This window comes from Streptomyces sp. NPDC030183 (assembly GCF_055573455.1).
In genome coordinates this window covers 639,698-693,089 of record NZ_JBVIBK010000001.1, presented here as the reverse complement: position 1 = coordinate 693,089, position 53,392 = coordinate 639,698, and the positions used below count along the sequence as shown (strand labels likewise).

Below are 53,392 nucleotides of genomic sequence, written 5' to 3'. Positions count from 1 at the left end.
GGACTGAGATCACCGAACGCCTCTTACCCCAACGGCGTCAACGGACCAGTCCCCGCGTCATCAAACGCAAGATGTCCAACTGGCCCCTCAAACGAGCCGAACACCGCAACCTGCCGCCACCAGCCACGGCAGTCCTCACGATCTCCAGACCACACACCATCTAAGTCACCGGCATTGGGCCTAGGCGGGCCCCGACGAAGCTCGCCCCGCCGAGCCAGGCACCCGCGAGGTTCCTCACCGCACCACCGGCCACCGAGCGCCGGTCCCCGCGGGCATGGTCACCGTCCGGTCGGTCACCGTGCGCCGGTCACAGCAGGTCCGTCAGGTCCGGGCCGCGGCCGTCGATGATGTCGGGCGTCCTGATGCCGTGGCCCTCGGCACGGCCGAAGTAGGTCGGCTCCCCGGGCTCCGCCGCCACACCCAGCAGCGTGTCCAGGGCTTGGAGGGCCGCGGCGAGGCGGGGGGCGTTGAGCTTCTCGACGTCCGGGTGCGGGAGGCCGCGGAAGTCGAAGTGACCCCAGATGTCGTGGTGGACGGCCAGGTCGGCGGAGAGCCCCAGCGGGTCGGGCGAGACGGTCAGCTCGACCAGGCGGTGCTCGCGCCGCTCCTCGCCCGCCGCGTCGAGCCAGGTGCCATGGCCCGAGACCAGGAGGTCGGCGACCTGGGCGTCGGGGAAACCGACGGGACGGGTCGCCAGGAGGCGCCCGGGCAGGTCGGGGTCGTCGAGCGGACCCTGGAGCGACAGCCGCGTGGTGACCCCGATGCCTCCGACGCCGTCCACGTACCAGTGCCATTCGAGGGCGCCCGGGACCAGCAGGCCGTGCTCGCGCAGGACACCGGACATCCGGGCCGCCACCGACAGCGCCGATTCCAGGCCGGGAGGCGCGTAGTCATCGAGCTCCCAGCTCCAGGACGCGCACTCCCGCGGAGCGCGCAGCAGAGACGACATGAGTGTTCCTTACGGGTAGACCGGACCGTTGGCGGGGAGGGTGATGGAGCCGTCCTCGAACCGCAATTCGAAGGTGGCGTTGCTGCGCCTCGCGTGCCCCTCGACGCGCCTCAGGATGTCATCCGTGACGTTGGCCTTCAGATCGTGGATGTCGAGGATCGCCACCTTCTGGCCCGCGATGGGCCCGGCGAGCTGCTTGGCGGCGATCTTCTTGGCCGCGGAGTTGATGCCGGACACCGACTGCACGTCCTTGAGCTGGACGCCGTACTCGATCCGGTCCCCGGACTTGATCAGAACGTCCAGGTCCAGCTTGGCGTCCGGGTCCTTCAACTCCAGCGCCAGGTTCTTGTGCCCGCGTGCCTGCAGCTCCGTCGTGTGCTCCATGGCCATGTAGACGGCGGGGGTCATGTCGCCCTGCTTGCACTGGGCGAGCAGGTCGCCGTAGCCGGGAAGGTCCGCGAGGTTGCCGCGGGCGATGTGTTCGGCGATCCCCGAGCCGTAGTCGCTCTTGCGCAGCTGGACGAGCAGACGCTGCTGGTCGTGCGCCTGCATCTTCGCCTTGCCGAGCTGGTCCACGACCGAGGCTTCCTGGTCCGGTGTCATACCGCCGGTGCGCGGGGAGGGCGTCGCGTCGCCCTCGCTGAAGTCGGGGCGGCCGGGACCGTCGCCGCCGCCGGGGCCATCCCCGCCGCCGGGTCCGTCGCCGCCGCCGGGGCCATCCCCGCCGCCGGGTCCGTCGCCACCGCCGCCGGGCCCGTCGCCGTGACCGCCGCCGCCGGGTCCGTCGCCGCCGCCGGGTCCGTCCCCGCCGCCGGGTCCGTCACCGTGGCCACCGCCGCCGGGCCCGTCGCCGTGACCGCCGCCGCCGTGACCGCCGCCGGGTCCGTCGCCGTGACCGCCGCGCGGGGTCTCCGCGTGGCCGCCCGGCGTCTCATGGCTCCCGGACGGGCCGCGTCCCAGGTCGTCGGCTCGGCCGCCCGGAAGGTGATCCGCGCGACCGCCCGGCAGACCGTCGTTCCCGGCCCGCCCGGTGCCGCCGAAGACGTCCCCGCCCCGGCCGGCGCTCGCCGTGCTGTCGCCCGTCTTCGGCCCGGCCCCCACCAGCTCGGGCTGCCGCTGGTGGACGTCGGCGCCCCGCTCCGCCGCCGTCCCCTCGTGCTTGATGCCGTCCAGGGATTCGCGCACGGTGCCGTCGGCGTTGTGCATGACCAGGGTTTTGGTGTCGAGGTAGACGACCTCGCCCTTGGGGGTCTCCATGCGGACGCTGTTCTCGGGGGTCAGGCCCGCGGGGAGGTCGTCCGTCAGGTTCGGGGTGTCGGCGATGCGGTACGTGCCCTCGCCGAGGCGGATGTGGGTGCCGTCGGTGATGCCGCGCAGGCTCGCCATGACGTCGCTGATCTTCACGGCGGTCGCGCCGACGCCCTTGGTGATGTACGTCATCGGGTCCACGATCCTGCCGGCCTTGCCGGCGAAGGAGATCGCCTTGGCGATGGCGCCCGCCTTGCCCGCGCCCGCTGCCGCGCCTCCCGCGCCGCCGGTGAAGATGGTGGTGACGACGTTGAAGGTGACCGCCCCGGCCGCGCGGGAGGGGTTCTTGCCCCACTCGTCGTAGGCGATCAGCGCCTTGCCCGTCTCCACGACCGCCGTGCGGGAGTCGCGCAGCCAGGAGGGCAGCTTGTCCGCCGGGGTCAGCCAGTACGCGGCGCCCAGCGGGGTCGCGGTGATGGCGATGCCGGTCAGGAGCTTGCCCAGGCCCGTCCAGGCCTGGCCGGCCGCGTCCCAGCCTTGGAAGCCGACGAGGGTGCCGAGGCCCTTGATGGTGCCCCAGACGCCGTCCACGACGAAGCCGACGGCGAAGTCCCAGACGTGTTCGTGGATGTAGTACCAGGGGTTGGACTCCTCCACCGGGTCGCCCCAGGGCAGACCACCGGCGTTGTTCAGGTCCTCGCCCCGGTAGCCGTACATGTTCTCTTTGTTCGAGCCGTCGTTGACGACCAGCGGCTCACCGCCCACCAACGCGACGATCTTGTTGTAGCAGTCGCGCTCGGCGGCCTGGAACGCGGCGTAGGCGGCGTTGATGTCGGAACGGCGGTTGTTGTTCTCCTCGACGAGGTCACCGTCGGCACGCCACTCGTCGTCGTCCGCGATCTTGGCGCGGAAGGCGATGGCGTCCCGGCGGAGCTGTTCGAACTTCTGCTTGAGCGGGCCGACCGCCGCCGCGTAGTCGTCGAGGGCGGAGGCCACGGTCCCCAGTTCGGTGGAGAACTCCTCGCCCTTCGTCGCGACCGGCGCGGTCGTCGCGAACAGCTGGTCCGCCTCCGGCGCCTTGTAGTACGCCGACAGGCCGCCGAAGCGGGTGTCGATCGCCGAGCCGGAGTCCTTCAGCGAGGTCCCGGCCGACCGGATGCCGCTGATGTGCTGGTCCAGCAGCTCCAGATTGCCGGTGAACTCGGGGACCTCTTCCGGGATGACGGGGATGTCGTCGCTCACTTCGGCCCCTGCCCGCCGTTGCCGCCGACGCCGGGCGGCGGGGGCACCACCGTCGCCTTGAGCGCGTTGGCCTGGTGCTGGGCGGCCATGTCCAGGTCACCGGTGACATACGCGTTGGTGGCCTTGGCGGCGCCCTGCACGGAGTCGATGGTCCGCTGCGCCATGAACGCCAGCTTGTTCCGCCGCTCCTCCAGGTACTTGCTCAGCGCCGCCGCCACCGGGCCGACCGGCACACGCGGGGTGCCGGCGGCGACCGGTCCGATCATGGGGCCGCTGAACTGCCCGCCGGGCACCGCCGTCCCGGCCGACTCGGCCGCGCTGGCCATGTTCGTCACCAATGAGTTGGCGGCCTTCTCCAGACCGCCCGCCGCCTCACCGGTCGAATTCAGCGTGCTCTGCACGTTGACCGGATCGATGTCCCAAGCCGGCATCGTCGTTACCCCCGTAACGTTCGCTTCCCTCAGTACACACGCGCAACCGGCACCGTTCGGTTCCCACCGTGGAGCGGGACTTCACGGCCGTCGCACGGACGCGCACGTCAATCGTTGGTACCAAAGGGGCAGTTACAGGCGCAACGTCCATGCGGTGAGATACCTCACGGCCACGCACACCACCTTTACCTGGCGGGGCGGTGGTGCTGCCAGCCCTCCCACGCCGAGGCGATCATGTCGTCGACTCTGTGGCGGGCCTTCCAGCCCAGCTCGGCGGCGATGCGGTCCGCCGAGGCGACGACCCGGGCGGGGTCGCCGGGACGGCGGTCCACGACGACGGGCGACAGGGGGTGGCCGGTGTGGGCGGTGATGCGGTCGATCATCTCCCGTACCGAGACGCCCTCGCCGCGGCCGATGTTGAGGGTGAGGTCGGTGCCGGGCGTCTCGCGCAGCCGCCGGGCGGCGGCGACATGGGCCTCGGCCAGGTCGACGACGTGGATGTAGTCGCGTACGCAGGTGCCGTCGGGGGTGGGGTAGTCGGCGCCGAAGATCCGCGGCGCGGACGCCTCGGTGAGCTTCTCGAACACCATGGGGACGAGGTTGAACACGCCGGTGTCGGCCAGGTGGGGCGCCGCCGCCCCGGCGACGTTGAAGTAGCGCAGGGACGCCGTCGACAGGGCCGTCGCCCGGCCCGTGGCCCGTACCAGCCACTCCCCGGCCAGCTTCGTCTCGCCGTAGGGGCTCATCGGCACGCACGGCGTGTCCTCCGTGACCAGGTCCACGTCCGGCATCCCGTACACGGCCGCCGAGGAGGAGAACACGAACGACGCGACACCGGCGTCCGTGACGGCGGAGAGCAGCACCCGCAGACCTTCGACGTTCTCCCGGTAGTAGTGCAGGGGCCGTTCGACGGACTCGCCGACCTGCTTCTTCGCCGCGAGGTGGACCACACCGGTGACACCGTGGTCGCGGATCACCCGCGCCAGCAGCTCACCGTCGAGGGTCGAGCCGACCTCCAGCGGGACACCCTCCGGCACCCGTTCGGCGATCCCCGTGGACAGGTCGTCGTAGACGACGGCCTCCTCGCCCGCGTCGAGCATCGCGCGCACCACGTGGGCGCCGATGTAACCGGCGCCACCGGTGATCAGCCAGGTCATGGGCGACTGTCCTCTCGTCGGTGGACCCGCGGGTCCGGTCGGTGGTGCGCCCGCGCGGGCCGGTGGCGGGCGCGGGCGTGACCAGGTCGGTCATCAGTGAAGCAGGCGTTTGAGACGACGGCGTACCACTTCGGTCATTCCGCGCCAACCGGGCGCGAGGCGCAGCGCGAGCGCCCCCGCGTGGGTCGCGTACGGCTGCACCAGGAGCACGCCGTGCCGTGTGCTCGGGAGCGCGCGGCGGCGCAGCAGCCCGGCGCCCGCGACCGCGTGGGCGGTGGTCTCGCGCCGGCTGCCGTCCCGGAAGAGCAGCCTCAGCCGCAGGTCCCAGGTGCCGCTGCCCAGTGCCGCCAGGTCCAGCGGGACCTCGGCCGTCCAGTGCTCGGACTGGGGGCGGGCGGTGAGGGGCGCAGCGCACGCGAAGCCCACGTGCCCGTCGTCCCGTCCGGTGAACTCGACCTCGACCGTCTCGGGGTCCGCGTCCGCCATCCGCCCGTACAGCTCGTGCAGGCGCAGCCGCAGGACGGTGCCCCGCGCGCGGGGCCGCAGTTCCGCGTCGACGGCGGCCGGCAGCAGGTGCACGGGGCGGACGAGGAGGTGCTCCAGCTCCACCTGGGGCAGGTCCGCCGACCAGACGGGCGTGCCGTCGTCCGCGCGCGCGTACGGCGGGTTCAGCCGCGCCGGACGGGCCGCCATCTCCTTGAGGCGGCCCAGGTCGCGCGGTTCCTCGGCGGCGAGGATGACCCGGGCGACGACCCGGCCGGGCGCGGGCGCCGGCGTGAAGTCGCCCTCGTCGAACGTGTTCAGGTACGCGCGGGTCAGGGTCCACCATTCGCGCCGGTAGTGCGCGCCGCGCAGGTCCAGCTCACGCGCGTACATGCGCAGCGAGTGGTCGAGGAAGCGGGTCCGGGTGGCACGCGCCAGACGCTTCTCGCCGGCGCCGAGGAGGATGTCGTACGACAGGCGGTCGGCCTCGATGCGGGCGCGCCAGTTGGCGATGTCGGAGCGGTCGAGGGAGAGCGAGAGCCGGGCCGCCGAACGGCGTACCTGCCACACGTACACGGGGTCGGGGACGAGTGCGACGCGCGGCCCGGCGGCGAGCACGCGCGCGACGAACACGAAGTCCTCGTAGGGGAAGCGCCCTTCGGGGAAGCGGATGCCGTGGTCGCGCAGGAAGGAGGTGCGGTAGAGCTTGTTGACGCAGAGCGTGTCGTGGACGAGGCGCTCGCGCTGGGCCGGATGGGTGACCAGGGCGCGCTGGGCGTACATCTCGGGCTGCCAGGGGGTCTCGCGCCCGGAGGGCAGCTCCTTGCGGACGCACAGTCCCGCCGCCACCGGGGCGTCGTCCTGAACGGCCGCCTCCAGCAGCGCGGCCACGGCACCCGGTGGCAGCACGTCGTCGCTGTCCAGGAACATCACGTACGGCGCGGTCACGGCGTCGAGCCCGTCGTTGCGCGGGGTGCCGCAGCCGCCGCTGTTGGTCCGGCGCCGGACGACCTTCAGACGGGGTTCGGCGGCGGCCAGTTCCTCCAGGAGTTCCCCGCTGCCGTCCGCCGAGCAGTCGTCGACCGCGATCACCTGATGGACGGCCGGGCCCTGGGCGAGCGCCGAGCGCACGGCGTCCGCCACATGAGCGGCGTCGTCGTACCCGATGACGACGACGGAGACCTGCGCCTGCTGAAGAAGCATGGTTGCCCCGGACCTATGAGAGGTTTGTGTGCAATCTTCCCTTAAGAGGGGCTTCGCGGCCCCATGGGGAAGATGGCGCGTGCGGAGTCGGGGTTCCGTTCGGGAGTGTGGGATTCCGTCGGATCGTCGGTGCCGTTCGTGTCGATCGAGTGGGGATTCCCGGTGGTACCCCGCCAAAGCCGGGCGAACGACAGGCCCGCCGCGATCGCCAGCAGCCCGTTGCGCGCCACCATCAGCAGACAGCCCCGCCAGGTGGAGGCGGCCACGTCGTCGTAGAGCACCGGATAGACCAGAGTGGTGAGGGCGGTCGCCGCCACGAGCAGGACGGCCACCGGTCGCTGGGTGGTGTGCCGCGAGGTCAGGCAGACGGCGGCCAGGCCGAGCAGCCACACCAGGTACTGGGGGCTGATCACCCGGCTGGTCACGGTGAACAGCAGCACGGCGGCCAGGGCCGCGTCGTACGGTGTCGCCGGCGACCAGCGCCCGGCCCGCACCCGCCACAGCAGCAGCGCGCCCAGCGCCAGCACGGTGAGCCCCAGCAGGGCGGCGGCCACCGACGACACGTACGGGCCGATGAACTCCAGTGAGCCGTAGCGGTGGCGCACGGTCCCCGGCCAGCCCGCCCGGCGGGCGAGCCCCAGGACCGTGCCGCCGAACGACTCGATCTGCACGCCCCGTCCGCGCTGCTGCCGCAGGAAGTCGAACGGTTCCCGGAACAGCGCGGCCAGTACGCCCAGCAGCACACCCGCCGTGACCACCGCCGCCGTCCACGCCTCACGGGTCGTACGGCCCCTGGGCATGCCGATCAGGGTCAGCGCGGGCCACACCTTCACCAGGGCGCCGGCCGCCGCCAGCGCCCCGCACGCGCGCGTGGAGCGTGGCAGTGCGAGCAGGGCGAGCACGGCGAAGGCGGTGGCCTGGACGTCGTAGCGGACCAGGGGCAGGAACATCAGCAGCGGCAGGGCCGCCGTCCACAGGGCCGCGCCGCGCAGACTGCGTCCGGGGCGGCGCCCCGCGCGCAGCAGGGCGACCGTGACGGCCAGGTCCGCCGCGAGCGTCAGGACCACGAACGCCTGGAAGTACGTCAGCCCCGGCAGCAGTCCGGGGGAGAGGAGCACCGGCCCCGCACCCGGCGGGTACTGCCACAGCCGGTCGCCCGAGGGGTACGTGCCGGTCGCGAGGACGCCGTACCAGCGGGCGTACAGCTGGTGCACCTCGCGCGCGACCCCGCCCTCGCCGAGCGGGCCGAGGTGGTTGTGCGCGAGCAGCCACAGCATCAGGGCGCGGGTGGCGAGCCAGCCGGCGGTGAGAGGTCTCATCGGCCGGATCGTAAGGCGAGCGAAAGCCGGGAAAGCGACGCTACGCCGTCAATGGGCGACAAGATCGGTCATGAGCGACCAATGGGCAGCGCGTCGTCACTCACGGGTGGGCGTGTCAGCGGCTCGCGGGCCGTGTCGCGGGCGCGCGGGCGTTGCGCGTCAAGGGAAGTACGGGCGGTGCGTCAAGGGCCTGCGGGCGGTGCTTCAGCGGCTCGCGTGCGGTGTCTCAAGGGCCCGCGGGCTCCTGGAGCGCCGCCTCGTCGAGGGCGGCGGTGAGGCGGTCCAGGCGGTCGCGCAGGTCGCGGATCTCGTCGACGTCGAAGCTCGTCGCCGAGACGATCCGGCGCGGCACGGCCAGGGCGCGCTCGCGCAGGGCGGTGCCCTCCTCGGTCAGCCGCACCTCGACGGACCGCTCGTCGCGCGCGCTGCGCTCGCGCCGGACGAGACCGGCGGCCTCCAGGCGTTTGAGCAGCGGGGACAGGGTCCCGGAGTCGAGCCGCAGATACTCGCCGAGCTTCTTCACGGGCAGCTCGCCCCGCTCCCACAGCACCAGCATCACCAGGTACTGCGGATAGGTGATCCCCAGTTCCTTGAGGACCACCCGGTAGACGCCGTTGAAGGCGCGCGAGGCGGCGTGCAGGGAGAAGCAGATCTGCCGGTCCAGGCGGAGGAACTCCTCCTCGGAGACCCCCTCGGGCAGTGGGATGGCGCTGGTCATGCCCCCAGAGTACCGCGCCGTCCGCCATTTAGTTGTGCCCAATTGAATTGTGTGCTCTACTTGGGGTCGTGCACGGCGGTCGGACGGATCGCCGGAACGTGACGTGAACTGTGAAAGGGATGGGTTTCCCATGGACGCGCTCTACACCGCTGTCGCCACCGCCACCCACGGCCGCGAGGGCCGTGCCGTCACCAACGACGGCAAGCTCGACCTCGACCTGGCCCTCCCGGTGGAGCTGGGCGGCAACGGCCAGGGCACCAACCCGGAGCAGCTGTTCGCCGCGGGCTACGCCGCCTGCTTCGCCAGCGCCCTCGGCCTGGTCGGCCGCGCCGCCAAGGTCGACGTCAGCGAGGCCGCGGTGACCGCCGAGGTCGGCATAGGCAAGCAGGGCGAGGGCTTCGCCCTCAAGGCCACCCTCCGCGTCGAGCTCCCCGACAGCGTCGACGAGGCCACCGGCCGCAAGCTCGTCGAGCAGGCCCACCAGGTCTGCCCCTACTCCAACGCCACGCGCAACAACATCCCGGTCGAGCTCGTCATCGAGTAGTCACCCGACCCGGCGACGGCGACGCGCGCGGATCGCTCCGCACCACCCCTACGGAGCGATCCGCGCCAGCACCTCCCCGGTCCGCGGACTCCAGTCCACGACCACCGCCTCCTCCGGAGTCTTCCGCCACCGGGTGAGCAGCAGCCACTTCACCCCGTACCGCCGGGCGATCCGCGTCCGCTCCGCGCGCGTGGCCGCCGGGTCGAGATACGCCCGGACATCCGCGTACCGCCGTCTCCGCCCCGCCTCGTCCAGCGCCGGATCGGGCCAGGTGGGCGCCGCCATGTTCACCCCGTACCCGGCGATCGCGTGCCCCGCGTAGTACCCGTCGGTGATCAGCACCTCGCCCGGGCCCACATGCCGCGCCGCCCACGCGTACCCGGGCCAGCGCGGCGGCTGCTCGAAGCCGACCGGGTCCAGCGACCGGGGCACGACGGCCCCCGCCTGCACGGTCAGGAACCCGGCACACACCCCCGCGGCGGCGACGGCGCCCAGCACCCGCCGCCCCCACCCCCACGGCCGGGGCGCCGCCAGCTCCACCGCCAGGGCGAACTGCGCGGGGACGGCGGCCAGCCCCAGGATCCGGCCGCACGTGTAGTGGCCGCTGACCCAGCCGTACGCCACCACCAGACACTCCGCCGCGAACATCAGCACCAGCGGATCCCGCGGTGATCTGCGTGCCCGCGCCCACAGCGCCGGCAGCCCCAGCAGCGCCAGCCACAGATGCCCGGCCATGTCCGTGTACAGGAGCCGGTGCATGCCGTCCACGCTCGTGTTCCCGGCCAGCGCCAGGACGCTGTAGTACGGCCACGCCACCGCGACCGCCAGGGCGACCGCGCCCGTCAGCGCCCAGCGCCCCACCACCGGCCCCCACCAACCGCGCTGCCACGCCGCCACCACGGCGACGGCGCCCGCCAGCGCGGCCACGGCCGTGATCGGGTGCGTCAGCACGATCAGCCCGTACAACGCGCCCAGCCCGGCGTACGCCCAGGCGCTCCCCAGGCCGCTCGGGCCCACGTACCGCACGCCGCGCGGCAGGCCGCCGCCACGCGCGCGTGCACCCGTCCACGCCCACGCCCAGAACGTCAGACCGATGGCGAACGCCGACGGGTAGCCGAGGTTGGTCGTCAGCGACATCAGCCCGAGATAGCCGCTCCACACGATCCGCTCGGTGCCCCACAGCAGCGTCATGAACAGCAGCGCGAGGACCGGCGCCCACGGCCGGGGTGTCAGCACCCGGACGAACCGGCCGACCCCGGTGAGCAGCACGAGCAGGTTCAGCGGCCCGGCCAGCTTCACCAGCGCCCAGCCGCTCAGGCCGGTGAGCCGGGCGAGGACACCCTGGACGACGGTGTAGGGGGAGTAGTACGGGCTGCCCGCGCCCGGCAGATCCGCCGTCGGGTGGGCCGGGTGCCACAGATCCCAGCGGAGGCGTTCGATCACCGCCGCGTGCTGGCCGGCGTCGCAGCACAACGGCACCCGCCAGTACGCCAGCGTCATCACCAGCCAGAACAGCCCGCCGACCAGGACATACGGGCTCGGCCGTCGGGTCAGGCGGGTACGGCCGCCACGGAGCGCGGTGGCGCCGAGTGCGCCACGGAGGCGGCGCCGGGGGCGGGCGCCGCCGTCCAGGGAGACGGAACCAGATCCGGTGTAGGGCATTTGCCGTCTATTCCCGGATCGGCTCGGATGATCATCCGCTTAGCGGGCCGTCACCACATCGAGTGAAGGGCGGGTGGCGGTGATCCGCTCCAGCAGCAGGGGCAGTCCCAGCACCGGCAGCAGCCACGCCACCACGATCAGCCGGTCGCCCCAGATGGTGATGTCCGGATGGCCCGCCTGGTTGAGCAGGCCCGTGACGCCGCCGGCCACCACGAACCACCCGAACACGGGCCGCTGCCGCAACGCCCCCCACGCCCCCGCCGCCAGCGCGGCCAGGAACAGCGGCTGCGTGAGCTGACGGCGCCCCCACTCCACCCAGAAGTCGGCCTCCAGACGCAGGAACTCCGGCCACAGCCGGGCCCGGTCGGGCCGCGTGAAGTGGTCGGTGAGCAGGTCCTGGAGGCTCTCGGTGGCGGCCGGGTAGTGCAGCAGCCGGGCCACCAGCAGCGTGCCCACCACCGCGCCCGCCGCCACCGCCCCGATCACCCGCACCCACGCCTCGACCCCGGCACCGCGACCCGCCGACGCCTGTCCCGCCGACGCCCATCCCGCCGTCCCCTCTCCCGCTGATCCCCTTTCGCCCGGCCCAGCTGCGCCCGGCCCAGCTGCGCCCGGCGTGGCTGAGACCGACCCGCCCTCACGGCGGGCGCGCCGCGCGCCCCGTAGCGCGACCGCCGCGCACGCCCCCGCCAGACACACCCCCAGGAACAGCGCCTGCGAATGCTTCACCGTGAACAACGCCGCCGAGGCGCCGCCCACCAGCAGGGCACCCGCGCGCACCCGCCCCCGCACGGCCAGCGCGCACCCCCACAGCGCCGCCAGCGTCAGGGCCATCAGCAGCCCCTCGGTCATGGGGCGCATGGCGGTCGCCCCGCACGGCAGCACGTAGTACAGGGCCTGACCGGTGAGGGCCACGGGGACCGGGGCGCGGGCCGCGCGCAGCACCAGGAAGGCGAGGACGCCCCCGGCCGCCGCGATCAGCACGCTCGACAGCCACACCCCCCAGGTCACCCCGAACACCGTCACGAACGGCATCAGCAGCACCGGATAGCCGGGGCGCACCTCGAAGATCCGCTGGAACCGCTCGGAGGTGAAGGGCGCGATCGGACCGCCCGTCTGCCCGGCCGCCAGCCGCCGCTCCACCTTCTGCCACAGCTCCCGGCGGCACTCCGCGGCCACCCGCCCGGCCGGGCTCGGCGCGCGGAAGCGCACCACGTCCACGCTCTGGTCCCGCTCCGCGGTGGCCGCCCGGCTCTCGCAGTAGTGGTCGATGGTCCCGGCCGCCGACTCCCGCACCCCTGCCCCGCCGAGCGTGAGGGCGTACGAGACGTAGTTCTTGGTGTCGGGGGTGGCGCGCCCGGTGACGGCCGCGAACTGGCACAGGGCGAAGACCACGGCCAGCAGCACCACCCACGTACGCGCCCCCACCATGACCGCACGCCCACCGACCATGACCGTGCGCCCGCCGACCATGACCGCGCGCCCGCCGACCGTGAACGCGCGCTCCCTCATGACGAGACGAGGGACGAGTCGCGGCGGGCGCTCGGGGCGGGCACCGCCGGCACCGCCTCCCCCAGCATCAGCGTCCGGACCACCCGCTCGGCGGCCTTCCCGTCGTCGAACTCGCAGTACCGCTCCCGGAACGCCGCCCGCAGCCGCGCCGACTCCGCGTCCCGCCACTGCCCCGAGTCGAACAGCCAGGTCAGCTCACGGTACGAGCGGGACACATGGCCGGGGCCCTCGGCGGTGATGTCGAGGTACGCGCCCCGGCTCGCCGTGAAGGCACCCCAGTCGTCCGCGTGGATCACGATCGGCCGGTCCAGGTTGGCGTAGTCGAACATCAGGGCCGAGTAGTCCGTGACCAGGGCGTCGGAGGCGAGCATCACCTCCTCGACGTGCGGCTCGTCCGTCGCGTCCACCAGCAGGCCCCGCCGGTGCAGCTCCGCGAGCCCGAACCCGCGCGCCGGTCCGTCCGCCAGCGACGGATGCAGCCGTACGACGAGGGTGTGGCGCTCGCCCAGGCTCCGGCGGAGATCCTCCGCGAACCGCGCCAGGTCGAACCGCTCGACGTGCCCGCCCCGCCGGTAGTCGCGCGGCGAGGGCGCGTACAGCACGACCGTGTGGTCCGCCGGGATGCCGAGCCGCTCCCGGACCGCCGCGCCGCTGTCCGGCTTGGCGTTCACCAGCACGTCGTTGCGCGGACTGCCGGTGCGCAGCGACACGAACCCGCACGGGTACGCCCTGCTCCACACCAGCTCCGAGTGGCGGTTGGCGACCAGGCTGTAGTCCCAGCGGTCGGCCCGCCGCAGCATCCGCGGCACGTCCACGCCCAGCCGCGCCCCCGGCTTGTGCAGCAGATCGGCGGCCATGAACTTCAGGGGCGTGCCCTGATGGGTGTGGATGTACACGCTGCCCGGACGCCGGCCCGGCGTCGACGGCCAGTTCACGTTGTTGACGAAGTACGTGGCCCGCGCGGCCATCCGCAGGAACTCCGGCGAGCCCGGCGTCACGTACTCCACGTCCACCGGCAGCGTCCCCACCAGCTCGGGCCGCACCACCCACACGCCCCGGATGTGGGGGGCCAGATCACGCGCGGCCCGGTACACCACCGCCGGGTCGCCGAGCATGCCCCGGTGCGAGAACGCCGAGTACAGCGCGAGCCGCGGGTCCAGCGGCAGCCGCTCGTGCACCAGCGACCAGCTGCGCCGGATCCGCTCGGCGCCCGCCGCCCGCACCCGCTCCCCGCGCGCGGTCAGCGCCCCACGGAGCCGGGCCGCCTGCCGCCGCGCCCGGCACGCGGCCCAACTGCCTTCGAGGACCCGGAACTCCGGCGCCACCGGCACGTCGTCCGGCCTGCGGTACTTCCGGTACAGCCCCGCCGTCCGCCGGAAGAACTCGCCCTTGTCCCGCGGCGGCACCCGGTCCGGCTTGGCGAGGATGTCGAGGCAGTGCTCCGCCATCTTGTGCCGCAGATAGGGCCGCCAGCGCGCCAGCTCGGGCCGCGAGTCCAGGAAGGTGAAGACCCGCTCGTACTGGTCGTGCACGTCGAAGTGGCGGCGGCTCGTCGTGGACAGGATGTTGCCCTGCCGCCGCTGCCGGTACGCCACACAGATCCGGTCCAGGGTCGCGATCCGCTCCGCGCTCAGCAGCACCGGGAACGTCCACGGCGTGTCCTCGTAGTAGCCCGGCGGGAACCGGAAGCCGTGCGCCTCCACGAACTCCCGCCGGTACGCCTTGTTCCACACCACCATCAGCAGTTCGAGGATCTCCGGGTGCTCGGCGACCGTGAACGTGCCGGCGCCGACGTCCTTCAGCACATGCGCGAGGGAGTTGCGGCGCGTGCCGCCCCACCAGTACGTGCGGGCGTAGTCGAAGACCAGCACATCGGGGTCCCCGGCCTCGTCCAGCCGGTCGGCCAGCGCGCGCAGGGCGCCCGGAGTGAAGGTGTCGTCGCTGTCGAGGAAGAGGACGAAGTCCCCGGTGGCGTACGGCAGTCCGGCGTTGCGGGCGCGGCCGAGGCCCACGTTCGCCGGCAGGTGCAGCACCCGCACGCGCGGGTCTCGGGCGGCGTACGCGTCGAGGATCTCGCCGCTGCCGTCCGGCGAGCAGTCGTCGACGGCGATGACCTCCAGGTCCCGGTACGACTGCTCCAGCACCGAGTCGAGGCACTCGCGCAGAAAGCCCCGGACCTTGAACACGGGGACGATGACACTGAAGCGGGGCACGTCCGTCAGCTCCTAACGAGGGTGGCCGTGGGGCGGGGGGCCGGGGTGCGCTCGGCCAGGGGGACGACGGGCGGCAGCGCCTGCGGGGGCTCCCCCAGGAACACCCGCCGTACGACCCGTTCGGCGGCCCTCCCGTCGTCGAACTGGCAGAACCGCTCACGGAAGGCGGCCCGCAGCGCGTCCGCCGCCGGATCGGCGTACGAGCCGTCGCGGAACAGGTCCGCCAGCTCCCGCTCGCCGCGCGCCACGGGGCCGGGCGGCGCGGCCGGGAGGTCGAAGCAGACGCCCCGCGTCGCGCGGTAGACGTCCCAGTCGTCGGCGTGGATCACGATGGGCCGGTCGAGGTTGGCGTAGTCGAACATGATGGAGGAGTAGTCGGTGATCAGGGCGTCGGCCGCGAGGCAGAGGTCCTCGGTGGAGCGGTGCCCGGTGACGTCGATGACCCGGCCGTCCCGGCCGCCCGCCACGCCCCCGGCCAGGTGGTCGCCCCGGTCGTAGAAGTAGTGCGCCCGCAGCAGCACCACGAACTCCTCGCCCACCGCCTCGCAGAACGCCTCCAGGTCCAGCCGCGGGTCGTAGCCGCAGGCGTGGTCGCGGTGGGTGGGGGCGTACAGCAGGGCGGTCCTGCCCTCGGGGACGCCCAGCTGCCGCCGGGCACGGGCCACATCGGCGGCCGTCGCCGTGTAGTACACGTCGTTGCGCGGATAGCCGTACTCCAGCTGCTCGTACGCGCCCGGGAACGCCCGCTCCCAGGTCTCCGTCGAGTGCCGGTTGGCGGAGAGGTTGAAGTCCCAGCGGTCCACGCGCGCGAGGAGACGGGTGAAACCACCGGACGCGGCGGCCACCACCGGGTACGTCGACTGGTCCACGCCCATCGTCTTCAGCGGGGTGCCGTGCTGGGTCTGCAGATGGACACTGCCCGGGCGTTTGACGACCGCGTCCGCGAAGTTGGCGTTGTTGACGAGGTACTTGGCGCGGGCCAGCACCTGCCAGTACCGCCGGCTGCCGATGACGGCGTGGTCGACGCCCTGCGGCAGCCGGGCCACCGCGTCGGGCTCCACCAGGAACACCGAGCGGATGTGCGGGGCCAGTTCACGGACCTTGGCGTGCACGGCGGCCGGGTTGCAGGTGTGGCCGCGGCCCCAGTACGCGCAGTACACGGCGAGGTTCTCGTCCAGGGGGAGGCGGCGCTGCGCCGCGTAGTACGCGCGGGTCAGGGACGCGCGGGGGCGGGGGACCGCCGCCACCGCCCGCGCCGCCGCCCGGTGCGCGGCGCGCAGCGCCCGGAACGCGGAGTACGAGCCGGCCGCGAGCAGCCGGTGCTGTACGCCGAGACTCCCCGACGGCGGGCGGAAGCCGGTCGGGCGGTGGTGGCGGTAGAGGTGGGTGGCCCGGCGGAAGAAGCCGCGCCGGAGGTGGGCCGGCAGCCGCTCCGGGCGCGCCGCGCTCCGCAGCACCACCGCGAACAGCTGCGCGAACATCGCCTCCGACAGACCGCGTTCGGCGGTGGCCCGGGCCAGCACCAGCTCGACCTGGTCGAGGAGGTCGAGCTGGTGCTCACCGGGTGTGTTGAGCCGGCTGCCCTGGCGGCGCAGCAGATGGCGTACGCACACCGGGCCGCGCAGCTCCGCCGTGCGGTCGGCGGCGAGGGCGACGAGGCCGCTCCAGCCGAGGTCGGTGAAGTGGCCGGGCGGGAAGGCGAGCCGGTGCTCCGTGAGGAAGTCCCGGCGGTAGGCGGCGCTCCACGCCGGGGTCGCGACACCCGAGGGGCGGACCACGGTCGTACCGCCCTCCCACCAGTGGGCCCGCTCGTGCGACAGATACAGCACGTCCGGGTCCGCGGCCTCCCGCAGCCGGTCCGCGATCCGCTGGAGGGCGCCCGGCGCGAGGGTGTCGTCGCCGTCGAGGAACAGCACGTACGTGCCGCGGGCGGCGGCCAGGCCGGTGTTGCGGGCACCGTCGAGTCCGGCGGCCGGCGGGGACTGGGCCGGGGCGATCCGGGTGTCCCGGCGGGCGTAGGCCGTGGTGACCGTGCCGGCGGGGGAGTCCTCGGTGTCGTACACCGGGATCAGTTCGAAGTCGCCGACGGGTTGGGTCAGTACCGAGTCCAGGGCGAGGGGGAGGCGGCCTTCGACACCGTGCGTGGGGACGATGACGCTGAAGCGGGGCATTCTGTCCTTTCGGGGTCGGATCGGGTGCGCCTTGGGGGGTGGGGGCCGGGGGTACGCGGGCGGGTGCGGGTGGTTCGTGGGTTCTCGCGCAGTTCGCCGCGCCCTTGAAGGCTTCGGGCCTGCGGCCCGGCCTTCGGCTGAAAAGCACGGGGCGCGGCCCCGGGCGCTTTTCAGGGGGCGCGGGGAACCGCGCGAACAACCCCCACTCACCCGCACCCGCCCACGCACCCCGCGGCGCCACTACATGCGCAACGGGTCGTGTTCCGCCCGGCACTGACCCGGCACCGACGCCAGGGGCGACGCGTCGCGGCCGGACGTCGCCGACGGCGCGGGGCGTCGCTCGCCGAGCGGCACGATCGCCGGGACCTCCCTCTCCCCCAGCACCACCCGACGGACCACCCGCTCCGCCGCCCTCCCGTCGTCGAACTGGCAGAACCGCTCACGGAACGCCGCGCGCAGCTGCGCCGACCGCGACCCCCGCCAGTGACCCGTCGCGAAGATGTCGATCAGCTCGTCCTCGCTGCGCGCCACCGCGCCCGGCGGGAACGACCGCAGGTCGAAGTACGTCCCGCGCGCCGCCTCGTACGCCTCCCAGTCCTCCGCGTGGATCACGATCGGCCGGTCGAGGTTGGCGTAGTCGAACATCAGGGACGAGTAGTCCGTGACGAGCGCGTCGGACGCCAGGCACAGGCCCTCGACGCTCGGATACCCGGTGACGTCCAGCAGCCGCCCGTGCGCGAGGTCCGTCAGTGGCGCGTCGTACGCGTGGTGGGCGCGGGCGAGGACCACGAAGCGCGGCCCCAGCTTGCGCAGCACCCGCTCCAGGTCCAGATGGGCGCGCTGGGAGTGGCGGTAGTCGCGGTGGGTGGGGGCGTACAGCACGGCGACCGCGCCCTCGGGGATCCCGAGGTGCTCGCGGATCCGCGCCACGTCCGCCGAGCCGGCCCGCAGCAGCACGTCGTTGCGGGGCGCACCGTATTCGAGGGTCGTGTACGGGGACGGGTGGACCCGCTCCCAGACGAGCGTGGAGTGGCGGTTGCCCGACAGGACGTAGTCCCACTGGTCGCTGCCGCGCAGCGCGGCGTCGAAGTCCGTGCCGCGCGCGGCCGCCGGACGGTCCTCAAGGTCGAGCCCCATGTGCTTGAGCGGGGTGCCGTGCCGGGTCTGCACCAGCACCTGGCCGTCCCGTTTCACCAGCCGCCGGTCGAAGTCGACGTTGCTGACGAGGTACTTGGAGCGGGCGAGCGCCGTCCAGTAGGCCATCGAGCCGGGCAGCACCCGCCGGGTCGCCACCGGGAGGGTGTGGTGGTGCTCCGGCCGGGCGACCCACGAGGTGCGCATGCCGGGGACGTACGTGCGGAACGCGTTCTCCAGCGCGGCCGGGTTGCACACATAGCCGCGGCCGTCGTACGCGGCGAACACCGCCCGGTCGGCCCTCAGCGGCAGCAGGCGCTGCACACGGTAGTGCAGGCGGAGCCCGCCGCCGCGGACCAGCCGGCCCAGGCCCCGCGCGAGCCGCCCCGCGCCCCGGCCCGCGCGGGCCGTCGCCCACAGCGCGCCGTAGAGGCGGTGGCTGCCCAGCCGCAGCAGCGCGTGCCGCAGCCGGGCGCGGGCGCGCAGGGGCGTGCCCGGGGTGCGGTAGCGGGCGCAGTACGCACGGACGGTCCGCAGGAACTCGGCGCGCGCGGCGCGGGGGATCCGGTCCCGCCGGGAGAACACCGCGGTGAGGTGGTCGGCCATCCGGCGGAACAGCAGCGGACGCCACTCGGCCAGCTCCGGCCGCTCGTCGACGTACGCGAAGAGCCGGTCGTACTGCTCGAACACGTCGAAGTGCGCGCGGGTGGTCCGGTCGAGGAGACCGCCGTGGCGGCGCCGGCGGAGGTGGACGCAGACCCGGTCGAGCGTGGCGACGGACTCGGCGCGCATCAGCACCTGGTACGTCCAGGCCGCGTCCTCGTAGACACCGGGCGGGAAGCGGAAGCCGTGGTCCTCCACGAACTCACGCCGGTACGCCTTGTTCCACGCGGCCGGGCGGACGCTCAGCAGACCGGGGCGGTCGTCGAGCCGGAACGGGGCCGAGCCCGCCTCGGTGAGCCGGCGGTCCCGTGCCGCGCGGACGGGCTCGCCCGCCCAAGTGGTGCCGGCGAAGTCATGGACGAGGACGTCCGGTTCGCCGGTCTCCTTGACGCGGTCGGCGATCGCCTGGAGCGCGTCCGGCGCGAGCGTGTCGTCGCCGTCGAGGAAGAGGAGGTAGTCGCCGCGGGCCAGCTCCATCCCCTTGTTGCGGGCGGCGCCCGGCCCGGTGTTCTCCCGCAGCCGCACGGGGCGTCGGACGCGGGGGTCGCGGGCCGCGACCTCGTCGGCGATCGCCCCGCAACCGTCGGGGGAGGCGTCGTCGACGACGATCAGTTCGAGGTCGGTGAAGGACTGGGACAGCACGGAATCCAGGCATTCGTGCAGGTACGCCTGAACCTTGTACGCGGGAACGATGACACTGAACCTGGGCAAGGGGGACATCCATGGGTCGGCGCGGGCATACTGCCCGGAAACGGCCGATGGGATGATTTGGTTACGGTGCGTGTTCCATACGGGGGAATCTGCGGGGGCGGGGGGCGCATCGGTGCGTTTCCGGGTGCGGGTGGATGGGGGTTGCTCGCGCGGTTCCCCGCGCCCCTGCCCACTCACCCGCGCCCGCCGACGGCCCCCCGGCCCCCTCCGCCTGGGCGGCGGTCTATTTCACCGCCCCCGCCATCACGCCCGACACGAACTGCCTCTGGAACGCGAAGAACACGGCCAGCGGGATCACCATCGAGATGAACGCGCCCGGCGCGAGGACCTCGATGTTGCCGCCGAACTGCCGTACCTGCTGCTGGAGCGCCACCGTCAGCGGCTGGGAGCCGGAGCTGGAGAAGACCAGCGCGACCAGCATGTCGTTCCACACCCACAGGAACTGGAAGATCCCGAGGGACGCGAGCGCCGGCGCGGCCAGCGGCAGGACCACCGTCGCGAACAGCCGCACCTCGCCCGCCCCGTCCAGCCGCGCCGCCTCCAGCAGCTCCCGCGGGATCTCCGCGAAGAAGTTCCGCAGCAGGAAGATCGCGAACGGCAGTCCGAACCCCACGTGGAAGAGGACCACACCGATGATGTCGCCGAAGATCCCGACGTCCCGGAAGAGCCCGGACAGCGGGATCAACGCCACCTGCACCGGCACCACCAGCAGCCCGACCACGACCATGAACCACCAGTCGCGGCCCTTGAAGTCCATCCACGCGAAGGCGTATCCGGCCATCGCGCCGATCAGCACGACGAGCAGTGTCGCCGGGACCGTGATCCAGACCGTGTTGAGCAGGGCGTCGGTGATCCCGTCGTTCTCCAGGAGGGACGCGTAACTCTCCGTGGTGAGCTGGGCGGGCGCCGAGAACACCTTCCACCAGCCCGACGTGGCGATGTCGGTCGGGTCGCGGAACGACGACACCAGCAGACCGAACGTCGGCACCAGCCAGAACAACGCCACCAGCAACAGGAAGATCCGCAGCGCGCCCCCCGCCACACCGCTCGCCACCCGCGCGGCGAGCGAGCGCCGGGCACGTACGGGCGCCCCGCCCGCGGGGTTCTTCGGGGCCGGCGCCGGGGCCGGGGTTTCGAGGGCGGTCACCGCTGGCGCTCCTTCCGCAGTCGCCGGATGTTGACCCACATCACCGGCAGCACGAGCAGCAGCAGCACCACACCGATGGCGCTGCCCAGCCCGAAGTCGCCCCCGCCGCCGTACGACGCCAAGTACAGCTGCAGGGCGAGGACGTTGGCCTCGTCCTGGGTCGGCTGCGGCGCGATGATGTAGACGAGGTCGAAGATCTTCATCACGTTGATCATCAGCGTGACGAGGACGACGACGAGGACCGGCGCGAGCAGCGGCACCGTGATCCGGCGGAACACCTGCCACTCGTTCGCCCCGTCCACCCGCGCCGCCTCCAGCAGGTTCCGGTCGACACCCGCCAGCCCGGCCGCGATCAGCACCATCGCGAACCCGGCCCACATCCAGACGTACGAGCCGATGACGGCCGGTGTCACCAGGGTCGGGCCGAGCCAGTCGATGCCGTTGTACGGCGCCGCGAAGTTCGAGCCCGGCAGCCGCAGGCGCGCTCCGTCGGCGGACTCCGGCAGACGGAACGTGCCGTCGGCGCCGCTGGTCGCGGTGGCGACGACCTTCCCGTCCTTCACCGCCTCCACCTTGACGCCCTCCAGCGCCTTCTCGCCCCGGTCGACGGCGCCCTTCTCACCGCCGCCACCGAGCTTGAAGTCCAGCCAGACGGTGCCGGTGACCCCGTCCTCGGTGGGCGCCTTCGCGTCCTCGGGGTCGCCCGGGAGCCGGTTCGGCGCGATACCGACGAGCGGCAGCAGCGCCGGGGTGCCCGCGCGGACGGCGCCCTCCGTGGTGAACGACCCGCCGCCGGACGGCCGCAGATCGCTGACCTGGGCGTTGGGGCGGGCCTTCGGGTACACGGACTCGTCGGCGAACACGTCGTGCACGGATGTCACGACCGCGTTCGCGACCCCCTGGTCCGGGTCCTGCTCGTACACCAGCCGGAAGATGATGCCCGCGGCCAGCATCGAGATCGCCATCGGCATGAAGACGATCAGCTTGAACGCCGTTCCCCAGCGCACCCGTTCCGTCAGCACCGCGAAGATCAGACCGAGCGCGGTGACCAGGGCCGGGGCCACCGCCACCCAGATCGCGGTGTTGCGGACGGCGACCAGGGTGGCGTCGTCGGTGAAGATCTCCGCGTAGTTGTCGAGGCCGACGAAGCCCGAGCCGCTCGCGTCGAACAGGCTCCGCCAGACCGAGTACCCGATCGGGTAGACCACGAGCGCGCCGAGCAGCACCAGCGCGGGCAGCAGGAACAGCACCGCCACCCACATCCGGGTGCCCGTCACGCTCTTGCGCGGTGCGGCGGGGGGTGTCGGCAGCGCGCCGGCACCCCCCGCCGTCTTCGCCACGGCGGACGACATGACGGCCGTCAGCCGTTCCCGTAGGCCTTGGCCGCGTCCGTCTCCAGCTTCTTCTGGGCGCCGGCCACGTCGTCGGGGTTCTTCAGGAAGTCCTGGAGGTCCTTCCACTCGCCGACGCCCTGGGTGCCGCCGAACGCCGCGGGCGCCTGGTCGGACATGTCGAAGCGGAAGTCGTCGCCCGCCGCGAGCAGCGCCTTGGCGATCTCCCGGGTGACGTCGTCCTTGTACGTCGCCTGGTCCATCTTCTTGTTGGGGGAGAGGAAGCCGCCCTGCGCCGCCCAGATCTCCGCCGCGTCGGTCGAGGCGAGGAAGGTGAGCAGGGCCTGCGCGCCCTTGCCGTCCTTGAGCGCCACCGCCGCGTCGCCGCCGGTGACCACCGGGGAGGCGTCGCCGACCGCCGGGAACGGGAAGACCTTCGCGTCCGAGCCGATCTTCGCGTCGGTGTCGCCGTTGATGGTCACGGCCACGAAGTCACCCTCGAAGACCATGCCGGCCGGGGTGTCACCGCTGAACGTCTGGGTGATCGACTTCGGGTACTCCGTCCGCAGGGCGCCGGCCGCCCCGCCCGCGATCAGCTCGTCCTTGCCCCACAGCTCGGCGAGGGTGGTGAGGGCCTCCTTCACGGAGGGGTCCGTCCACTTGATCTCGTGCTTGGCCAGCTGGTCGTACTTCTCGGGGCCGGCCTGGGAGAGATAGACGTTCTCGAACCAGTCGGTGAGCGTCCAGCCGTCGGCGCCGCCGATGGAGACGGCCGGGGAGCCCGCGTCGGACAGCGTCTGCGCCGTCTTGAGGAAGTCGTCCCAGGTCTTGGGCTCCTCCGTGATGCCGGCCGCCTCGAAGGCCGCGCTGTTGTACCAGACGAGGGACTTGTTGGCGGCCTTCGCGTACACGCCGTACTGCTTGCCCTCGTACGCGCCCAGGTCCTTCCAGCCGTCCGAGAAGTTCTTGTCGAGCTGGGCCTGGGCCTCGCTGCCGAGCGGTTTGATCCAGCCCTTCTCGGCGAACTGGTGCAGTACGCCGACCTGGGGCAGGAACGCCACGTCCGGTGGCTTGCCTCCCTCGATCTTCGTACCGAGGAACGTGGAGGTGTTGTTGCCGGTCGGCACGAAGCTCACGGTGGCGCCGGTGCGTTTCTCGAACTCGTCCAGCACCTTCTGGAAGTTGTCCAGCTCCGGGCCGGTGAAGACGGCCGCGACCTCCAGCTTCTGGCCGTCCAGCTTGGGGAGTTGGACGGTGGGCTTGCCGCCGCCGTCGCCGCCGTTGCCATTGTTCCCGTCGTCGCCGCCGTCGTCCCCGCCGCACGCGGAGAGGGAGACGGCGAGGAGGCCCGCGGCGAGGGCGGCGAGGGCCTTGGTCGTCGATCTCGACCTGGGTGTGGGTGAGGGATGGTGCTCGGTCCTCGCGTTGCGTGTACGAAGCATGCTGCGCATCACTGACCCCGTTCTCCGTGCGTCGTCGAACGTAGAGGCGCTGTCCCGTGCGCTCTGGTCTACGCCGCGCGCCTGGGGGCGGCAAGAGCGCCTGCCCCCTCAACTCCCTGATCGTGACCGCGTCGTGACCATGAGTGGGAGCCGGGGCCGGGAGTCGCGCCCCCATGGGGCCGCGCCGGCCCGGGCCTAGAGCAGGGACGGTACCTCCGCTGCCGACACCTCTTTCGCCGCTCGGTCGAGGGCACTGGCGAGGAGGGCCAAGTCGGTGGGGCCGTTGCCCAGTTCGCGGACGGGGCGGCGGGTGGGCGGGTCGCCCATGCGGGTCCAGTCGACCGGGACGACGGTGGGCCGCAGGGTGGCCGTGCGGGGGATGCGCCCCGTCACGCGGCCCGCCTGGAACGGGGTGGGCGTGGAACGCCCCGGGGTGACCAACTCGCCCCGCCCGGGCGACGGTTCGTCCGGTCCGGACAGCGGCGCGTTGAGGACGACCCGTCCTCCGGCCGCCCGGCCCAGCTCGCTCTCGCCGACCCGGCCGCCCGTACCGGCGGCCACGAGGTGCACCCCGAGCCGCTCACCCTCCCGCGCCACGGCCTCCAGCGCCCGTACGACCGATCCGGCGGCCGGCCGGCCCGTGGAGCCCAGCGGTGGCGACAGCAGCGCGTCGAGGTCGTCGACGATCACGACGAGCCGCGGCAGCTCGGAGCCCCTCCCGCCCGGCTGCCCGTCCTGCCCGGCGGACCTGCGCCCCGCGCCCGGCCGTAGCCGCAGCGTGGAACTGGAGGACGAGTCGAGATCGGCGGCACCCCCGAGGGCCGACACCCCACCGGCGAGGCCGCCACCGGTCAGGCTGCCGCCACCGGCCGGGCCGCCGCTCGCGGGCGCGCCGCCGCCGGCCGGGTCTTTGCCGGTGGAGCCGGGGCCCGTCGGTACGCGGCCGGGCGACCCCGCGCCGTCCGGGCGACCGCCGCCCGTCGGTCCGGCGGCCGCCGGGGAGCCCGGCGTGCCCGGCGCGGGCCGGGAGACGGACCTCGCCGAGCGTTGGGGGACGATCCGGCCCGCCACCTCACGCCGGGTGTGCCACTCCGCGAAGCCGAGCCCGCCCAGCACCTCCGACCGCCGTTTCAGCTCGGCGCTCAGCGACTGCGCGAACTCCCGCATCCGGACCGGGTCGTTGGCCATGAGGTGCGTGCCCACATGCGGTAGGTCGGTACAGACGCCCAGCCCTTCCCCGGTACGCCCCGCCGCCCCGCCGGGGGCACCGCCCGCGCTGCCGCCCCCGTCCCTGCCGTCCACCAGGACGATGCCCAGCCGGTCGGGCCGCTCGGCGGCGGCGAGGGACGCGGCGACGGACCGCAGCAGCTCCGTACGCCCACTGCCCGTGGGCCCCTCGATCAGCAGATGCGGGCCCTCGGCCACGAGGTCCACGGACACCGGCCCGCGCGGTCCCGCGCCGAGCACGGCCCAGGCCCGGCCGCCGAGCGCCGTCGTGTCGTCGGCGGCGTCCGCCCAACGGGCCATCAGCGACGCCGGGGTGGCCCGTGCCAGCCCCAGCTCGTCCAGCAGCCGCGCCGACAGCGGCAGCGGCGCCGACACACGGGCCTGCCGGTCCCCGGCCGAACCGTCCGAACCGTCCGTGCGCAGGGGCGCCAGCGCCCGCGCGAACCGCTCCGCCCACGCCGCGGACACCGCGTCCAGCGTGGCGACCGTGCCGTGGTTGAGCAGTCCGGGCGGGTTCGGGTCGGTCGAGGGCAACTGGTCGGTCGGGGGCAGATCGTGGGCGCCGGGACGCGCGCCCTCGTCCCCGACGGAGCCCATGGCCCCCGTGAGGTCGATGTGCGGGTGCGTACGGCCCATGGCACCGGAGTCCGCCCCGCCGGTACGGCCGGAGTGCTCGGGATGAGCCGGACGACCGGTCCGGCCCGGCGTGTCGGCGCGGTGGGGGGCGCCGGGGCGGTCGGAACGCGAACGGCTCGGCGCGGCCTCGGGGCCGGGGCGAGCCGGTCCGCCCCCGCGCGCGTGGTCCACATGGCCCACGGGGCCGGGCCCCTCGGCCCCGCTCGCGGCGGCACTCGTGGTGGTGTGCCCCGGCGCGACACGCAGCAGCCGCAGCGCCGTGGCGACGTCACCGCTGAGCAGGGCGACGGCCCCGCACGCGCGGAACGGGGGTGAGATCGCGCAGGCCGCCGCGTACGTCTCCGTCACCGGCGAGGCGGGGGACGCGGCCTCCGCCTCGGCGAGGCACACCACGTGGATCCCGGCGACCGGCCCGTCCTGCGCCAGCCGCACCACGGCCTCCCGCACATCGGCGCCGCCGGGGTCCCCGTCCACGATCACCACCGTGTACGGCCCGGCGAAGCCGCCGGCCGTGCCGTCGTCCTTGGCCCACGAGGGCCGCCGGGCGGGGCGTCCGCCGGGGAGGGGTCCGGAGCCGGTGCCCGCCGACTCCGCCGTGTCGGCCGCGTGGTCCTCCAGGCGGCGCAGCAGCTCGTCCACGCGGGCCGTGGCCTGTTCGCGGTCGTAGGCGAGGAGGAGACGGCAGTCCTGGCCGTGGGCGGGGCGCAGATGGGGGAGCCAGCCGAGCCAGGACCAGTCGGCGGCGCGCTCCTCCGCGGGGCGGGAGCGGTCGGCGCTGATCAGGATCAGTTCGAGGGTGTCGGGGGAGTGCAGCGCGGCGAGCTGGGCCACGACGGCACGGGCCAGGCCCATCAGACGCGGGCGCGGTCCGGCCAGGCCCAGCGCGCCGACCTCGCGCAGCCCGGTGGTCACGGGCACCGCCGGCAGCAGACCCGAGCCGTCCGGCGTCGCCCGGTCGGCCGTCCCGAGCCGCACGGAGAGCACCTCCGGGTGGCCCGGCCCCCGCTCCCACAGCCGGGGCCCCGGGCCCAGCGCGGTCAGCAGCAGCGCGGCGGGGTCCGGCCAGGTCTCCGGCAGCCGCTCGCCACCGGAGGGGAGCAGCGACGCCAGGGCGCCGCGCTCGTCCTCGTCGTACTCCGTGTCGTACTCGTACGGGTCGTGCTCCGCGCCCGCCTGCCCGCGCCCTCCGGCCAGCCGACGCGCCCAGGCCCCGAACCCGCCCCGCTTGCGCACCCCACGCGGCACGTCCGTCCCCCGCAGGGGCGTGCCCTGACGACCACCGGAACCGGCGGCCCCCAGGCCGTCACCACCATCACGGAGATCCCCGACCGAACCGGGAACACCCGAGCCACCCGAGCCGCTCGACCCGACGGGCCCGCCCGGCCCGCCCGAGCCGCCCGAGCCACCAGATCCGCTGAACCCGCCCGGGCCGTCCGCCCCGAAGGATCCGCCCGAGCCGTCCGAGCCGCCCGGTCCGGTGAGGCCGTTCGAGCGGCCGTATCCGCGCTGACCGGGGAGGTCGGCCGTACCGCCCACGCCGCCCGGTCCCTCGTGACCGCCGGGCCGGTGCGACGCGCGGGAGCCTCCCGGGCCGCCCCCGGCCCCGGAGCCACGGGTGCCCCCGGAAGCGGCGGAGTCCTGCGGGCCGAGGGAGCCCCCTGAGCCGTCGGCGTCGGCGGAGCCTCCGCCCGCGCGCTCGTGGGCGGCCGCGCCCCGGCCGCCGGGCCCCGGCCCGTCCGTGAAAGCCGCGGCTTCCGCCCGCTCGATCCCCGGTGCCACACCCTGGCCGGGCACCAGCCTCTGCTCCGTACGCCCCGCCCCCGCGGCCCCGCCGTCCCGGGAGGCGCCCTCGAAGCCGGGTCCCTGGCCGGAGGCGGCCGTGCCGGCCCCGGCCGCCATCGTCACCCGGACGTGGCCCTCGCCGTCGGGGGTCGTGGCGACGCCGCGGGTGCCGGAGGAGGAGGCCAGGCGGAGGGCCGACTCGCCGATCCGCAGCAGCGCGCCCGGCGCCAGGCGGACGGGGCGGTCGCCGACGTGTTCGCCGTCGAGCGTGGTGCCGTTGGTGGAACCGAGGTCGACGACGGTGACGCGCCCGTCGGAGGAGAGGGTGACCGCGCAGTGGAGGCGGGAGACGTCGGGGTCGTCCAGGGGGACGTCCGCGTCGGCGGAGCGGCCGATGTGGATCTTGCCGCCGTGCAGCAGATGGACGCCACCGGCGTCGGGGCCGGCCACGACATGCAGCTGGGCGGCGGCCTCGTCGACCTCGGGACCCGGCTCGGAGGGGGCGCCGAGGGAGAGCACGGCGCCGTCGATCAGGGGCGGCTCGCCGAGGGTGCAGCGCTGCGTGTCCAGGCGCTCGGCACCCGCGTACAGCACGACCTGGCCGCCCGCCTCCCGGCCGCGCTCCGGCTGCGCGGCGCCGCCGTCCCCGACCGCGGAGGCGAGGCCCGAGGCCACGGCGGCGAGGGCCGTCCCCGCGGGCGCCGTGACCAGCACGTCGCAGGCCGTGGCACGCCCTCGCGGCTCCGAGGTCGGTCCCAGCGGGTCTACGACGGTCAGCCGGATCTGCATCGCCGTCAGCGGTCCCTTCCGCGCGGGCACCCGCGACGACGAGGACGAGACTGCGCGGTCCCCACCGCAGACTTCCCCCACCGCTCACGGGCACGTCGGCCAGTACTGGAGGCATCCTCGCACCTGCCACTGACAACACGCCCGTCGCCCACCGTCAAGTGATCTTGATTGGTCGGCTCTGCCCCCAAAAATGCCTGACCGGTGCCCGGCAATTGATCACTTGAGATCGGTCACGTCTGTCCCGCGTCCGCTTCGGGCAACCGAGCGCCAGGGGAGAGCGTCTTTCCTTCGAACGTACGGGGGAACCCGTACGTATCCGCGTACGGGGGACCGACAGGGAACACACGGCAAGCCGCGGGAAGTCGCGGCAGGCGCACGACAACGGGACCCGTGGTCCCGGGGAAGGCCGCACTACAGTGGGTCGGAACACCCGCGGGACGGGCTCGGGCAAGCAAGCAGCAAGGAGCGCATGACGTGCGGCCGGTAGGGAGCAAGTACCTCCTTGAGGAGCCGCTGGGACGCGGCGCCACAGGCACCGTCTGGCGCGCCCGCCAGCGGGAGACGGCGGGCGCCGAGGCGGCCGTGCCGGGCCACCCCGGGGAGACCGTGGCGATCAAGGTCCTCAAGGAGGAGCTGGCCGGTGACCCGGACATCGTGATGCGGTTCCTGCGGGAGCGCTCCGTCCTCCTCAGGCTCACCCACCCGAACATCGTCCGGGTGCGCGACCTCGTCGTCGAGGGCGATCTCCTGGCCCTCGTCATGGACCTGATCGACGGCCCGGACCTGCACCGCTACCTGCGCGAGAACGGCCCGTTCACGCCCGTCGCCGCCGCCCTGCTCACCGCGCAGATCGCCGACGCGCTCGCCGCCAGCCACACCGACGGCGTCGTCCACCGCGACCTCAAGCCCGCCAACGTGCTGCTCCAGCAGGACGCGGGCCAGATGCACCCGATGCTGACCGACTTCGGCATCGCCCGCCTCGCCGACTCCCCGGGCCTGACCCGGACCAGCGAGTTCGTCGGCACGCCCGCGTACGTCGCCCCCGAGTCCGCCGAGGGCCGGCCGCAGACCTCCGCCGTCGACATCTACGGCGCCGGCATCCTGCTATACGAACTGGTCACCGGGCGCCCGCCGTTCGCCGGCCAGAGCGCCCTCGAAGTGCTGCACCAGCACCTCAGCGCCGAGCCGCGCCGCCCGTCCACCGTTCCCGACCCGCTGTGGACGGTCATCGAGCGCTGTCTGCGCAAGAACCCCGACGAACGGCCCAGCGCCGTCAACCTCGCCCGCGCGCTCCGCGTCGTCGCCGAGGGCGTCGGTGTGCACGCGACCTCCCTGCAGATCGCCGCGGCGGAGGGCGTGGGCCATCTCCTCGCCCCCGACCCGGCCCCCGCGCCGGTGCCGGGCGGCGCCCCCGAGCCGTTCGGCTCCTCCGACGCGACCCAGGTGCTGCCGCACGGCGCCGGCGCGTACGACCCGAACGCGGCGACCAGCGTGCTCCCGCACACCTCGGGCCCGGGGAACCAGCCCGCGGGCGCGGCCGACCCCACCGCCGTCCTCCCGCAGACCGGCGGCGCCGACCCGACCGCCGTCATGCCGCCCGTGCCGCCGCACGACCCGGCCGGGCCGGAACAGCCGCACCCCTGGCAGAACCAGCTGCGCGCGGCCCGCGACCGCAACGAACAGACCCAGATCCAGTACCTCGACCCCAGCGAGGACCCGCTGCGCCGCCGCCCCCAGCGGCAGGCTCAGCGGCCGCAGCAGCCCCCTCAGCAGCCCCCGCCGTCGCAGCAGCCGCCGCGCCGACAGCAGCGCCCCCCGCAGCGGCAGCCCCAGCCCGGTGGCCCCGGCTACGGCCAGCAGCAGCCGTACGCCGCCCCCGCCCCACAGCGTCCGCAGCCCCCGCAGCGGTACGCGCCCCCGCCGCAGCCCCAGCAGCCCGCGCCGCGACCGCAGCGCGAGCCGAGGCCGCCGCGTGAGCCGCGCCGGCGCAGCGCCAACCCCATGCGGATCCCGGGGCTCGGCTGCCTCAAGGGCTGTCTGTTCATGATCGTCCTGCTCTTCGTCGGCGGCTGGCTGATCTGGGAGTTCACCCCGCTCCAGTCGTGGATCGGCACGGGCAAGGGCTACTGGGAGCAGCTCACGGACTGGTTCAACACGGCGACCAAGTGGGTCGGCGAGCTGGCCGACTCCGGTTCCGGAGGTTCCGGCTCCGGTCAATGACGACTGCCCGGCCGTAGAGCCCGGGTTGGTGATTTGTCGACATCTGAGGGGTGATTTCCGCCTCGGCGGTGAAGGTTGGCTCTTCGGGCGCGTAGCTTTGTCGCCAACACGCGGCCTGTAGGAGCAGTCTTGGGACGGAAGATCGGAAGCCGGTACACCGCGAACCAGATTCTGGGGCGGGGCAGCGCCGGCACGGTGTGGCTGGGTGAGGGCCCGGAGGGCCCCGTCGCCATCAAGCTGCTGCGCGAGGACCTCTCGTCCGACCAGGAGCTCGTCAGCCGCTTCGTCCAGGAGCGCACGGCGCTGCTGGGTCTCGACCACCCGAACGTGGTGTCCGTGCGCGACCTCGTCGTCGACGGCAACGACCTCGCCCTCGTCATGGACCTCGTCCGGGGCACCGACCTGCGCACCCGGCTGGACCGGGAGCGCCGTATGGCCCCCGAGGCGGCGGTCGCCATAGTGGCCGACGTCGCGGACGGCCTCGCCGCGGCCCACGCGGCCGGGATAGTGCACCGGGACGTGAAACCGGAGAACGTGCTGCTGGACATGCAGGGCCCGCTCGGCCCCGGCGGCTCCCACCCGGCCCTGCTGACCGACTTCGGCGTCGCGAAGCTGATCGATTCTCCCCGCAGGACCCGCGCGACGAAGATCATCGGAACGCCGGACTACCTCGCGCCCGAGATCGTGGAGGGCCTGCCGCCGAGGGCGGCCGTGGACATCTACGCCCTCGCGACGGTCCTGTACGAGCTGCTGGCGGGCTTCACCCCGTTCGGCGGGGGCCACCCCGGCGCGGTGCTGCGCCGCCATGTCACCGAGACGGTCGTCCCCCTGCCCGGCATCCCCGAGGAACTGTGGCAGCTGCTCGTGCAGTGCCTGGCCAAGGCGCCGGCCTCCCGGCTGCGGGCGTCCGAGCTGGCCGCGCGCCTGCGGGAGCAGCTGCCACTGCTGGCCGGGATGCCGCCGCTGGACGTGGACGAGCCGGGCACGGAGACGCAGGACGCGTACGAGGAGGCGCCGGCGGAGGCGGCCGCCCCCCGGGAGCGGGTGCGGCGCGGCGCCGTGCCGCTGGTGCCGGGGGCCAAGCCGGACTCCAACCGGGACACGCACACGTCGATGCGGGTGCCGGCGCCCGACGAGCTGGCCGGGGGTGCGCGGGGGACCGCGCGGGCGCCCCGGGCGGCGGGGGCGCCCCGGCCGGGGTCCGCGCGGAACCGGGCGACCGCCCGGCGGCGCCGGATCACGCTCGGCGCGGCGGCGGTCGCGCTGATCGCGGCGGTCGGGGTCGGGACGTGGGCGGTGACCTCCGGGGACGAGGAGGGCGGGGCGCCGTCCGACACGAAGAATTCAGCGCCGGGTTCTCCCTGACCGGGCGCCCACTGACTCGCGGGCCGCTGTGGTCGGCGGCTGCGGGTCGTGTGTGGCTGGTCGCGCAGTTCCCCGCGCCCCTGCAAGAGCGGGGGCCCCGCGGCCCCGTGCTTTTCCGAGGAAGGGCGGGCCGCAGGCCCGTTCCCTTCAGGGGCGCGGGGAACTGCGCGGGGAACTGCGCGAGAAACCACGACGCACCCGCAGCCGCCCACGCACCCGTACCCCCGAGCTCACAGGCGCTCGCCACCACCCGGGAGGGATACGTTGCCGTAGCCGTTACGCTGGGGGCGTGGCAGTCGTCGATGTATCCGAAGAGCTGAAGTCCCTCTCGTCGACCATGGAGTCGATCGAGGCCGTTTTGGACCTCGACAAGCTGAGGGCAGAGATCGCCGTGCTCGAGGAGCAGGCGGCCGCGCCGTCCCTGTGGGACAACCCCGACGAGGCGCAGAAGATCACCAGCAAGCTGAGCCACCTCCAGGCCGAGGTCAGGAAGGCGGAGGCGCTCCGTGGTCGTATCGACGACCTCGGTGTCCTCTTCGAGATGGCCGAGGAGGAGGACGACCCGGACACCCGCGCCGAGGCCGAGGCGGAGCTCGCCTCCGTGAAGAAGGCCCTCGACGAGATGGAGGTCCGCACGCTCCTCTCCGGCGAGTACGACTCCCGCGAGGCGCTCGTCAACATCCGCGCCGAGGCCGGTGGCGTCGACGCCGCCGACTTCGCGGAGAAGCTCCAGCGGATGTACCTGCGCTGGGCCGAGCAGCACGGCTACAAGACCGAGATCTACGAGACGTCGTACGCGGAAGAGGCCGGCATCAAGTCGACCACCTTCGCCGTGCAGTCGCCGTACGCCTACGGCACCCTCTCCGTCGAGCAGGGCACGCACCGCCTCGTCCGCATCTCGCCCTACGACAACCAGGGGCGCCGCCAGACCTCCTTCGCCGGTGTCGAGGTCCTGCCCGTCGTCGAGCAGTCCGACCACGTCGAGATCGACGAGTCCGAGCTGCGCGTCGACGTCTACCGTTCCTCCGGCCCCGGCGGCCAGGGCGTCAACACGACCGACTCCGCCGTCCGTATCACGCACCTGCCGACCGGCATCGTCGTCTCCTGCCAGAACGAGCGGTCGCAGATCCAGAACAAGGCCACCGCCATGAACGTCCTCCAGGCGAAGCTGCTGGAGCGGCGCCGCCAGGAGGAGCAGGCCAAGATGGACGCGCTCAAGGGCGACGGCGGCAACTCCTGGGGCAACCAGATGCGTTCGTACGTCCTGCACCCGTACCAGATGGTCAAGGACCTGCGGAACAACTACGAAGTCGGCAACCCCGAGGCCGTGTTCAACGGCGAGATCGACGGCTTCCTGGAGGCCGGAATTCGCTGGCGCAAGCAGCAGGAGAAGTAAGGGAAACGGCACCGCGCCCATCCCGGACAATTTCAGCGCTTTATCGACAAGGCAACTGCCGTCCACGCGACGGCAGTTGCCTTGTGTGTAGGGGGATGTCTGGGTTTTACGTCACACTCACACGACGTTGCCGTGGTCAAAACCGGTGAACAGGACATCGCGTACGCAACGACCTTGACGTTGCTTCGAAAACTGGGAAGGCTGGCGCGTGGCATGCGCATTACTGGGACGCATGTGAACCGGGGGATCTTGAGGCTACCGACTGCCCCCGTTGATCGCGGCCCCGGGCGCTGCTCCATTTACTGATGAGCTACTGGGGGTAGCAGCCATATGACGAAGAAGACGCGGATCCGCGTGGCGCGAATAGCCGCGGGTGCCGTGATCGCCGCCGGCGCGTCGCTGACCGCCGCGGGTGCCGCTTCCGCGCTCGACCTCGGCGTCGGTATCGGCGTCAACACCGGCAATGGCGTCTCCGCCGATGTCGGTGTCTCGGTCGACACCGAGGGTGACACGGACGGCACGTCCATCGGTGCCACGCAGGGCACCACTGGTACCGCCGGTACCACCGGCACGACCGGTACCACCGGTACCACGGGTGACACCGGTACGACCGGTGACACCGGCACGACCGGCACGACCGGTACGACGGGTGACACGGGTACCACCGGTACGACTGGCACCACCGGGACCACCGGTACCACGGGCACCACCGGGACCACGGGCACCACCGGGACCACGGGCACCACCGGGACCACGGGCACCACCGGGACCACTGGCACCACCGGTACCACCGGTGGCAACGGCAACTCCGGCGGTAACGGCAACTCGGGTGGCAACGGCAACTCGGGCGGTAACGGCAACTCCGGTGGCAACAGCTCCACCGGCGGTAACGGCAACTCGGGCGGCAACGGCAACTCCGGCGGCAACAGCTCCACCGGTGGTGGCAGCTCCACCGGCGGCGGCAGCTCCACCGGTGGTGGCGACTCCACCACGGGCGGCGGCTCCTCCGTGTCCGGCGGCGGTGACGTCACCTCCGGCGGTACCGAGCCCGACGGCGGCAACGACGAGGTCGTCCAGGAAGAGGGCTCGTCGGAGCTGACCGACACCGGTTCCGAGACCGAGGCTCAGGGCTCCGGGAGCGGTGAGCTGGCCGAGACGGGTGCCGCCGAAACCACGTTCCTGCTGGTCGGCGCCGCCACGATGATCGTCGGCGGTATCGGCTTCCGTCTGCTGCCGCGCCTGATGGCCGGCCGCGGCGCCGCCGCCTGATCCACGCGGTCACGCACGGCACCACACACGTCCGAAGGCCCGGGGCAGCCAGCCCCGGGCCTTCGTCGTGTCGTCGCCTATGCCGTCGTCTGGTGCGCCAGCAGCGCCAGAGCCGTTATCAGGATCGCCAGCAGGGCGATCAGGGTCATCGGGCTCAGGCCCGCGAACGGGTTCTCCTGCTGGAGTCGCTCACGGCTGGCCCGGCACACATGGCAGCGGCCCTCGGCGACGGGCGACGCGCAGTTCGCGCACACCAACCGGTCGTACGTCATGCGCCTCGCCCTCCTTGCAATGGCCTCACACACACCTCAACGCTTCGCGGAACCGGTGCGTTCCGCCGATTCGCCGGTCCCCTGTCACTCCACTGTGCCAGGTTCCGCCACGGCTTGCCCGGGCGCCCGGGAAAGGGGCAGGTGGCGTGGGTCGCACGACCCACGGGGCGCCGGGGTCGCTCGCGCGGTTCCCCGCACCCCTGACGACGGCGGGTAGCGGTACAGTCTCGACCATCCATTCCCCGACGGCCTGTGGTGCATCCGTGATCCGATTCGACAACGTGTCCAAGGTCTACCCGAAGCAGACCCGCCCCGCCCTCAGGGATGTGTCCCTGGAGGTCGAGAAGGGCGAGTTCGTGTTCCTCGTGGGGTCCTCCGGCTCCGGAAAGTCCACCTTCCTGCGGCTGATCCTCCGCGAGGAGCGGTGCAGCCAGGGTCAGGTGCACGTCCTGGGCAAGGATCTCGCGCGCCTGTCCAACTGGAAGGTGCCGCAGATGCGCCGCCAGTTGGGGACGGTGTTCCAGGACTTCCGGCTGCTGCCGAACAAGACGGTCGGCGAGAACGTCGCCTTCGCGCAGGAGGTCATCGGCAAGTCGCGCGGTGAGATCCGCAAGTCCGTGCCGCAGGTGCTGGAGCTGGTCGGCCTCGGCGGCAAGGAGGACCGGATGCCGGGCGAGCTGTCCGGTGGTGAGCAGCAGCGCGTCGCCATCGCGCGGGCCTTCGTGAACCGGCCCAAGCTGCTGATCGCCGACGAGCCGACCGGCAACCTCGACCCGCAGACCTCCGTCGGCATCATGAAGCTGCTCGACCGGATCAACCGGACGGGAACGACCGTGGTCATGGCCACCCACGACCAGAACATCGTGGACCAGATGCGCAAGCGCGTCATCGAGCTGGAGAAGGGCCGTCTCGTCCGCGACCAGGCGCGCGGCGTCTACGGCTACCAGCACTGACCCCTGCTCGACGACCGTCCACGGAAAGGCTTGACCAGACGCCATGCGCGCGCAGTTCGTCCTGTCGGAGATCGGTGTGGGTCTCCGCCGCAATCTCACGATGACTTTCGCGGTCGTCATCTCGGTGGCCCTCTCGCTCGCCCTGTTCGGCGGCTCCCTGCTGATGCGGGACCAGGTCAGCTCGATGAAGGGCTACTGGTACGACAAGGTCCAGGTGTCGATCTTCCTGTGCAACAAGGCGGACGCGGAAGCGGACGCCAACTGCTCCAAGGGTGCCGTCACCTCGGAGCAGAAGCAGCAGATCAAGAGCGACCTGGGCAAGCTCGACATCGTCGAGCAGGTCTACTACGAGTCGGCGGACCAGGCGTACAAGCACTACAAGGAGCAGTTCAAGGACTCCCCGCTGGCCGCCTCCCTCACGCCGGACCAGATGCAGGAGTCGTACCGGATCAAGCTCAAGGACCCGGAGAAGTACAAGGTCATCGACACCGCGTTCTCCGGGCGGGCGGGCGTCCAGTCGGTGGAGGACCAGCGGGACGTGCTGGAGAACCTGTTCAACCTGCTCGGCGGCATGAACGTCGCGGCGCTCGGTGTGATGGGCCTCATGCTGGTCGTGGCGCTGCTGCTGATCGTCAACACGGTGCGCGTCTCGGCGTTCAGCCGTCGGCGGGAGATCGGCATCATGCGGCTCGTGGGCGCGTCCGGGTTCTACATCCAGGCCCCGTTCATCATGGAGGCCGCGATCGCGGGCCTGATCGGCGCGGGCTTCGCCGGGACGCTGATCGTCGGCGGCAAGTACTTCCTGGTCGACCAGTGGCTCGCGGAGAAGATCCCGCTGGTCAACTTCATCGGCTGGGACGTCGTGCTGACCAAGCTGCCGCTGGTCCTGGCGATCGGACTGCTCATGCCGGCCATGGCAGCGTTCGTTGCGTTGCGGAAGTACCTCCGTGTCTGACGCTCGTTGCGTGATCATGACGATCTAGGGACGCGATCGCCATTACCTGCGCGAATATTGATCGTTAAGCTCGTTCCGACCGATCGCGCTTCCGGTGGGCCTCTGGTTCCCGGAAGCAATGACAGTGAACGAGGGGAACAAGCGATCATGCATGCACTCAACGGGGGCGTAGGCAAGCGGATGGCCGGTACGGCGGTGACGGCCGCCATCGGGGCGGCCCTGCTGCTGCCCGCCGTGCCCGCCTCGGCGGCTCCGGCGGCTCCGGTGGCGCAGGCGGCTCCGGCCGTCGCCGCCAAGGGCGGCGAGTACAAGTACCACTACACGTACCGGGTCATCCGCAAGACGACGCCCGCCGAGGTGTCGTTCAAGAAGATGAACAAGATCATGAACGGCGTGTTCCCGATCAAGGGCATGCCGAAGACGGTCAAGAAGAATCAGAAGATCTGTCTGAAGATGGTCAAGGACTGCAACCCGGTGCGCGTCACCGCGGTCGGCAAGACCTCCTTCACCCTCAAGTCCCTCCCCGGGCACCTGGAGGGAGCAGGCAAGATCATCACCTTCAAGCTGGTGAAGAAGAACGGCTACCTCGTCCTCGACGTGTCGGCCCACGGCCCCAAGGCCGTCTGGCAGAAGCACCCCATCACCGACGCGTCCAACCGGCTCTTCGCCAGGGGCATGTGGGGCGCGTACGCGGTGAACCTGGCCAAGGCCGCCGAGTACAACCTGGTGTGACCGACCGGGTAGGGATGTGCCGCACGTCACGGCATATCTGATGGTGTGACGCACGCCAACGGGGCCGTACCGGCAAGGGCCGGTACGGCCCCTGTCGTTGTCCTAGACTCGCCGTCATGTCAGGGCGCGACCTGTTCTCCCAGCCCCGCCGCATCCGCCGCGGGGCGGCCCTGACATTGGTCTTCGCGAGCGTGCTCGCCACGGGCGCCGCGACCGGCTCCTTCGACGGCGCGTTCCGCGAGAAGGGCGGCACCGGCGCGTCCCGCCCCGCCCCCGCCGCCCGGCACCAGGACGTCGCCGAGGCCGCCGCCGAGGCGATGGCCGAGGGCAAGTCCCCCGTGGAGGCCGCCGAGCGTGCCGTCAGCCGCAGCGGCGACCGCTGGGGCGCGGTCTACTCCGAGGGCGAGTACGAGGAGTTCCAGGAGGCCCTCGACGGCGAGTACACCGGCGTCGGGCTGTGGGCCCGGCTGGAGCGCGACGGCCGCGTCGAGATCACCCGGGTCCAGGCCGGCTCGCCCGCCGACGAGGCCGGGATCCGCGCCGGGGACCGGCTCGTCAGCGTCGACGGCGAGAAGGTCGACGGCCGCCCCGTCACGGACGTCGTGTCCTTACTGCGCGGCGACGCGCTCGGCGGGGAGAACGGGACCGCCGAGGACGCCGCCGCCGGTACGAAGGTGTCGCTGGGCCTGCGGCGCGGCACCCGGACCTGGCAGGAGACCCTGCGCAGGGCCCGCCTGTCCACCGAGGACGTCACCGTCAGCGGCCTCGCCGGCGGGATCACCGTGATCAAGGTCGACGCGTTCACCAAGGGCTCGGGTGACATGGTGCGCGCGGCCGTCGAACAGGCCGAGGACGCCACCGGGTTCGTCCTCGACCTCCGCGGCAACTCCGGCGGCCTGGTCACCGAGGCCGTCACCGCCTCCTCCGCCTTCCTCGACGGCGGCCTCGTCGCCACCTACGACGTCAACGGCGAACAGCGGGCCCTGCACGCGGACACCGGCGGCGACAGCACCAGGCCCCTGGTCACGCTGGTCGACGGCGGCACGATGAGCGCGGCCGAGCTGCTCACCGGGGCGCTCCAGGACCGGGGGCGCGCGGTGGTCGTGGGCTCCCGCACCTTCGGCAAGGGCTCCGTGCAGATGCCGAGCCGCCTCCCGGACGGTTCCGTCGCCGAGCTGACCGTCGGCCACTACCGCACCCCCTCGGGCCGCGGCGTCGACGGCCGGGGCATCACCCCGGACCTGGACGCCGACGACGACGCGCTGCGGCGGGCCCGGACGGTGCTGAGCGGGCTCGGCGAGTACGAGTAATCGGCTTTCCCCGACACCCCCGCGTAGTGCGAAAATGGACGGCACTATGAGCAAGGGAATGTACGTACCCAAGGAGTCCCAGCCCAAGCAGGGCGGGGCGGCCGCGAAGGCGAGGGACGGCGAGAAGGGCGGCAAGCGCAAGATCGTCGCCCAGAACAAGAAGGCCCGCCACGACTACGCGATCATCGACACCTACGAGGCCGGGCTCGTCCTGACCGGCACCGAGGTCAAGTCGCTGCGCGAGGGCCGCACCTCGCTGACCGACGGCTTCGTCCAGATCGACCGGGGAGAGGCGTGGCTGCACAACGCGCACATCCCCGAGTACCACCAGGGCAGCTGGACCAACCACTCCGCGCGCCGCAAGCGGAAGCTGCTGCTGCACCGCGAGGAGATCGACAAGCTGGAGTCCAAGGCCCAGGAGACGGGTCACACGATCGTGCCCCTCTCCCTGTACTTCAAGGACGGCCGCGCCAAGGCCGAGATCGCGCTCGCGCGGGGCAAGAAGGAGTACGACAAGCGCCAGACCCTGCGCGAGAAGCAGGACCGGCGGGAGTCGGACCGCGCCATCGCCGCGGCGAAGCGGAAGCAGCGCGCGTAACCGGGGCGACGCGCGCGTGGCGGCCGGGAATACGGTGGCACGCGCTCGCGTTGGTCACGTACGATGGCATCCGCGCCTCACAGCGGGTGCGAGCGCCCTCCTCGGAGGGATTGAAAACACAACATGGGGATGATCGGTTTCGACAGCGGATGTCGAAGCAGGGGAAGCGTGTCGAGGAAGCGGCCATGATCTCGTAAACCACAGGCCGAAAAAAATAATCGCCACTGTTAAGAGCGATTCTCCCGAGCAGCGCTTCGCTCTCGCCGCCTGATCTCAGGTAGCGAGACCGAGCCTCTCATTTAAAGGGAGTGTCAGCCCGGGGCTGTTCCCGACCCGGATCCTGGCATCAGCTAGGGGACTAAACCTCGATCCCGGTCACGGGGTGAAGAGGGAAACCAAACAGTGACTGAGCCCGTCGGCGACTTGTTCGCGTGATCGCCGGGGCTGAGAAACTCATAGCGAACTGCACACGGAGAAGCCCTGGTTCCGCACCGTTGGACGCGGGTTCGATTCCCGCCATCTCCACAATTCCCATGTGACGCAGGAACAGCGGGGCCCGGTGGTCGACCAGACCACCGGGCCCCGCTGCGTTGCGTGCCTCAGCCCGTCGGCCGGCGGGCCGTGCTCGCCCGCGGGGTCAGTCGCGCGGGGATCAGGGTGGCCTGCGGGACGGGGGCGCCGGTGAGCTTCCCCATCAGCAGGGTCACGGCCTGTTCGCCCAACTCCGCCGCCGGGATGGCGATCGAGGTGAGGGGGACACGCAGGGACAGGGCCAGGTCGTCGGGGCACAGGGCCGTGATCGAGAGGTCGGCCGGGACGCGGAGACCGAGGTGCTCGAAGGCGTCCAGCAGGGGGTCCAGGACGGCCTCGTTGTGGACCACCACGCCCGTGAGGGCCGGGTGTTCGCGCAGCAGGCGCTCGGCGACCTCGCGGGCCGCCGCGGGCGTGGCCTCGCAGGGCTGCACCATGGAGGTCATGCCGTGCCGGGTGGCGGCGGCGGTGAAGCCCTGGAGGACCCGCTGCGCGAACGACGTGCGGCGGACGTAGACCTCGGGGGGCGAGCCGATCAGGGCCACGACCCGGTGGCCCAGCCCGGCCAGGTGGTCCACGCACACCTCGCCCGCCGTTCTGAAGTCCAGATCGATGCAGGTCAGCCCCTCCGTCGAGGCCGGGAAACCGATCAGCACCGAGGGGAGGTCCAGCGCGCGCAGCAACGGCAGTCTGGGGTCGTGGAGTTGGACGTCCAGCACGATCAACGCGTCGACCAGTGCCGTGTCCGCGACCCGGCGCAGTCCCTCCTCGCCCTCCTCCTGGGTCAGCAGGAGCACATCGTGGTCGTGCGCGCGGGCCGACGTCACCACCGACACGGCCAGGTCCATCACCACCGGCACATGGATACCGGCCCGCAACGGCACCACCATCGCCAGCACGTTCGACTTGCGGCCGGCCAGGGCGCGGGCGCCCGCGTGCGGGCGGTAGCCCAGCTCGCGGATGGACGCCTCCACCCGCGCCCTGGTCTCCGCCGAGATCGGGCGCTTGCCGCTCAGCGCGTACGACACGGTGCTCGGGGAGACTCCCGCGTGCCGTGCGACATCCGTGATCTTCACTGCCACCGCGCGTTCCCGCCTTCCCGGGCCGGCTCCACGTCCATCGTCAGAAAACCCGTCCCGGACTCCGCCCGGACCTGCCGGCCGTCCGCCCACAGCCCCCACGGTGCCCTCGGCGTGCCGCACGACGCCCGCAGGACGTCCCCTCACGTACGACGGTGAACGTGACCGCGCCCACCGGGACGGTCACCTGGGCGCCGTGCGGGGTCGAACCGTTCGATGAGCATGTCGAAGCGTTTCGACGGGCGAAGGTAAGCGCTGGACGTGAACACGTCAATGGGGTGCGCGGAAAACGGCCGGGTGCCGGTTCGACGAGGCCAGGGACAGCAGCAGGGCCAGGGCGGCGGCGCCGGCCGGGACGGCGAAGCCGGTGGTGGCGGGGCCCGGACCGTGCTCCACCATCCAGCCGCCGAGCGCGGAACCGCCCGCGATGCCGCCGAGGAGGCCGGTGACCGCGAGGGTCATGCCCTCGTTCAACTGGCCCTCGGGGGTGCGCTCCTGGATCAGGGACATCGCCGTGACCATGGTGGGCGCGGTGGCCATGCCGGCGACGAGGAGGGCGGGGGCGAGGGGCAGGAGGGAGCCGGTGGCCGAGGCGGTGAACCAGGGCAGGGTCATCAGGGCCGTCATGGCGGCGAGGCAGAGGGGGAAGCGGCGTTCGGCGGAGCCGGTCACCCGTATCGCGCCGAACGCCAGGCCCGCGGCGCAGGAACCGGCCGCCTGGAGGCCGAGGACCAGCCCCGCCGCGGAGGCGTCGCCGTGCGCGTCGGCGTGGGCGATCGTGACGACCTCCAGCGAGCCGAAGACGGCGCCCATGGCGAGGAAGACGGCGAGGAGGGCGGGCACGCCGGGGGCGCGGACCGGGGACTTCGCGGCCGTACGGCCGCCGGCCGGCGGCTCGGTGGCGCGCTGGGCGGCGAAGACCAGGACGCCGGTCAGGCAGACGAGGCCGCCGATCAGGGTGCCGGCCTCGGGGAACAGGGAGGTGCACAGGAAGGCGGCGACGACGGGGCCGACCATGAAGCACAGTTCGTCCGCGGCCTGTTCGAAGGAGTTCGCGGTGTGCTGGGCCGCCGGGTCGTCCTTCAGGAGGTGGGCCCAGCGGGCACGCGCCATGCCGCCGGTGTTGGGGACGGTGGCGGTGGCCGCGTAGGAGGCGAAGAGGGTCCAGGCGGGGGCGTTCCAGTGGACGCAGGCGATCAGGGAGAGACCGCCGAGGAGGGCGAGGGCGGTGGCGGGGACGGCGACGCGGGACTGGCCGTGGCGGTCGACGAGACGGGCGGTGTACGGGGCGACCAGGGCGGTCGCGGCGAGGCCGGTGGCGACGACGGCGCCGGCGAGGGCGTAGGAGTCGCGGGCCGGCGCGATCATCAGGATGGCGCTCACGCTGAACATGCCCATGGGGAGGCGGGCGAGGAGGGCGCCGATGGTGAAGGCGAGGGCGCCGGGGATGTGGAAGAGGCGACGGTAGGAGGCGGTGCGGGGGTGATGGGGGGTGCGGGTGGATTCTCGGGCGCCTGAGGGGGTGGGGGTGCTGGTGCGTCGGCGGGTGCGGGTGCGTTGTGGCTGGTCGCGCAGTTCCCCGCACCCGTGAGGTCGGCTGGGGTGGGCGTCGGCTGGCATGGGCTCAAGCCTGCTGGGGTTCTTGATCCACCGTCCAACACCTACTCCGTGGTGATTCACGCACCCCGGTTGTAAATTCGGCGGATGCCCCTCGCTCCCGATGCCGTCGCGCCGCGGCTGCTGCGTGCCTTTCTCGCCGTCGTCGACGAACTGCACTTCACCCGGGCCGCCGCCCGGCTCTACGTCGCCCAGCAGGCGCTCAGCCGGGATGTGCGGCGGCTGGAACGGGAGCTGGGGGCGGAGTTGTTCGTGCGGACCACCCGGCAGGTGGTGCTGACGCCGGACGGGGAGCGGCTGGTGCCCTACGCGCGACGGGTGCTGGAGGCGCAGGACGCGCTCGTGGGGGCGTTCCGGCAGGCCCGGCCCTTGCTGGTGGACCTGAACTCGCCGGGTCTCGCCACGGGCGTACGGGTGCTGCGGCGGGCCCGTGAGCTGGTGCCCGACGTGGAGCTGCTGGCGCGGTACGAGAGCGGGCTGACCCATGCCGCCGCCGAGATCCTCGCGGGGCGCCTCGACGTGTCGTTCGGGAGGTTCGCGGGGCTGGACCCGGCGGTGCGGGCACGGCTGGAACAGCAGCCCGTGCGGTACGAGCCGATGGCGGTCATCCTGCCCGAGGACCACCGGCTGGCCGCGCTGGACGCCGTACCGCTCGCGGAGCTGAGGGGCGAGACCGTGTACGCGGGCGCCGGGAATCCCCGGACGCCGGAGTGGACGGAGCTGGCGCGGGAGTTGTTCGCGGGGCGGGGGATCGAGGTCGCGCCGGCGGTGCCGCTCGTGGTGGGGGAGGAGGAGTTCGCGCGGGTCATGGGCAAGACGCGGACCCCCGTGCTGGCGGTGGTGGACTTCCCGCCCATGCCGCGCAGTGTGCTGCGGCCGCTGGTCGATCCCGTGCCGCTGTCACCGGTGTCGCTGGTGTGGCGGAAGGGGTTCACGCACCCGGGACTCGACGCCCTGCGGCGGGCCGCCATGGAACGGGCGAGCGCGGAAGTATGGCTTTCATATCCGGAGGACGGGTGGATTCCGGCTACAGATGCACTCATCATGATGAGTTTCACCTGATAGCACACATGTCACATCTCTCCCACCCCATACATTCGGGCCCCCGGGTGCGTGTGATGGGCGGGGCGCCCCGGATCGGGTGGGGGCCCGGTCCGGTACAGGAAAGTGCGAGAGTCCGGCATCGAACACGCATCCGCAACCCGTGGGGGGAAGCGCGTGCACGTGGAGAAGTGGCCGAAAGGCACCCAGCCGGAGCGGTCCGACGGCGAAGGCCGTGAGGAACACCGTGGTGACGTCGGAGGCGGTCCCGGTACCGACCCGTTCGTCCGGGCCGGCGCCGACGCCGCGGACGAGGTGGTGTGGCCCGAGGCCGCCGGCAGAACAGGGTCCGTGCCCCGGTCGTCGACCGCCCTCGCCGGTGTGCCCCGGCAACCCGACGCCGCCGGGCGCGAGGCCGACCGGCCCGGCGCCGTGGCGTCCCCCTGGGAGCAGCCCGACCAGCCCGGCCGCAACCACGACCCGCACGAGGTGACCGTCCAGCTGGACGGCGTCGGACGGGAACTGGACGGGCCGGGCCGGCACGCCGGCAAGGACCCGGACAAGGCGTCCGGGGGCCAGCCCGACGGGCCGGTCTTCGTCGACGAGACGGGGCGCCGGCGCAACCGGTACCGCAAGCTCGGCATCGCGGTCGGCACGGTCTGCGCCGCCTACGCCGTGGTCATCGTCGGCACGCTGATGTCGGGCAACTCCGACGCGCCCTGGCTGCCGATGCCCATGCAGAAGGACGAGGCCCCCGCGGACAAGGTGGACACCTCGCCGCAGCCGGACGCGTCGGCCGACGTCGCCGACACCGCGGACGGTGTCGTACCGCCGCCGAGCGCGGGATCGGTCTCCCCCGGGACGACACCCGCGCCGGGGCGCGGCGGCGCGCGCGCCGGCGCCCGGGACGACGGGAAGAAGGAGGCACCGGAGCCCTCCGCGAGCGCCGGGCCCACGTCGGGCGCGAGCGCCGGCCCGCGGCCGAAGCCGAGCACCGGCGTGAAGGAGCCCGAGCCCTCGGTCTCCGCGTCCCAGCCGCCGGGCGGCGGCTCCAGCCCCGCGCCCACCCCGTCGCCCACGCCCTCCGAGTCCAGCGGCCCCGCTCCCGGCCCGGGATCCGGCACGGACACCGTCGCCGACGGTCCGCCGACCCCGGCACCGGTCGAGCCCGGCCCCGCGGCGCCGGAGAACCCGCAGGACCCGCAGACCCCGGAGAACCCCGCATAATGACCCGCCCCAGGCGCGGCGGCCCGCTCTCGCGTGCCGCCGCCAAGCGCCGTACCCGCACACCCCGTTCACCCGAGGCCGCCGACGGCACGGCCCGCCCACCGAAGGGCGCGCCGAGGCGCCGGACCGTGCGGCTGCCGCTCCGTCACATCCTGCCGTGCCTGTTCCTCGTCGCCCTGATGGCGATGCTGATGCTGCGCGGCTACGTGCACAGCGAGATCCTCGCCGACCACCGGGTCCGGCCGCCCGTGTCGAACGACCGGGTGCCGCAGCGGATCCTCGACGGCGGGCCGGTGATCGACACCCGCTCGGGCCGTGTCGCCAGCCTCGACGTACCCGACCGCGAACTGGTCCTCACGTTCGACGACGGCCCCGACCCCGTGTGGACGCCCAAGGTCCTCGACGTGCTGAGGAAGCACGACGCGCACGCCGTCTTCTTCATCACCGGCACCATGGCCTCGCGCTACCCGGACCTGGTGCGGCGCATGGTCGACGAGGGCCACGAGATCGGGCTGCACACCTTCAACCACCCCGACCTGTCACTCCAGTCCAAGGGCCGCATCGACTGGGAGCTGTCCCAGAACCAGATGGCGCTCGCGGGCGCCGCGGGCATCCGGACCTCGCTGTTCCGGCCGCCGTACTCGTCGTTCTCGGGCCGTATGGACAACCGGTCCTGGCCGGTGACGCAGTACATCGGCAGCCGCGGCTACATCACCGTCGTCAGCGACACCGACAGCGAGGACTGGAGCAGGCCCGGCGTCGACGAGATCATCCGCCGGGCCACACCGAAGCGCGGCGAGGGCGCGGTCGTGCTGATGCACGACTCGGGCGGCGACCGCTCGCAGACCGTCGCCGCGCTCGACCGGTTCATCCTGCAACTGCGCGGCCAGGGCTACGCGTTCCACACCCTCACCGGGGCGCTCGACGCGCCGAGCGCGCACACCGAGGTCACCGGGGTCGGCCTGTGGAAGGGCAAGGCGTGGGTGGCGCTCGTCCAGGCGTCCGAGCGGATCACGGGCATCCTCGTCGTGGCCCTCTCGGTCGTCGGCGTCCTCGTCCTCACCCGCTTCGGCCTGATGCTGGTCCTGTCGGTGTGCCACGCCCGCAAGGTCCGCCGCCGGGACTTCCGCTGGGGACCCGACGGCCCCGTCACCGAACCGGTGTCCGTCCTCGTTCCCGCGTACAACGAGGCCAAGTGCATCGAGAAGACCGTCCGTTCGCTGGTCGCCAGTGACCACCCCATCGAGGTCCTCGTCATCGACGACGGGTCCAGCGACGGCACCGCCCGGATCGTCGAGGAGCTGAGCCGGGACCTGCCGGACGTCCGGGTCGTACGGCAGCTCAACGCGGGCAAGCCCGCCGCCCTCAACCGGGGCATCGCCAACGCCCGGCACGACCTGATCGTGATGATGGACGGCGACACGGTCTTCGAACCGTCCACCGTCCGCGAACTGGTCCAGCCGTTCGCCGACCCGCGCGTCGGCGCCGTCGCCGGCAACGCGAAGGTCGGCAACCGCGACACCCTCATCGGCGCCTGGCAGCACATCGAGTACGTGATGGGCTTCAACCTCGACCGCCGGATGTACGACGTCCTGCGCTGCATGCCCACCATCCCGGGCGCGGTCGGCGCCTTCCGCCGCGAGGCGCTCGAACGGGTCGGCGGCATGAGCGAGGACACGCTCGCCGAGGACACCGACATCACCATGGCCATGCACCGCGACGGCTGGCACGTCGTCTACGCGGAGAAGGCCCGCGCCTGGACCGAGGCCCCCGAATCCGTGCAGCAGCTGTGGTCGCAGCGCTACCGCTGGTGCTACGGCACCATGCAGGCGATCTGGAAGCACCGCAAGGCGCTCTTCGAGCGGGGCCCCTCGGGCCGCTTCGGACGGGTGGGCCTGCCGCTGGTGTCGCTGTTCATGGTGGTCGCGCCCCTGCTGGCCCCGCTCATCGACGTGTTCCTCCTGTACGGGCTGGTGTTCGGCCCCACGGAGAAGACGATCGGCGCGTGGTTCGGCGTCCTGGCCGTCCAGGCGGTGTGCTCGGCGTACGCCTTCCACCTCGACAAGGAACGCATGACCCATCTGATCTCCCTGCCGCTGCAACAACTCCTCTACCGCCAGTTGATGTACGTCGTCCTGCTCCAGTCGTGGATCACCGCCCTGACCGGCGGCCGGCTGCGCTGGCAGAAGCTGCGGCGCACGGGCGCGGTGGGACTGCCGGGTGACCCCGGCGGAACCGGCGGGACGGGCGCGCCCGGTGCCGGGACGAAGCCGCGCGAGGGGAGCCCGGTCGGATGAGCACCCTGACGCAGACCTCGACGGAAGAGATCCCCAAGGCGCCGTCCGCGCCCGTCCGCGACCGCTACTTCGACTTCCTGCGGGCCCTCGCCATCTTCCGCGTGGTCCTCTACCACCTCACCGGCTGGGCCTGGCTGCCGCTCGTCTTCCCCTCCATGGGCGTGATGTTCGCGCTGGCCGGCAACCTCATGGCCCGCTCGCTGAAGCGCCCCGCCGTCCAGGTGGTCAAGGGCCGCCTCCGCCGGTTGCTGCCGCCCATCTGGCTGCTGGGCGTGATCGGCGTGACCGGGATGGTGGCCCAGGGCTGGGGGCCCGACGCGGACGGGCACCCCGCGTGGTGGTGGTTCCACCTCACGTTCTGGATCCTCCCGATCAGCGATCCGCCGTACGCCGAGGGACTGCCCGGCGTGCACGGCTTCATCGGCGCCGACTGGGCCGTGGAACTCGCCGGGCCCCTCTGGTACGTCCGCGCCTACCTCTGGTACGTCGTCCTGTCCCCGGTGCTGCTGCGGGCGTTGCGCGCGGTGCCCGTGGTGACGCTCCTCTCCCCGGTCGTCCTGTCGGCCGCGTTCGAACTGGGCTGTCTGTCGCTGCCCGGCGAGCGGTTCGCGTCGGGGCTGACGGACTTCAGCACGTTCGGCGCCTGCTGGATCCTCGGCATGGCCCACCAGGAGGGCATCCTGAGGCGCCTGCCGCGGTACTTCGTCCCGTCCGTCGCCCCGGCCGTGGCCCTGACAGGCCTCTGGTACGCCCTGCACCACGACTTCGGCAACGGCAACGACCTGGACGCCACGCCGTTCGCCCAGGCGCTGTGGTCCCTCGGCACGGTGGCGCTGCTGCTCCACATCAGCCCCTCGTGGCCCGAGTGGCCGCGCCGGCTGCGCCGCTGGGACGGGGTGATCACCTTCCTCAACTCCCGCGCGGTGACGATCTATCTGTGGCACAACACGTGCATCCTCGTCGCCGCGACGCAGTGGGACCGGCTGTGGTCCGTCGTGGTCCTCGAACAGAACGTCCCCTGGCTGCTGGAGAGCGTCTGGCCCGTGCTGGTGTTCACCTGGGTGCTGATCGTCGGCTGCGTCGTCGCCTTCGGCTGGGCGGAGGACCTGGCGGCCCGGCGCCGACCGAGGCTGTGGCCGAACGCCGGGCGGGGCGGCCGGAGCGCGCGCAAACACTGAACGGCCCCCGGGGCGGCCGTGGTGTCGCCGCCCCGCCCCTGCCCCCCGGCCGCCGTCGGGCCATGTACTGACCCCGTAACCAACCGGTATACGCACTTGCGTACGACTGAGTCGGTGTTGGATGTTGGGCTCGCTTGAGGCAGGCGTTCCTTGCCTCGCCGAAGCGACCCGAGGAGTGACACCCGCCGATGACTCAGCCTCCCGGCCAGCCGCCGTACGACGGTTACGGGGCCCAGCAGCCGCAGCAGCCGCCGTACCCGGGGCCGTACGGGCCCCCGCCGGGGGCGGCCGGTCAGGCTCCCGGTCAGCCCGGCCCCCCGCCCCACCCCTACGGCACGCAGCAGCCGTACGGCGCCGGACAGCCGCCCTACGGCGCGCCGGGCATGCCGGGCGCGCCCGGAGCACCCGGCGGGCCTGGTGTGCCCGGCGTGCCCGACTACGGTCACCAGTACGGCGGTTACCCGCCGCCTCCGCCGCCCTCCGGGGGCAACGGTGGCAAGATCGCGCTCATCGTGGTCGCTGCGGTGGCGGCCCTCGCGGTCATCGGCGGCGGCATCTTCCTGCTCACCTCCGACGACGGCGACGACACCGCGGCCAAGCCCCGGCAGAGCGTGTCGGCGCGGGCCGACGAGTCCAGGACGCCGACCTCCGAGCCGACCGAGGAGTACTCCCCGACCCCCGAGGACACCGACGCCGGCGGGGACGCGTCCACGCCGCCCGGCAAGGGTGTCGAGGGCCAGTGGCAGGACGACGAGGCGCGGACCCTGACGATCGGTGAGGAGCAGTCCTCGGGCGACCTCCAGGGCCAGCACCCGCTGTCGTACATCGACATGATCGGCGGCAAGGGCATCCTGACCGGCGTCGGCAAGTACCGCGACGAGAACAACTTCCGCATGGCGCTGCGGCCGATGGCCTCACAGGACGTCGACGACAAGGACATCACCTTCGCCACGGTCCGCCGCTCCGGCGACGACGTCGTCATCACCTGGGAGGACGGCGGCGGCACGGACCGCCTGAGCTATGTGGGCAAGGCGTCGGGCTGACGCGGGGTCGGGCGACGGTGGGCGGGGTGCTACGGCCGGAGGAGGTTCTACGGCTGGAGGTCGTGGCGGTACCAGGTGCCTGACTTGCCGTCGAGATCGGCCGGGTTGGCGGGGCCGACGGGGACGAACCCGGCCTTGGTGAGGACCTTCCGGGACGCGGCGTTCTCGTGGGAGGCGGCCGCGCGCAGTTCGCGCAGACCGTGCGCCGCCGTCGCCGTCCGGCACAGTTCCCGGACGGCCGCGGTCGCCACACCGCGCCCGGCGACCTGCTCCGCGACCCGGTAGCCGAGTCTGGCGGTGCCGTCCTCCAGGTCGTACAGATTGAACCTGCCGAGCACCGAGCCGTCCCCGTCGACGAGCACGTAGAAGGCGCAGACGCCGGCCTCCTGCTCGGCCAGCAAGGCGTTGTACCTGTCGGTGAACTGGTCGAAGAAGTCGTCACCGCGGTCGGGGATCGAGGCGGCGAAGTAGGCGCGGTTCGCCAGCTCGAAGGCCAGAACCGCCGGTGCGTGGCCGGCCTGCAGCCGCTTCAGCTCGGGCATGGCCCGACCTTATCCACATCGTGTGCGGAGCCCACACGGGTTTTCGTCGACGGTACGGGTGAGGTCGCGTGGGGGCCTGCGGGGGCCGGTCGACGTGCGCGCGGCGGCCCGTCGGGTCATGGTGGGGGCAGAGGCCAAGGATTCCCCGCCGTCACCCACCTCGGGAGGACAACGTGGAGGAGTACGACCTGACCGAGGCCCAGAAGAGGGCCTTCGAGGACAACCAGGCCGAGTTCCGCAAGTTCGACGACCAGCTGGACGGGGTTCGGGAGGCTGCCCGGGCGCGCCTCGCGGACAGCGGGTGGGAACCCGGCCCCGACACCGGCGACAGCCTTCGGTGTCTGTCGTGCCCGTGCCCCGGCTTCCAGCCCGGCGGCCCCCAGGGGAAGTGCAAGCGGCCAAGCTGCCGGCACTTCCTGATCGATCACGACCTGCCCCGGTGAACGCGGGCAATCGCTGGTACGGAGGGTGGCCATGAAGACGAAGCCTGCCTGTGGACCCGAGCGCGACCCCGAGTTCTTCGCCGAGATCGACAAGGTCTTCGCCCGGCATCCCGAAGCAGCCCGCAGGTACGCGGTGCGCTGTCTGAGGCGCGAACTCGACGTACTGAAGATCGACTTCAGTAAGCAGGTCGGGCTGTCGCGGGTCGAGGACGGCCGCATCATCACCGAGTTCCACGACCGGGAGGACGACGAGGTGCGTTCCTCCCACCATGCCTGCTGTGAGTGGCACGAGGGCCACTGCTACGAGCAGTGCCTGGAGTAGTAGGTCGACTCTCCCGATCCAAGGCTCCTTTTAGCGAACCCGGCTGTCATGTGTGCCGCAGACGACAGCCTGCGGCACACCGTACCCCCCTTGCGAACAGTGTACGCGTGCACGTACGCTGTTCTCAACGACGCACGCCGTACGTCCACGGTGGGCCGGTACGAGGGGACGGAAGGTTCGTGATGGAGCAGACGGAGCACTCGGCACGCCAACTCCCCGCGTCCGAGCGGCCGTTCACCGAGCCCACCCGGCCGTTCTCCTCGTTCGCGCGGTTCGTGGCGTGCGGCGGCGTAGTCGGTGTCCTGTCCAGCGGGGCCGTCGCGATGCTGGCCGCGCTGCTGCCGTGGGCCGTGGCGAACGCGGTCGTGACGGTCGTGTCGACCGTCCTGGCCACCGAGCTGCACGCCCGCTTCACCTTCGGTGCCGGGCGCCGCGCCGGACGGCGGGAGCACCTCCAGTCGGCCGGTTCGGCGGCCGCCGCGTACGGCGTGACCTGCGCGGCCATGGCCGTCCTGCACCTGGTGCACGGCGCCCCCGGTGTCCTCGTCGAACAGGCGGTCTACCTGGGCGCGAGCGCGCTGGCCGGGGTCGGGCGGTTCGTGGTGCTCCGCGTCGTCGTCTTCGCGGCGGGGAAGCCGGCCGGGGTCACGAACCCCCCGCTCACCGCCGCGTCCCGCGCGGTCACGGTGCCCCGGCCCGCCGCCTCGCGGGTGTCCCACGCCTGGCACGAGTGGATCGACGACGTACCCCTCGCCCACCGCAAGTGGCTCCAGGCCGACGCCTGGTCGCCCTGCCCGGCGGGTTGAGGGGCGGCCCGGGGAGCCGGGAGCGCGGTCCGGGCGCCGGGACAGGACGGGAGCCCGTCCCGGTGGAGCTGGGCGGGGCGGGCTCCCGGTGTCGCCGGGCCCGTGCGGTGCGGCGCGTGCCGCCGGTGGTGACGACGCTGCCGGTCAGACGGTGACCAGCGGGGTCCGGTCGTCGGCGTACTGCGTGAGGGGGGTGCCGCCCGCGAGGGGGATGGCGGCCAGGTACTCGGGCGGGAGGGCGAAGGCGTCGACGAGGGTGGTCATGTGGGGGGCCAGGTCGGCGAGCACGGTCTCGATGGTCCTGGGCAGGCTGCGAACCTGATCGGCCGTCATGAGCCCCTCCGCGAGAAGGTCGCCGGTGTGCTCACCGATCTGCTTGAGGAGGAACAGACGGCACAGGCTGTGCAGCAGGAAGCGCGCCGTCGGCTGGGTCGCCTGCGCGGCCGTGGCGAGGAAGGCGTCCGCCGCCTGGAGGCGGGCGTGGGCCGAGACCACCTCCAGGGCGGCGGTCGACGCCTCGTTCCAGCGGCCCACCGGATCCCCGGCGGGGCTCTCGCGCAGGGCGGTGCGGGCGCGGGCCTGCCAGATGGACTCGGCCTCGGCGAGCAGACCCCGCAGGAACGCCAGGTCGGCGAGTTCCCGGCCGGGGGCGACCGGGCCGAGGTGGCCGCGTTCGACCGTGTCGTGCCCGAAGAGCATCTCGCCACCCGCCTTCAGCCAGACGACAAGGTTGTCGCCCTCCGCGGTGATCGCGCTCTCCAGGTCCTGCTGGAGCTCCGACAGGCCGTTGACCCGGAACAGCCCCTGCGCGCCGCAGCGTTCCCGGCACTCGAGCGTGATGTCCCGTGCCTCCCAGGTGATCCAGCCCTTGGCGATGGCCACCAGGCGCTCCACCTCGGCCCGGTCCGCCGAGGTGTGCCCGGCCCACCGGGTCACCACGTGGCGGTGCAGGAACGTCATCGCGTACCCGGTGGCGAGGGCGTGCAACAGCCGTCCGTGGTGGCTGCGGTGCGCGGCGAGCGGCAGCCGCTGCCCGGACTTCGGCCCGCTGATGTGCCGCCGGTGGGCATGGCGTACGGCGATGGCGAGCGCCGTGCGGGACACCCCGATCGCGGCCGCGCTCATGCACAGTTTGCCGGTGGTCACCCGGCCGATGGAGCGCAGGAACCTCTTGCGCCGGCTGCCCACACTGCTGGTCACCGTGCCCTCGGGGGAGAGCTGGCCGTGCTCGGCCTCCAGCAGTGCCTCACGAGGCAGCCACACACGGTCGAAGGAGGTGAGGCAGTGGTCGACCGAACTGCCGAGCTTCGGCGGCAGCGCGCGGACCGTGATGCCGGGCAGGTGCCCCACCTCGTCGCTGAGCGGCACCAGGAAGAGGAAGACCCCCTTGTCCTCGTCCTCGACCATCAGCCGTGCGGCCACCAGGGCGCTCTTCGGGCCCCCGACCAGGCTGGTGTTGGGCATGAACTTCTGGGCCCCCGGGTGCGGGGTGTCGAGGACGAAACCGCCGGTGGCCGGGTCCAGTGTCGCGGTGGTCTCCATGGCGGCCGCGTCGTTGCCGTGGTCCAGCTCCGTGCAGAGGAACGTGCCCGTGCGGTTCATCGACACGTACTCCGACAGATCGTGCCGGTAGCCGTCGTGGTCGACGAAGCTGCCCAGGAACAGGTTGTAGTGGATGCCCGACAGTGTGCCGAGGGCACCGTCGACGAACCCGGTCCACTCATGCAGGCTGGCGAGCAACCGAGGGTCGGAGGCCAGGGCCTCCGGGTTGTCGACCGCGTCGTTGACCAGGCGCAGCCGGTCGTACGACAGCGCCGTGCGCTCGTCCGGTGAGAGCCCCGGCCGGTAGGCGAACGCCTCGCCGCTGACGAGGGTGCGCCAGGTGTCGTGGACGCGGGCCCTGTCCTGTTGGTCGAAGAGCAGGTGGGTCAGTTCCTCGGCGGCGGTCCCTCCGCCGTCGCGGCCCGCCGGCGGCGGGTTCGAAGCAACGTGGTCGGTTTTCTGCGCGTCTGTCTTGGCAGAGGCAGACGTGTCGAGCGTGAGCAAGGTCATGGTCACGACCTCTTCCCCCTGATTAGAGCCCAGAGTTGGGATCACAGGCTTCAGAAGATACGAACCAACCGGTTTTTATTCAAGACATCTTTTGCCGGTTCCTGCACTCCTTGACGTGATCTTGACGCCGGACGGCCTTGGGCGGTCGGGGGGTAAGCGGTATCCCTCGGATGCTGAGATCCACGCCTCTGGCCTGCGAAGATGGCTGTGAACGCGAGAGGTCGATGGTGAGGGAGGGGGCCCGGTGAGGAGGGTTGCAAAACAGGACGCCCGGTCTTATTCTCGGTCCCGCCGGTCGGTTTTGAGGCTTCGCGGCCCTGGAGGTCGGCCGAACCGCAGGACCTTCGGGTCGTTCGGGTACTACAGAGCGTTACCCTCTGATATCATACGTACCTGACGGTATTTTTCGCTGGCGGGGGGCGTACGGAGG

General features: G+C 72.6%; 39 protein-coding genes and 1 other RNA gene. 19 read left to right on the top strand and 21 right to left on the bottom strand.

Translation table 11 applies throughout. The features are described 5' to 3' along the window. Nucleotides 1-307 precede the first annotated feature (307 nt). The 7 genes from ACZ4Z2_RS02900 to ACZ4Z2_RS02870 form a co-directional block, all read right to left on the bottom strand. Nucleotides 308-949 carry a hypothetical protein gene (locus ACZ4Z2_RS02900; RefSeq protein WP_468071628.1) on the bottom strand — a complete coding sequence of 214 codons (642 nt, stop codon included), beginning with the start codon at nucleotides 947-949 and terminating at the stop codon, nucleotides 308-310. A 9-nt stretch (nucleotides 950-958) separates the two neighbouring features. Then, a complete protein-coding gene (locus ACZ4Z2_RS02895; protein WP_468071626.1) occupies nucleotides 959-3,439 on the bottom strand; it encodes a hypothetical protein in 2,481 nt (826 codons plus the stop codon). Then, entirely contained in the window at nucleotides 3,436-3,870 is a 435-nt protein-coding gene (locus tag ACZ4Z2_RS02890) for a DUF6507 family protein (protein ID WP_468071624.1), read from the bottom strand. Before ACZ4Z2_RS02890 ends, ACZ4Z2_RS02895 begins: the two co-directional genes overlap by 4 nt. A gap of 185 nt (nucleotides 3,871-4,055) precedes the next feature. Beyond that, nucleotides 4,056-5,027, bottom strand: coding sequence for a UDP-glucose 4-epimerase GalE (gene galE, locus ACZ4Z2_RS02885; protein ID WP_468071622.1), 972 nt, complete (start codon nucleotides 5,025-5,027; stop codon nucleotides 4,056-4,058). Between the two features lie 93 nt (nucleotides 5,028-5,120). Next, nucleotides 5,121-6,713, bottom strand: coding sequence for a glycosyltransferase family 2 protein (locus tag ACZ4Z2_RS02880; protein WP_468071620.1), 1,593 nt, complete (start codon nucleotides 6,711-6,713; stop codon nucleotides 5,121-5,123). 41 nt (nucleotides 6,714-6,754) lie between these two features. Further along, nucleotides 6,755-8,032, bottom strand: coding sequence for a glycosyltransferase 87 family protein (locus ACZ4Z2_RS02875; RefSeq protein WP_468071619.1), 1,278 nt, complete (start codon nucleotides 8,030-8,032; stop codon nucleotides 6,755-6,757). Nucleotides 8,033-8,258: 226 nt separating this feature from the next. Further along, a complete protein-coding gene (locus ACZ4Z2_RS02870) occupies nucleotides 8,259-8,750 on the bottom strand; it encodes a MarR family winged helix-turn-helix transcriptional regulator (protein ID WP_468071617.1) in 492 nt (163 codons plus the stop codon). A 130-nt stretch (nucleotides 8,751-8,880) separates the two neighbouring features. Between ACZ4Z2_RS02870 and ACZ4Z2_RS02865 the strand changes: the two genes are divergently transcribed. Continuing rightward, nucleotides 8,881-9,294 (top strand): organic hydroperoxide resistance protein, encoded by a 414-nt coding sequence (locus ACZ4Z2_RS02865; protein WP_055516810.1) that lies wholly within the window; start codon nucleotides 8,881-8,883, stop codon nucleotides 9,292-9,294. Nucleotides 9,295-9,342: 48 nt separating this feature from the next. Here ACZ4Z2_RS02865 and ACZ4Z2_RS02860 read toward each other — a convergent pair whose 3' ends face one another. The 9 genes from ACZ4Z2_RS02860 to ACZ4Z2_RS02820 all read right to left on the bottom strand — a co-directional run bounded on the left by ACZ4Z2_RS02860 (nucleotide 9,343) and on the right by ACZ4Z2_RS02820 (nucleotide 27,714). Then, nucleotides 9,343-10,956, bottom strand: a complete 1,614-nt coding sequence (locus tag ACZ4Z2_RS02860) for a hypothetical protein (protein WP_468071615.1) — start codon at nucleotides 10,954-10,956, stop codon at nucleotides 9,343-9,345. A 39-nt stretch (nucleotides 10,957-10,995) separates the two neighbouring features. Then, the gene (locus ACZ4Z2_RS02855) at nucleotides 10,996-12,387 is read right to left on the bottom strand and encodes a hypothetical protein (RefSeq protein ID WP_468071696.1); all 1,392 of its coding nucleotides are present in this window, start codon (nucleotides 12,385-12,387) and stop codon (nucleotides 10,996-10,998) included. Between the two features lie 77 nt (nucleotides 12,388-12,464). Further along, a complete protein-coding gene (locus ACZ4Z2_RS02850; protein WP_468071613.1) occupies nucleotides 12,465-14,681 on the bottom strand; it encodes a bifunctional glycosyltransferase/CDP-glycerol:glycerophosphate glycerophosphotransferase in 2,217 nt (738 codons plus the stop codon). Between the two features lie 5 nt (nucleotides 14,682-14,686). Beyond that, on the bottom strand, nucleotides 14,687-16,852 hold the full coding sequence (locus tag ACZ4Z2_RS02845) for a bifunctional glycosyltransferase/CDP-glycerol:glycerophosphate glycerophosphotransferase (RefSeq protein ID WP_468071611.1): 2,166 nt from the start codon (nucleotides 16,850-16,852) through the stop codon (nucleotides 14,687-14,689). Between the two features lie 240 nt (nucleotides 16,853-17,092). Beyond that, nucleotides 17,093-19,369: a bifunctional glycosyltransferase/CDP-glycerol:glycerophosphate glycerophosphotransferase gene (locus tag ACZ4Z2_RS02840; protein ID WP_468071609.1), complete on the bottom strand. Its 2,277-nt coding sequence runs from the start codon at nucleotides 19,367-19,369 to the stop codon at nucleotides 17,093-17,095. Nucleotides 19,370-19,583: 214 nt separating this feature from the next. Beyond that, nucleotides 19,584-20,507: a carbohydrate ABC transporter permease gene (locus tag ACZ4Z2_RS02835; protein ID WP_468071607.1), complete on the bottom strand. Its 924-nt coding sequence runs from the start codon at nucleotides 20,505-20,507 to the stop codon at nucleotides 19,584-19,586. Beyond that, nucleotides 20,504-21,859 carry a carbohydrate ABC transporter permease gene (locus ACZ4Z2_RS02830; RefSeq protein ID WP_468071605.1) on the bottom strand — a complete coding sequence of 452 codons (1,356 nt, stop codon included), beginning with the start codon at nucleotides 21,857-21,859 and terminating at the stop codon, nucleotides 20,504-20,506. Before ACZ4Z2_RS02830 ends, ACZ4Z2_RS02835 begins: the two co-directional genes overlap by 4 nt. A gap of 8 nt (nucleotides 21,860-21,867) precedes the next feature. Further along, nucleotides 21,868-23,289 (bottom strand): ABC transporter substrate-binding protein, encoded by a 1,422-nt coding sequence (locus ACZ4Z2_RS02825; RefSeq protein ID WP_468071603.1) that lies wholly within the window; start codon nucleotides 23,287-23,289, stop codon nucleotides 21,868-21,870. 186 nt (nucleotides 23,290-23,475) lie between these two features. After that, nucleotides 23,476-27,714, bottom strand: a complete 4,239-nt coding sequence (locus tag ACZ4Z2_RS02820) for an FHA domain-containing protein (RefSeq protein WP_468071601.1) — start codon at nucleotides 27,712-27,714, stop codon at nucleotides 23,476-23,478. A gap of 474 nt (nucleotides 27,715-28,188) precedes the next feature. Here ACZ4Z2_RS02820 and ACZ4Z2_RS02815 point away from each other — a divergent pair, with 474 nt between their 5' ends. The 4 genes from ACZ4Z2_RS02815 (at nucleotide 28,189) to ACZ4Z2_RS02800 (ending at nucleotide 33,964) form a co-directional block, all read left to right on the top strand. Beyond that, nucleotides 28,189-29,934: a serine/threonine-protein kinase gene (locus tag ACZ4Z2_RS02815; RefSeq protein ID WP_468071599.1), complete on the top strand. Its 1,746-nt coding sequence runs from the start codon at nucleotides 28,189-28,191 to the stop codon at nucleotides 29,932-29,934. A 129-nt stretch (nucleotides 29,935-30,063) separates the two neighbouring features. Continuing rightward, nucleotides 30,064-31,299 carry a serine/threonine-protein kinase gene (locus ACZ4Z2_RS02810; RefSeq protein ID WP_468071597.1) on the top strand — a complete coding sequence of 412 codons (1,236 nt, stop codon included), beginning with the start codon at nucleotides 30,064-30,066 and terminating at the stop codon, nucleotides 31,297-31,299. Nucleotides 31,300-31,588: 289 nt separating this feature from the next. Continuing rightward, nucleotides 31,589-32,695 (top strand): peptide chain release factor 2, encoded by a 1,107-nt coding sequence (gene prfB, locus ACZ4Z2_RS02805; protein ID WP_468071595.1) that lies wholly within the window; start codon nucleotides 31,589-31,591, stop codon nucleotides 32,693-32,695. A gap of 330 nt (nucleotides 32,696-33,025) precedes the next feature. Continuing rightward, entirely contained in the window at nucleotides 33,026-33,964 is a 939-nt protein-coding gene (locus tag ACZ4Z2_RS02800) for a hypothetical protein (RefSeq protein ID WP_468071593.1), read from the top strand. A 77-nt stretch (nucleotides 33,965-34,041) separates the two neighbouring features. Here ACZ4Z2_RS02800 and ACZ4Z2_RS02795 read toward each other — a convergent pair whose 3' ends face one another. Continuing rightward, the gene (locus ACZ4Z2_RS02795) at nucleotides 34,042-34,236 is read right to left on the bottom strand and encodes a hypothetical protein (protein WP_055518486.1); all 195 of its coding nucleotides are present in this window, start codon (nucleotides 34,234-34,236) and stop codon (nucleotides 34,042-34,044) included. A 263-nt stretch (nucleotides 34,237-34,499) separates the two neighbouring features. Between ACZ4Z2_RS02795 and ftsE the strand changes: the two genes are divergently transcribed. From ftsE to ssrA, 6 genes are all read left to right on the top strand, one after another. Next, complete coding sequence (gene ftsE, locus ACZ4Z2_RS02790) at nucleotides 34,500-35,189, top strand: cell division ATP-binding protein FtsE (protein WP_468071591.1); 690 nt, start codon at nucleotides 34,500-34,502, stop codon at nucleotides 35,187-35,189. A gap of 43 nt (nucleotides 35,190-35,232) precedes the next feature. Next, nucleotides 35,233-36,144 carry a permease-like cell division protein FtsX gene (ftsX, locus tag ACZ4Z2_RS02785; protein WP_055715569.1) on the top strand — a complete coding sequence of 304 codons (912 nt, stop codon included), beginning with the start codon at nucleotides 35,233-35,235 and terminating at the stop codon, nucleotides 36,142-36,144. 147 nt (nucleotides 36,145-36,291) lie between these two features. Continuing rightward, a complete protein-coding gene (locus tag ACZ4Z2_RS02780; RefSeq protein ID WP_468071589.1) occupies nucleotides 36,292-36,876 on the top strand; it encodes a hypothetical protein in 585 nt (194 codons plus the stop codon). 116 nt (nucleotides 36,877-36,992) lie between these two features. After that, nucleotides 36,993-38,186, top strand: coding sequence for a S41 family peptidase (locus tag ACZ4Z2_RS02775; RefSeq protein ID WP_468071587.1), 1,194 nt, complete (start codon nucleotides 36,993-36,995; stop codon nucleotides 38,184-38,186). 58 nt (nucleotides 38,187-38,244) lie between these two features. Further along, entirely contained in the window at nucleotides 38,245-38,784 is a 540-nt protein-coding gene (smpB, locus tag ACZ4Z2_RS02770; RefSeq protein ID WP_055540000.1) for an SsrA-binding protein SmpB, read from the top strand. A gap of 125 nt (nucleotides 38,785-38,909) precedes the next feature. Further along, nucleotides 38,910-39,312, top strand: a transfer-messenger RNA (tmRNA) gene (ssrA, locus tag ACZ4Z2_RS02765). 71 nt (nucleotides 39,313-39,383) lie between these two features. On the opposite strand, the gene ACZ4Z2_RS02760 is transcribed toward ssrA, so the two are convergent. Beyond that, nucleotides 39,384-40,397 carry a LacI family DNA-binding transcriptional regulator gene (locus tag ACZ4Z2_RS02760; RefSeq protein WP_468071585.1) on the bottom strand — a complete coding sequence of 338 codons (1,014 nt, stop codon included), beginning with the start codon at nucleotides 40,395-40,397 and terminating at the stop codon, nucleotides 39,384-39,386. A 267-nt stretch (nucleotides 40,398-40,664) separates the two neighbouring features. Further along, nucleotides 40,665-42,014, bottom strand: coding sequence for an MFS transporter (locus tag ACZ4Z2_RS02755; RefSeq protein WP_468071583.1), 1,350 nt, complete (start codon nucleotides 42,012-42,014; stop codon nucleotides 40,665-40,667). A gap of 84 nt (nucleotides 42,015-42,098) precedes the next feature. Between ACZ4Z2_RS02755 and ACZ4Z2_RS02750 the strand changes: the two genes are divergently transcribed. The 5 genes from ACZ4Z2_RS02750 (at nucleotide 42,099) to ACZ4Z2_RS02730 (ending at nucleotide 48,797) form a co-directional block, all read left to right on the top strand. Next, a complete protein-coding gene (locus ACZ4Z2_RS02750; RefSeq protein WP_468071581.1) occupies nucleotides 42,099-43,073 on the top strand; it encodes a LysR family transcriptional regulator in 975 nt (324 codons plus the stop codon). A 162-nt stretch (nucleotides 43,074-43,235) separates the two neighbouring features. Beyond that, a complete protein-coding gene (locus ACZ4Z2_RS02745) occupies nucleotides 43,236-44,279 on the top strand; it encodes a hypothetical protein (protein WP_468071579.1) in 1,044 nt (347 codons plus the stop codon). Next, on the top strand, nucleotides 44,279-46,576 hold the full coding sequence (locus tag ACZ4Z2_RS02740) for a glycosyltransferase (protein WP_468071578.1): 2,298 nt from the start codon (nucleotides 44,279-44,281) through the stop codon (nucleotides 46,574-46,576). The genes ACZ4Z2_RS02745 and ACZ4Z2_RS02740 overlap by 1 nt, the downstream gene beginning before the upstream one ends. Next, a complete protein-coding gene (locus ACZ4Z2_RS02735) occupies nucleotides 46,573-47,754 on the top strand; it encodes an acyltransferase family protein (protein ID WP_468071576.1) in 1,182 nt (393 codons plus the stop codon). The genes ACZ4Z2_RS02740 and ACZ4Z2_RS02735 overlap by 4 nt, the downstream gene beginning before the upstream one ends. A 188-nt stretch (nucleotides 47,755-47,942) precedes the next feature. After that, entirely contained in the window at nucleotides 47,943-48,797 is an 855-nt protein-coding gene (locus ACZ4Z2_RS02730; RefSeq protein WP_468071574.1) for a hypothetical protein, read from the top strand. Nucleotides 48,798-48,844: 47 nt separating this feature from the next. On the opposite strand, the gene ACZ4Z2_RS02725 is transcribed toward ACZ4Z2_RS02730, so the two are convergent. Beyond that, nucleotides 48,845-49,339: a GNAT family N-acetyltransferase gene (locus tag ACZ4Z2_RS02725; protein ID WP_468071572.1), complete on the bottom strand. Its 495-nt coding sequence runs from the start codon at nucleotides 49,337-49,339 to the stop codon at nucleotides 48,845-48,847. Between the two features lie 173 nt (nucleotides 49,340-49,512). On the opposite strand from ACZ4Z2_RS02725, the gene ACZ4Z2_RS02720 reads away from it, so the two are divergent. The 3 genes from ACZ4Z2_RS02720 to ACZ4Z2_RS02710 all read left to right on the top strand — a co-directional run bounded on the left by ACZ4Z2_RS02720 (nucleotide 49,513) and on the right by ACZ4Z2_RS02710 (nucleotide 50,910). Then, complete coding sequence (locus tag ACZ4Z2_RS02720) at nucleotides 49,513-49,782, top strand: hypothetical protein (RefSeq protein WP_468071570.1); 270 nt, start codon at nucleotides 49,513-49,515, stop codon at nucleotides 49,780-49,782. A gap of 31 nt (nucleotides 49,783-49,813) precedes the next feature. Continuing rightward, entirely contained in the window at nucleotides 49,814-50,104 is a 291-nt protein-coding gene (locus ACZ4Z2_RS02715; protein ID WP_468071568.1) for a hypothetical protein, read from the top strand. A 182-nt stretch (nucleotides 50,105-50,286) separates the two neighbouring features. Then, nucleotides 50,287-50,910, top strand: a complete 624-nt coding sequence (locus ACZ4Z2_RS02710; protein WP_468071694.1) for a GtrA family protein — start codon at nucleotides 50,287-50,289, stop codon at nucleotides 50,908-50,910. Between the two features lie 144 nt (nucleotides 50,911-51,054). Here ACZ4Z2_RS02710 and ACZ4Z2_RS02705 read toward each other — a convergent pair whose 3' ends face one another. Beyond that, entirely contained in the window at nucleotides 51,055-52,962 is a 1,908-nt protein-coding gene (locus ACZ4Z2_RS02705; protein WP_468071566.1) for an acyl-CoA dehydrogenase family protein, read from the bottom strand. Nucleotides 52,963-53,392 lie beyond the last annotated feature (430 nt).

Excerpts from the sequence above, each read along its gene's own strand:
- ACZ4Z2_RS02900 (WP_468071628.1), bottom strand. The coding sequence starts at position 949 with ATGTCGTCTCTGCTGCGCGCTCCGCGGGAGTGCGCGTCCTGGAGCTGG.
- ACZ4Z2_RS02890 (WP_468071624.1), bottom strand. The coding sequence starts at position 3,870 with ATGCCGGCTTGGGACATCGATCCGGTCAACGTGCAGAGCACGCTGAAT.
- galE (WP_468071622.1), bottom strand. The coding sequence starts at position 5,027 with ATGACCTGGCTGATCACCGGTGGCGCCGGTTACATCGGCGCCCACGTG.
- ACZ4Z2_RS02880 (WP_468071620.1), bottom strand. The coding sequence starts at position 6,713 with ATGCTTCTTCAGCAGGCGCAGGTCTCCGTCGTCGTCATCGGGTACGAC.
- ACZ4Z2_RS02875 (WP_468071619.1), bottom strand. The coding sequence starts at position 8,032 with ATGAGACCTCTCACCGCCGGCTGGCTCGCCACCCGCGCCCTGATGCTG.
- ACZ4Z2_RS02870 (WP_468071617.1), bottom strand. The coding sequence starts at position 8,750 with ATGACCAGCGCCATCCCACTGCCCGAGGGGGTCTCCGAGGAGGAGTTC.
- ACZ4Z2_RS02865 (WP_055516810.1), top strand. The coding sequence starts at position 8,881 with ATGGACGCGCTCTACACCGCTGTCGCCACCGCCACCCACGGCCGCGAG.
- ACZ4Z2_RS02860 (WP_468071615.1), bottom strand. The coding sequence starts at position 10,956 with ATGCCCTACACCGGATCTGGTTCCGTCTCCCTGGACGGCGGCGCCCGC.
- ACZ4Z2_RS02855 (WP_468071696.1), bottom strand. The coding sequence starts at position 12,387 with ATGGTGGGGGCGCGTACGTGGGTGGTGCTGCTGGCCGTGGTCTTCGCC.
- ACZ4Z2_RS02845 (WP_468071611.1), bottom strand. The coding sequence starts at position 16,852 with ATGCCCCGCTTCAGCGTCATCGTCCCCACGCACGGTGTCGAAGGCCGC.
- ACZ4Z2_RS02840 (WP_468071609.1), bottom strand. The coding sequence starts at position 19,369 with ATGTCCCCCTTGCCCAGGTTCAGTGTCATCGTTCCCGCGTACAAGGTT.
- ACZ4Z2_RS02830 (WP_468071605.1), bottom strand. The coding sequence starts at position 21,859 with ATGTCGTCCGCCGTGGCGAAGACGGCGGGGGGTGCCGGCGCGCTGCCG.
- ACZ4Z2_RS02825 (WP_468071603.1), bottom strand. The coding sequence starts at position 23,289 with ATGCGCAGCATGCTTCGTACACGCAACGCGAGGACCGAGCACCATCCC.
- ACZ4Z2_RS02820 (WP_468071601.1), bottom strand. The coding sequence starts at position 27,714 with ATGCAGATCCGGCTGACCGTCGTAGACCCGCTGGGACCGACCTCGGAG.
- ACZ4Z2_RS02800 (WP_468071593.1), top strand. The coding sequence starts at position 33,026 with ATGACGAAGAAGACGCGGATCCGCGTGGCGCGAATAGCCGCGGGTGCC.
- ACZ4Z2_RS02795 (WP_055518486.1), bottom strand. The coding sequence starts at position 34,236 with ATGACGTACGACCGGTTGGTGTGCGCGAACTGCGCGTCGCCCGTCGCC.
- ftsX (WP_055715569.1), top strand. The coding sequence starts at position 35,233 with ATGCGCGCGCAGTTCGTCCTGTCGGAGATCGGTGTGGGTCTCCGCCGC.
- ACZ4Z2_RS02780 (WP_468071589.1), top strand. The coding sequence starts at position 36,292 with ATGCATGCACTCAACGGGGGCGTAGGCAAGCGGATGGCCGGTACGGCG.
- ACZ4Z2_RS02775 (WP_468071587.1), top strand. The coding sequence starts at position 36,993 with ATGTCAGGGCGCGACCTGTTCTCCCAGCCCCGCCGCATCCGCCGCGGG.
- smpB (WP_055540000.1), top strand. The coding sequence starts at position 38,245 with ATGTACGTACCCAAGGAGTCCCAGCCCAAGCAGGGCGGGGCGGCCGCG.
- ACZ4Z2_RS02755 (WP_468071583.1), bottom strand. The coding sequence starts at position 42,014 with ATGCCAGCCGACGCCCACCCCAGCCGACCTCACGGGTGCGGGGAACTG.
- ACZ4Z2_RS02750 (WP_468071581.1), top strand. The coding sequence starts at position 42,099 with ATGCCCCTCGCTCCCGATGCCGTCGCGCCGCGGCTGCTGCGTGCCTTT.
- ACZ4Z2_RS02740 (WP_468071578.1), top strand. The coding sequence starts at position 44,279 with ATGACCCGCCCCAGGCGCGGCGGCCCGCTCTCGCGTGCCGCCGCCAAG.
- ACZ4Z2_RS02735 (WP_468071576.1), top strand. The coding sequence starts at position 46,573 with ATGAGCACCCTGACGCAGACCTCGACGGAAGAGATCCCCAAGGCGCCG.
- ACZ4Z2_RS02730 (WP_468071574.1), top strand. The coding sequence starts at position 47,943 with ATGACTCAGCCTCCCGGCCAGCCGCCGTACGACGGTTACGGGGCCCAG.
- ACZ4Z2_RS02725 (WP_468071572.1), bottom strand. The coding sequence starts at position 49,339 with ATGCCCGAGCTGAAGCGGCTGCAGGCCGGCCACGCACCGGCGGTTCTG.
- ACZ4Z2_RS02715 (WP_468071568.1), top strand. The coding sequence starts at position 49,814 with ATGAAGACGAAGCCTGCCTGTGGACCCGAGCGCGACCCCGAGTTCTTC.
- ACZ4Z2_RS02710 (WP_468071694.1), top strand. The coding sequence starts at position 50,287 with ATGGAGCAGACGGAGCACTCGGCACGCCAACTCCCCGCGTCCGAGCGG.
- ACZ4Z2_RS02705 (WP_468071566.1), bottom strand. The coding sequence starts at position 52,962 with ATGACCTTGCTCACGCTCGACACGTCTGCCTCTGCCAAGACAGACGCG.